Here is a 55149-nt window from a genome sequence, read left to right as displayed (position 1 = left end):
CGCGGCCGCCGGGCTGCCCTCGACGCATGACTCGGTGTCCGCCCTGACCGCGCTCACCGCGCTGTTCGCCGACCGGAAGAAGATGGCCGCGCTGCTCGCCGGCGCCCCGGAGGCGGCCCGCGAGGTGCTGGCGCGGCTGGTGTGGGGACCGCCCTACGGGCAGGTCACCGCGGACCCGGCCGCGCATCTGCGCTGGCTGCTCGACCGCGGTCTGCTGCTGCCGGCCGCTCCCGGCACGGTCGTGCTGCCCCGCGAGGTGGCCCTTCATCTGCGCCAGGGCCACGCCCACCGCACCCCCGAGCCGCTGCCGCCCGCCGTGGAACCGGCCGCCACCCACGCTCCCCAGGTGGTGGACGCGACGGCGGCCGGGCAGGCGTACACCGCCCTCGCCACCGTCGAGGAGCTGCTGAAGGACTGGGACGAGGGCGGCCCGGCCGTGCTGCGGGCCGGGGGCCTGAGCGTCCGTGACCTGAAGCGGACCGCCGTCGCCCTGGACGTGTCCGAGCCGGTCGCCGCGTTCTGGGTGGAGCTGGCGTACGCGGCGGGGCTGATCGCCTCCGACGGCGAGGCCGACGAGCGGTACGCGGCCACGCCCGCCTACGACGAGTGGCTGGAGCGGCCCCCCGCCGAGCGCTGGGCCCAGCTCGCCGAGGCCTGGCTGGCGGCCACCCGGACGCCTGGGGTGGTCGGCGGCCGGGACGCGAAGGACCGCGCGCTCGCCGCGCTCGGCCCCGGCCTGGACCGCTCGGCCGCGCCCGAGGTACGGCACCGGGTGCTGACCCTGCTGGCCGGGCTGCCGGCGGGCGCGGCTCCGGACACCGACTCGGTGCTGGCCCGGCTGCGCTGGGAACGGCCGCTGCGCGGACCCCGGCAGCGGGACGACGACGAGGACCTGCGTTCCCGGCTGGCCCGCTGGACCCTGTCCGAGGCCGAGCTGCTGGGCGTCACCGGGCGGGCCGCGCTGTCCGCGCACGGCCGGGCCCTGCTGGGCACCACCGCGGCGGGGACGGGCACGCGCGGCACCTCCGCCTCAGCCGCCACCGGCGCGCTGCCGGGCACCTCCGCCGCGGGCGCCCGCGCGGCCGCCGGCTCGTCCAGGTCCGCCGACGCCGGCGGCTCCGCCGCGTCGGCCGGGGCCACCGGGCCGCTCGGCCCGGGTGACAAGCTGCCCGTCCACCATCACCACCGGCCGGCCGCGGCGCCCACCCCTCTCTCGCCGGCGGAGCAGTCGGCGGCGACGGCCGCCGCCGCCCGCCTCCTCGCCCCGCTCCTGCCCGAACCGCTGGACCACGTCCTGCTCCAGGCCGATCTGACGGCGGTGGCGCCCGGCCCGCTGCAGCGTCCGCTCGCCGAGGTGCTGGGGGTGCTCGCGGACGTCGAGTCCAAGGGCGGCGCGACCGTGTACCGCTTCACCCCGGCCTCGGTACGACGCGCTCTGGACGCCGGTCGCAGCGCCGCCGACCTGCACGCGTTCCTCGCCGGGCACTCCCGCACCCCGGTCCCGCAGCCGCTCGCCTATCTGATCGACGACGTGGCCCGCAAGCACGGTCACCTCCGGGTCGGGGCGGCGTCGGCGTACGTCCGCTGCGACGACGACACCCTGCTGAACGAGATCCTGGCCGACCGGCGCGCCGCGGCCCTGCGCCTGCGCCGCCTGGCCCCGACCGTGCTGGCCGCCCCCTGCGATCCGGCGACCCTGCTGGAGGGCCTGCGGGCGATGGGGTACGCACCGGCCGCGGAGTCCGCCGAGGGGGACGTGCTGATCGCCCGTGCGCACGCCCACCGGACCCCGCCGCGCACCGCCCCCGAGCCCGTCCCGGACGGCCCGCCGGCGCCCGACGCCACGCTGCTCACGGCGGCGATCCGCGCGATCCGCGCGGGTGACCTGGCCGCCACCACCCCGCGCAAGCCGGTCGGCGGGTCCGGTGGCGGCCCCCTGGCGGGTGGCGAGCTGCCCCGCACCTCCTCCGCCGAGACCCTGGCCACGATGCAGGCCGCCGTCCTGACCGGCGACTCGCTGTGGATCGGTTACGTCAACGCCGAGGGCACCGCCAGCCAGCGCGTGATCGCCCCCGTCCGCGTCGAGGGCGGCTTCGTCACGGCGTACGACCACACGGCGGACGAGGTCCGCACCTATCCGCTGCACCGGATCACGGGGGTGGCGGAGCTGGCGGAGGACTGACCCGGTCCAGCGGCCGATGCGGCACACTGGACGTTTGGCCGTAGGGAAAGGGTGTACCGCGCGTGAATGGTCCACTGATCGTCCAGTCCGACAAGACCCTGCTCCTGGAGGTCGACCACGAGCGGGCCGACGACTGTCGCCGGGCCATCGCGCCCTTCGCCGAGCTGGAGCGGGCGCCCGAGCACATCCACACCTACCGGGTCACCCCGCTCGGGCTGTGGAACGCGCGTGCCGCCGGGCACGACGCCGAGCAGGTCGTGGACGCGCTGGTGCAGTACAGCCGGTATCCGGTGCCGCACGCGCTGCTCGTGGACATCGCCGAGACCATGGACCGGTACGGACGGCTCACGCTCAGCAAGCACCCCGCGCACGGGCTCGTGCTGAGCACCACCGACCGGCCGGTGCTGGAGGAGGTGCTGAAGTCCAAGCGGATCGCCCCGCTGGTCGGGGCGCGGATCGACCCGGACACCGTCGTGGTGCACCCGTCCGAGCGCGGGCAGATCAAGCAGATGCTGCTGAAGCTGGGCTGGCCGGCCGAGGACCTCGCCGGGTACGTCGACGGCGAGGCGCATCCGATCGAGCTGCTGGAGGAGGGCTGGGCCCTGCGGCCGTACCAGAAGCAGGCCGTGGAGAACTTCTGGCACGGCGGGAGCGGGGTCGTGGTGCTGCCCTGCGGCGCGGGCAAGACGCTGGTCGGTGCCGGGTCCATGGCGCAGGCGAAGTCGACCACCCTCATCCTCGTCACGAACACCGTCTCCGCCCGGCAGTGGAAGCACGAGCTGGTGAAGCGGACCTCGCTGACCGAGGACGAGATCGGTGAGTACAGCGGGACACGCAAGGAGATCCGGCCGGTCACCATCGCCACCTACCAGGTGCTCACGACCCGGCGGAAGGGTGTCTATCCGCACCTGGAGCTGTTCGACTCCCGGGACTGGGGGCTGATCGTCTACGACGAGGTGCATCTGCTGCCGGCTCCTGTCTTCAAGTTCACCGCCGATCTGCAGGCGCGGCGGCGGCTCGGCCTGACGGCGACCCTCGTGCGCGAGGACGGCCGGGAGTCGGACGTGTTCTCGCTCATCGGTCCGAAGCGGTTCGACGCGCCCTGGAAGGAGATCGAGGCGCAGGGGTACATCGCGCCGGCCGACTGCGTCGAGGTGCGGGTGAACCTGACGGACTCCGAGCGGCTGGCGTACGCGACGGCCGAGACGGAGGAGAAGTACCGCTTCTGTGCCACCACCGACACCAAGCGGCGGGTGACGGAGGCGATCGTCCGCCGGTTCGCCGGCCAGCAGATCCTCGTCATCGGGCAGTACATCGACCAACTCGACGAGCTCGGCGAGCACTTGAACGCGCCCGTCATCAAGGGCGAGACCTCCAACGCCCAGCGCGAGAAGCTCTTCGACGCCTTCCGTGAGGGCGAGATCAGCGTGCTGGTCGTCTCCAAGGTCGCCAACTTCTCCATCGACCTGCCCGAGGCCACCGTCGCCATCCAGGTGTCCGGCACCTTCGGCTCGCGCCAGGAGGAGGCGCAGCGGCTCGGCCGGGTGCTGCGCCCGAAGGCCGACGGCCACCAGGCGCACTTCTACTCGGTCGTCGCCCGCGACACCATCGACCAGGACTTCGCCGCCCACCGCCAGCGTTTCCTGGCCGAGCAGGGCTACGCCTACCGGATCGTCGACGCCGACGAGATCCTGGCGGAGGGCACCGGCTGACCCGCCGGGAGCGCCGCCGCCGCGATCAGCGCCAGCCCCAGCAGGGGGTACGGCGAGGCCAGTGGCTGTTGCCACCAGGGCAGGTGCAGGTCGCGGTCGCCCTCGTGGGGGACCAGCCACAGGGTGCGGGCGGTGAAGACCGTGACGGTCAGGGCCGCCAGGCGCACGCGGCCCTCGGCGACGAGGACCGCGAGCAGCGGGACGCACCACACCCAGTGGTGGGACCAGCTGATCGGTGAGACCAGCAGGGCCGTGAACGCCGCGAGCAGGACGCCGTGGCGTTCCTCGCGGGCGCGCGCCGCCAGGCACAGTCCGGCCGCGCCGACGGCGATTGCGGGCAGCAGCCAGGCGGGGCCCGGTGCCGGGGTGCCGAGCGCCCTCGCGATCAGGCCCCGCAGGGACTGGTTGTCCACGATCCACGCCTTGCCGATCCGGTCGGTCTCGAACAGCCGCCGGGTCCAGAAGTCGGCGCTCGCGGCCGGGAGCAGCAGTGCGCCGAGCAGGACGGTGCCGGCGAAGGCAGCCGTCGCCGTCGCCGCCTCCCGGTCCCGGCCCCTGAGGAACAGGTACGGCACGAACACCGCCGGGGTGAGCTTGATGCCGGCCGCGATGCCCAGGGCGACGCCCTTGCCCCGGGCGCCCGGGGGTCTGGTGAGGTCGCCGAGCACCAGGCAGGCGACGGCGAGGTTGATCTGGCCGAACAGGACGGTCTGGAAGACCGGTTCGAGCCAGAGGGACAGTGCGAGGGCCGTCTGAAGCAGGGGTGCGGGGGCCGCGGCGCCGGCGAGGCGGGCCGACAGGGCGGCCAGGGTCGCGAGCAGGAGCGCGTTGCCCGTGAGGGCGGCCGCCTTCAGGGCCGGGAGGGGGAGCCAGGTGGCGGGGACGAACAGGATCGCCGCGAAGGGCGGGTAGGTCGCGGGGAGCCGCCACCGGGTGACGGTGAAGCCGTACAGGTCGGTGCCGTGGACGACGGCTTCGCCCTGGGCCCGGTAGACCAGCAGGTCGGCCATGGGTGCGTGCCGCAGGACGCTCAGGGTGACGAAGACGGTCAGGGAGGTCGCGAGCAGGAGTGTCGGCATCCGTTTCCCCACGGATGCGACCCTAGGGGGTTACTTGCGGTGTATGCCCGCTTCCTCGCCGTACTCGCCGAGGATGACCACGCTGAACGCGGCCTCCGCGAAGACCTTGATGGCGCGCAGGGCGTTGCCGAGGAGGTGGTGGTGCGGGCCGTCCACGGCTGTGGCGCCGGCCGGCGGGCGGGCGGGGGCTGGATGGATGGTTGCTGCGCTCATGTCCCCATGGTCGCTCTCGCACCGCGTGGTCGGCATCGGTCTGCGGAGCCAATCTCGCCGTGCTTCGCGTACCTCCCTGGGCGGAGTGCTCCCCCTACGCCGGGCGGCCTCGCCCCCTAGGGGTCCGCATGCGGAATCACGGCCCGGACCCGGAGTGCGCCCTTGCGGGCCCCTTCCGCGCCGGTCCCGGTCCGGGCCTGCCGGCGCGGCGCGGCGCACGTGAAAACGTTCCTCCGGCACACGCCGGCGGCACCTGCGGGGCGCGGCCGGCCGCCGGACGGGCTTCCGTTCAGAGCTCGAACAAACCCTGAACGAACAGAATATTCCGACAATCCGACTGTTCTCTTGCATCTTGTCGGACCGCTCGACTCCCCGGCTAGGTGGTGTCAGGCCGCCCTCGGGGGCGGAGCGACACACCATGAGGAGAACAAGTCATGAAGAAGGCCTACGAAGCACCGACGCTCGTCCGGCTCGGCTCCTTCCGCAAGGAGACCGGACTCCTGCAGCGGCACGGCAACGACCGGCTCATCTTCAGCAAGAACTGAACAGGACGGCGAGCGAACGTCTCTGACCCGACGTCATGACTGATCTGCACACACGTGCGGGGACGGGCCACGGCGACGCGCACTTCGCGGTCTTCGCCGACCGCGCGGACGCGGCCGCCGTGGCCCGCTCCTTCGCCCGCCCCGGCACCCGCAGCCTCGATCACGCCTCGGGCCGGCCCTGGCTCGTGGGCCACTGGCACGACGAGGAGATCGTCAGCGCCCGTGTCGGCCCCGCCGCCCTCGCCCTCGTCGGCTGCGTCCCCGTCGACCGCACCGAACTGGAACGGGTCGCCCGCTCGCTGCGCGACCTCGCCGCACTGGACGCGTGGGCCCGCGAGCTGCCCGGCAGCTGCCACCTCGTGGCCGCCCTCGACGGACGGATCCGGATGCAGGGCACGGCCTCCGGTCTCCGGCTGGTCTTCCACGCCCCGGTGCACGGCACCCGGGTGGCCGCGACGCGGGCGGACGTCCTGGCCGCCGCGCTCGGCGTCGAACCGGCCCCGGAACGCCTGGCCGTACGGCTGATGTGGCCCGTCCCGCACCCCTTGCTCGACGAACCGCTGTGGCCCCAGGTGACCGCCGTGCCCCCGCACGAGGCGCTGGTCCTCGCGCCGGACGGCCAGGGCGCACGTCACAGCCGCTGGTGGACGCCCCCGGAACCGGTCGTCCCACTGCGCACGGGCGCCCTCCGGGTCCGCGAGGCCCTGGCCGAGGCCGTCCGCGCCCGCACCCGGCACGGCGGCACGGTCAGCTGCGACCTGTCCGGCGGCCTCGACTCCACCTCCGTCTGCTTCCTCGCCGACCGCTCACCGGCCCGCGTCGTCGCCTCCACCTGGCCCGGCCGCGACCCCGCCGACACCGACCTGCACTGGGCGAAGCGGGCCGCCGCCGACCTGCCGGACGTCGAGCACGTCATCTGGGACGCCGAGGCCTCCCCTCTCGTCTACGACGGGCTGCTCGCCATCGACGACGTACTGGACGAGCCCAGCATCGGCGTCATGGACCGCGCACGGGTCCTGCACCACCTGCCCGCCATGGCCGAACGCGGCAGCCGGGTCCATCTGACCGGCATCGGCGGCGACCACGTGGCCTGGTGCTCCGAGGCGTACTACCACCGGCTGGCGCGGCGCCGCCCGCTGTTCGCGCTGCGGCAGCTGCGCGGCTTCCGGGCGCTATGGCAGTGGCCGCTCGGCCCGCTGCTGGGCACCCTGGCCGACTCCCGGCCCTACGGCACCTGGCTGGCGGACACGGAGCACCGGCTGCGCGACCCGCTGGAGCCGACGGTCGCCACCAGCCTCGGCTGGGGCATGAGCCCGCGCCTGTTCGAGTGGGTGACCCCGCAGGCGGAGCACCTGGCCCGTACGGAGCTGCGCACGGCGGCCCGGCGGGCCCGGCCCCTGCACCCGGACCGGGGACTGCACGCCGACCTGGAACAGATCCGCAACTGCACCCGGATCATCCGGCAGTGGGACCACATGGCGGCCCGCTGCGGGCTGCCCATGGCCTCGCCGTTCCTCGACGACCGGGTCATCGAGGCCGCTCTCGCCGTCCGTCCCGACGAACGCGTCTCGCCCTGGCAGTACAAGCCGCTCCTGACCGCGGCCATGCGCGGGATCGTGCCCGAGGAGTGCCTGCGCCGGACCGACAAGGCCACCGCCGCGCGGGACGCGGCGGACGGGCTGCGCGAGCACCGCGGCGACCTCAGGGCGCTGTGGGAGGACTCATGGCTGGAACGGCTGGGGCTGGTCCACGGTGACGTGCTGCGCCGCCTGGCGGAACGCCCCGCCACCCGGCACCTGCGTCAGGGCGTCCTGTACTCGACCATCGCGGTCGAGGTGTGGCTGCGCGCGCTCGGCCGGACCCCGCACGACCTACCGAAGTGAACCGGGCACACCGAAGGGAAGACCCCATGGCATTGCGGTTCGGTGCCGATGTCTGCACCGCGAAGACCGACTACGGCACCGTGCTCCTCGACCAGCGCTCCGGCGAGTACTGGGAACTGAACCCCACCGCGACCGTAGTGGTCGACACGCTCATGGCGGGCGGTGACGAAGCGGCCGCGACGGCGGCGGTCGCGGAGGCGTTCGACGTCGACCCCGACCGCGCGCGTGCCGACGTCGGCGCCCTGGTGGAGCAGCTGCGCGCCGGCGGGCTGGTCCGATGAGCACGCCCAGCGCCCTGGAGCGGCCGTACGGGGTTCCCCTCGGCCGCCGGCTCGCCGCCCGCGTGGTCCTCCTGCCGGCCGTCGTCCTCTCGCTGCTGCCGCCACGCCACATCCGCACGGCCCTCGGCCTGCTGTGCCGCGGCGCCGCCCCCGCCACCGCGGCACAGGCCCTGCGCGCCCGCGACGCCGTGTGCGCGGTCAGCCTGCGCTGCGCCGGACCCCGGGGCTGCCTGCCCCGCTCCCTGGGGGCCGCGCTGCTGTGCCGTCTCGGCGGCACCTGGCCGACCTGGTGCACGGGCGTCCGCGTCGTGCCCCCGTTCACCGCGCACGCCTGGATCGAGGCCGAGGGCCGGCCGGTCGGCGAGGACGCACCCGACGGCTACTTCGCCCGCCTGATGGCCGTCGGCCCGGATCCGGCCCGCTGATTCACCGGCCCTCCCCCTGAGGGCCTGCTCGTAATTCGTTAGCCGTCCCCCTGAGGCCTCCTCTAAAATCTCCGCTCTTGCCCGCCTCCCTCTCGCGGAGCGCCGCCGCCCGGACGGAAACCGGGCGGCCCGAAGTCGGAAGACGACCGTCCCGCAGGACGACAGTCACCCCAGACGGAGATCCGGAGGCACCCCCTTGTCCACGCCCGCCGCCGACCCACTCGACGATCCGCTCGGCCGAGAGCGTTCCCACCTCGCCGCGTCCCGCGCCGCGCTGCGCGCCATGCGCGAGGACGTGGAGTCGCTGGACATCCGCGACGTCACCGCGAACTGGGTCAACGCCGAAGTGCTGTCCCGCCAGATCGACGAGCGGATCAAGGCCCTGGCCGACCTCAGCGACACCCCGCTGTTCTTCGGACGGCTGGACTTTCTGCACGCTCCGGGCGCGGACCAGGCCGAGGGCGCGGAGGGCGAGCGGTTCTACATCGGGCGGCGGCACGTGCACGACGCCGACGGCGACCCCATGGTCATCGACTGGCGTGCCCCGGTGTCGCAGCCGTTCTACCGCGCGTCCAAGAAGGACGCGATGGACATCGGGCTGCGCCGCCGCTTCGGCTACACCGGCGGCGACCTGACCGCGTACGAGGACGAGCACCTCTCCGACCCGGCCGAGACGGCGACCACCAGCAAGCTGCTCCAGCAGGAGATCGAACGGCCGCGCGTCGGCCCGATGCGGGACATCGTCGCCACCATCCAGCCCGAGCAGGACGAGATCGTCCGCTCCGGCCTGTCCGGCACGGTCTGCGTCCAGGGCGGCCCGGGCACCGGGAAGACCGCCGTCGGCCTGCACCGGGTCGCCTACCTCCTCTACGCCCACCGTGAGCGCCTCGCCCGCACCGGCACCCTCGTCATCGGCCCGAACCGCTCCTTCCTCCACTACATCGAGCAGGTGCTCCCCGCCCTGGGTGAGTTGGCGGTGCAGCAGGCCACCGTGGACGACCTGGTGGCCCAGGTGGAGGTGCGCGGCACGGACGAAGCGGCCGCGGCCGTGCTCAAGGGCGACGCCCGGATGGCCGAGGTGCTGCGCCGCGCCCTGTACTCCCACGTGACCATGCCGACGGAGGCGGTCGTGGTGGTGCGCGGCTCCCGGCGCTGGCGGCTGCCCGCGTACGAACTGGAGGACATCGTCCAGGAGTTGCGCGGGCGGGACATCCGGTACGGCGCGGCCCGCGAGGCCCTGCCGCAGCGGATCGCGCACGCGGTGCTGGTGCAGATGGAGCGGTCCGGGGAGGCGCCGGACGACCGGGTGCAGGACGCCGTGGCCCGCAACAGCGCGGTGAAGGCGGCCGTGAAGGAGATCTGGCCGGCCGTCGACCCGGCCAAGCTCGTGCTGCGGCTGCTGACCGACGCGGACTTCCTCGCCGAGCACGCCGCCGGGGTGCTGGACGAGGACGAGCAGAAGACGATCCTGTGGGCCAGGGCGGTGCGCAGTGTGAAGTCGGCGAAGTGGTCGGCGGCGGACGCGGTGCTGATCGACGAGGCGGCGGACCTGATCCAGCGCACGCACTCGCTCGGCCATGTGGTGCTCGACGAGGCGCAGGACCTCTCCCCCATGCAGTACCGGGCCGTCGGCCGCCGCTGCACCACCGGCAGCGCGACCGTGCTGGGCGACCTGGCGCAGGGCACGACGCCGTGGGCGACCCGCAGCTGGGACGAGGCGCTGGCGCACCTCGGCAAGCGCGAGGGGGTCATCGAGGAGCTGACGGCCGGCTTCCGCGTGCCCACGGACGTCATCACCTACGCCTCCCGCCTGCTGCCGCACATCGCTCCCGGCCTCACTCCGGTGGCCTCGGTCCGCGAGAACCCCGGTTTCTTCGAGGTCCGTACGGTCGCGGAGACGGCGGAAGTGGTCGCGGCCTGCGGGCAGTTGCTGCGCAACGAGGGCTCGACGGGCCTGATCGCCGCCGACGCCCGCATCCCGGTGCTGGCCGAGGCGCTGACGGCGGCGGGGATCCCGTACCTGGCCCCCGGCGAGGAGACCACCGAGGAGGCCCGCCTCACCCTGGTCCCGGCGTCCCTGGCCAAGGGTCTGGAGTACGACTACGTGGTCCTGGACGAGCCGCAGGCGGTGGTGGACGGCGAGCCGGACGAACGCACCGGTCTGCGGCGCCTGTACGTGGCGCTGACGCGTGCGGTGTCGGGTCTGATCGTGACGCACTCGGCCCCGGTACCGGCCCAGTTGGCCTGACGGCCTAGGGTGTCGGCCGTTCCGTCACGTCCCCATGGAAGGGCCTCCCTTGAGCACTCCACCGCCTCCGCACCCGGCCTACCAGCACAACCCCGGGGCCTACCAGCAGGCTCCCGGGGCGTACCCGCAAAGCCCCGGGCCCTACCAGCAGGCCCCGGTGGGCTACGAGCAGGCGCCGGGGGCGTACCAGCAGGCGCCGGTGGGCCACCCGCAGCCTTCCGGGCCGTACGGGCAGGCGCCGGGCGGCTACCCGCAGGCGCCGGACGGCCACGGGCAGGCGCCCTACCCGCAGGCGCCAGGTGGCTACGGGCAGGCCGGGTACCAGCAGGCCCCCGGCGCGTACCCGCCCGCCGCCGGCGCCGGGTGCGAGGTGTGCGGCGCGGCGCCCGCGACGGAGGTGACGGTCCGCGGCCACCAGGGCATGCTGATCATCATGCGGCAGCTGCGGCGGCGCGGCACCTTCTGCCGCTCCTGCGCGCTCGCGGTCTTCCGGAAGATGCAGTCGGACACCATGGCGCAGGGCTGGTGGGGTCCGGCGTCGATGATGATCACGCCCATCACCCTGCTGATCAACCTCTTCGCCCTGGCCAAGATCCGCAAGCTCCCCGCGCCGGTCGCCCCCCAGGGCCCCGGACTGGACCCGGGCCGCTCGGTGTTCGCCCGTCCGATGGGGATAGTGGGCCTCGTCCCGCTCCTCGGGTTCACCTCGTTCCTGCTGCTCGTGTTCATCGGGATGGCGGCGCGATAACCGCAACCGGCGGGGACGGCCACCTCCCGTCCAGGGCCCTCCGCCACTCGGCCACGGCCGCCGCGGAGACCGGCCCCTGCCACCCGGAGGGCCGCGCCGCCCCGCCGATGTGGAAGGCCTCGATGCCGGCGGCCCGCAGCCGCGGGACGTGGTCCAGGCGCAGGCCGCCCCCGACCAGGAGCTGCTGACCGTAGCCCGGCTCGCCCCGCCGGGCCGCCTCCGCGGCCAGCGTGGGCAAGCCCTCGTCCACACCGCCGGCGGCGCCCGCGGTGAGGTAGGTGTCGAGGCCCGGCAGGTCGGCGAGCTGCTTGCGCAGGGCGTCGCGGTCGGCGGCCCGGTCGATCGCCCGGTGGAAGGTCCACGCGCAGCCGTCCAGCGCGCGGACCACCCGCTCGACGGCGGCCAGGTCGACCCCGCCGCCGGCGTCGAGGAAGCCCAGGACGAACTGGTCGGCGCCGGCCTCGCGCAGGTCGCGGGCGACCCGGACCAGACGGTCCACGTCACCGGCCGCGAACCCGTCCGCGAGGCGGAGCATCACGCGCAGGTCGATGTCGACGGCGGCCCGGATCCCGGCGACGGTGGCGGGCGCGGGGCTGAGCCCGTCGGCCGCCATGTCGGTGACCAGCTCCAGGCGGTCCGCGCCTCCGGCCTGGGCGGCGACCGCGTCCTCGACGTCGAGCGCGATCACCTCCAGGACTGCACGCTTGCTCATGGCACCCCATTCATCGGCGACTACAGGTCTAGTCCAATTCAAGACTACGCCGGTTCCGTACCCGCCCGGGCCGCGCCTCACCCGGAGATGTCCGGCCCCGGGGCCGCGGCGGGGGCGCCGGGCGGGAGAATGGCGCCATGGCCGACCTTGACGACCTGCGTTCCCGCTGGGTGCGGGCCCTGCTCGCGACCCGGGAGGACCCCTGCCACCCGGACCCGTACCGGTACGCCGACGCCCTGCTGCGCCGCTGGCAGGAGCCGCAGCGCCGGTACCACACCGTCGAACACCTGGCGGCGGTCCTCGACCACGTCGACGTCCTGGAGGCGTACGCGGACGACCCGGACGTCGTACGCCTGGCCGCCTGGTTCCACGACGCCGTCTATCTGCCGGAACGGTCGACGAACGAGGAGCGCTCCGCCCGCCTCGCCGAACGCGCGCTCCCCGAGGCCGGGGTCGCACAGGACACGGCCGCCGAGGTGGCCCGGCTGGTCCGGCTCACCGTCACGCACGACCCGGCCGAGGACGACCGCGACGGCCAGGTGCTGTGCGACGCCGACCTCGCGATCCTGGCCGCGCCCCCGTCGGCGTACGCCGCCTACACCGCCGAGGTGCGCGAGGAGTACCACTTCGTGCCCAACGACGCCTTCCGCCAGGGGCGTTCGGCGGTCCTGCGCCAACTCCTCGCCCTGCCCGCGTTGTTCCGCACGCCGTACGGGCAGGAGCACTGGGAGGCCACCGCCCGCTACAACCTCTCCAGTGAGCTGGAAATGCTGTCGACCTGAGGGAGCCGGGCCCCTAGGGTTCGCCCATGCGACCGATAAACGGGGACGATGTGACCGAGGCCGTGGCGGGCTGCACGGCGATGCTGCGCGCGGCGCTGGAGCGGGACTGGAGTGCCGTGCGGGCCGGACGGCTGGAGTGGGACTGCCATGCCACCGCGGTCCATGTGGCCGACGACCTCATCGCCTACGCCGCCAATCTGGCCGGGCGCGCGCAGGACGACTACGTCCCCTTCGAGCTGAAGCTGGACGAGGGCACCGGCAACGCGGGCCTGCTGCACGTCATCGAGACGACCGGCGCGCTGCTCACCGCCGCCGTCCGCACCGCCCCGGCCCAGGCCCGCGGCTTCCACCCCTACCCCTTCCGCAGCGCCGACGCGGAGGGCTTCGCGGCGATGGGCGTCGCCGAGGTGCTGCTGCACACGCACGACATGGCCGAGGGCCTCGGCATCCCCTACGAGCCGCCGGCCGAGCTCGTCGTCTCCCTGCTGGCCTGCCTCTTCCCGCACGTCCAGCCGGGCCCCGCCCCCTGGCCGACCCTGCTGTGGGCCACCGGCCGCGGCGAGCTGCCCGGCCGCGCCCCGGTCACCGGGTGGCGCTGGTCCAACAACCTCGTCATCCCGGCCGGGCGCCTCACCCTCACCGGTCTCCGCCCGGCCGCCGCCCAGGATCTGCACCTCGGCGGCGACGGCGGCTTCGCGTGGATCGAGGGCGGCCCGTACCAGGGCACCCGCGACGCCGCCGGAATGCAGCTCAAGGCGTACGAGGCCGGTGTGCACCGGCCCGAGTTCAACGTCTTCGTCCTGGTCCGCGCACAGGACGGCCGCGCGGTCGGCGGCATGGGCTTCCACGGCGCCCCCGACGAGGAGGGCTGCGTGGAGATCGGCTACGACCTCGCCGAGGCCGCGCGGGGCCAGGGGTACGCCACCGAGGCCCTGCGGGCCCTGTCGCAGTGGGCGCTGGCGCGCGACGACGTGCGGACGCTCATCGCGAAGATCGACCTGGACAACGCACCCTCCCGGGCGGTGGTGACCCGCGCCGGGTTCCGGCTGGTCGCCGAGGACGACAAGCTCGTCACCTACGAACTGCGCGGCTGAGCGGACCGCTTGCGCCGGCGCAGCCCCGACTCGCGCAGCAGCCGCACCACGTCGCGGCTGCTGGTCTCCACCGCCCCGGCGGCCACCGCGTCCGCGTACCGGTGCGACGGAAGGTCGTAGTGGTCGCGCTCGAAGGCCCGCCGGGGCACGCCCAACCGCTCGGCGAACAGATGCAGTTCGTCGTACGACACATCGCTGACCAGGTGCGACCACATGCGGCCGTGGCCGGGCCAGGCGGGTGGGTCGATGTACAGCGTCACGACGAGGCCATCCCGCCCGTGGCCGCCCCCAGCGAGCCCACCGGCGCGACCCTGACGCCCACCTTGGCGCACACCCAGTGCGGGTCGGGGCCCAGTTCGGGCTCCACGTCCAGGGCGTGCGGATCGCCGGAGCCGCACACCGGGCACAGCGGCCAGCGGCCGTAGCGCTCCAGCAGCGCGTCCTGGACGTCCTGTGCGACCAGCCCGGCGACGTAGGCCGCGCCGTCCGGCCACTGCTCGACCCACCAGCGCCGCTCCGCGACGGAGTCCTCGACCAGCGAGACCACGTCCGCCTCCGCGACGTCACCCGCGACGAGGTCGGCGAGCACGAGGGCGCGCGCGGCATGCAGGGCCTGCTCAAGGGGGCTGAGGGGTTCCATGAAACCCATTGTGCGCACTCTTGACCACGACATCGAACCGAAAATATCTTTCATCCGTGACCCAGGACGTGAAGGAAATTTTCGGCAGTCCGGTCGGCTCCCTCGCCGCCAAGGTGCGCACCCTCGCCCCTTCCATGACCCGCTCCATGCAGCGTGTGGCGGAGGCCGTCGCGAACGACCCGGCCGGCTGCGCCGCCCTGACGGTCACCGGTCTCGCCGAACTCACCGGTACCAGCGAGGCCACCGTCGTGCGCACCGCCCGGCTGCTCGGCTACCCCGGCTACCGCGACCTGCGCCTCGCCCTCGCCGGGCTCGCCGCACAGCAGCAGTCGGGCCGCGCGCCCGCGATCACGACCGACATCGCGGTGGACGACCCCATCGCCGACGTCGTCGCCAAGCTCGCCTACGAGGAGCAGCAGACCCTCGCCGACACGGCCGCCGGTCTCGACACCGCGCAGCTCGACGCCGCCGTCGGCGCGCTGACCGGCGCACGGCGCACCGACGTGTACGGCATCGGGGCGTCCGGCCTCGTCGCCCAGGACCTCACGCAGAAGCTGCTGCGCATAGGGCTCATAGCCCACGCCCACAGCGATCCGCACCTCGCGGTGACCAACGCGGTGCAGCTCCGCTCGGGCGACGTGGCGATAGCGATCACCCACTCCGGCTCGACGGGGGACGTCATCGAGCCGCTGCGGGTGGCGTTCGAGCACGGGGCCACCACCGTGGCCATCACCGGCCGGCCCGACTCGCCGGTCACCCAGTACGCCGACCACGTACTGACCACGTCCACCTCACGGGAGAGCGAGCTGCGACCGGCCGCGATGTCCTCGCGCACGAGTCAACTGCTCGTGGTGGACTGCCTGTTCGTGGGAGTGGCCCAGCGGACCTACGAGACGGCGGCGCCCGCGCTGGCCGCGTCGTACGAGGCGCTGGCTCATCGGCATCGCACCAACCCCAGGTGATCACCAGCACGCAACGGCACCCGACCCGAGAGAGCCACCCCCCATGACCTCTGCTGACCTGCGTCGTCAGTTGTCCTCCCTGACCACCGAAGCCTTCCGGCCCGAGCTCGCCGACATCGACCGTCTGCCCACCCTCGACATCGCCCGCCTCATGAACGGCGAGGACGCGGGCGTGCCGGCCGCCGTCGCCGCCCGCCTTCCGCAGATCGCCGCGGCGATCGACGCCGTCGCCGAACGCATGAGCCGGGGCGGGCGCCTGGTCTACGCCGGCGCCGGCACCGCCGGCCGGCTCGGCGTACTGGACGCCTCCGAGTGCCCGCCCACCTTCAACACCGATCCCGCCCAGGTCGTCGGCCTGATCGCGGGCGGCCCCGACGCGATGGTCACGTCCGTCGAGGGCGCGGAGGACTCCAAGGAGCTGGCCCGCCGGGACCTGGACGCACTGAAGCTCACCGAGGACGACTCGGTCGTCGGTGTCTCCGCCTCCGGCCGCACCCCGTACGCGATCGGTGCGGTCGAGCACGCCCGTGCCCTGGGCGCGCTGACGATCGGGCTGGCCTGCAACGAGCGGAGCGGGCTGGCGGCGGCGGCCGAGCACGGCATCGAGGTCGTGGTCGGCCCCGAGCTGGTCACCGGCTCGACCCGGCTGAAGGCCGGCACGGCCCAGAAGCTGGTCCTGAACATGCTGTCGACGATCACGATGATCCGGCTCGGCAAGACCTACGGGAACCTGATGGTCGACGTCCGGGCGTCGAACGACAAGCTCCGGGCCCGCTCCCGCCGGATCGTGTCCCTGGCCACCGGAGCTTCGGACGCGGAGATCGAGAAGGCCCTCACCGAGTCCGGCGGGGAGGTGAAGAACGCGATCCTGGCGCTCCTCGCCGGTGTCGACGGCCCGACGGCCACCCGCCTTCTGGAGGAGTCCGGCGGCCATCTGCGTGCCGCGCTGGCGCACGCGGCCCACTGACCCGCACGCTCGGGGCGTGCGCAACGACCCCGCCTCCACCGCGAACGCCGTCCTCACCCGGGTCGGCGGCCCGGCCAACGTCACCTCCGTGGCCCACTGCATGACCCGCCTCCGGCTGGCCCTCGCCGACCCGGCGGCGGCGGACGAGGCGGGGCTGCGGGCCCTGCCCGGCGTGCTCGCGGTCGTGTCCGACGGCCCCGCCTGGCAGATCGTGCTCGGCCCCGGAGTGGTCGACGAGGTCACGGCGGAGGTGGAGGCACGGGTCACGGCCGGCCGGCCGGGGGACGCCGGGGCTCGGTCGACGCAGGAGGGGGACGCCGAGGACGGGGCGGAGGGGGCGGAGGGGACGCGGGCCGCCGACGGGCGTCCGGAAGAACCCGGCGCCCGGTTGAAGCAGGAGCTGCGGCAGCGCGACGCCACCCCGTTCAAGAGCGCCCTGCGGCGCGTCGCGAACGTCTTCGTGCCGCTCATCCCCGCCCTGATCGGCTGCGGCGTGCTGGCCGGGCTGGGCGGTCTGCTGGCCAGCACCGGCCTGCTGCCAGGACTGACCCCCGCCCTGTCCGCCATCGCCTCCGCGTTCCTGGCGCTGATCGCGGTGTTCGTCGGCCACAACACGGCCAGGGAGTTCGGCGGCACACCCGTGCTCGGCGCCGCGGTCGCCGCCGTCGTCGTGTATCCGGGCGTGGCGAAGGTGCCGGTGTTCGGGACGCACCTGGCCCCCGGGCAGGGCGGCGTGCTCGGCGCGCTCGCGGCGGCCTGGCTCGCGACGCGGGTGGAGAAATGGTGCCGGGGCAGGGTGCCCGGAGCCCTGGACGTCCTGCTCACCCCCACGGTCACCGTGCTCGTCCCCGGACTGGTGACGCTGTACGGCCTGATGTACGCGGCCGGTGCGGTGGCCTCGGCGATCGGCACGGCGGCGAACTGGCTCCTCGCGACCGCCGGAGCCGTCGCCGGACTGGTCCTGGGCGGCCTGTTCCTCCCGCTGGTCATGCTGGGCCTGCACCAGGCCCTCATCCCCATCCACACCACCCTCATCGAACAGCGGGGCTACACCGTCCTGCTCCCCCTGCTGGCCATGGCGGGCGCGGGGCAGGTGGGCGCGGCGCTCGCGGTGTACGTCCGCCTGCGCCACGACGTCCCCCTGCGTACGACGATCCGCTCGGCGCTCCCGGCCGGACTGCTGGGCGTCGGCGAGCCCCTGATCTACGGTGTCTCGCTCCCCCTCGGCCGCCCGTTCCTGACGGCCTGCGCGGGCGGGGCGGCGGGCGGCGCGTTCGTCGGGTTCTTCGCGATGCTCGGCACCCAGGTGGGGGCGACGGCGATCGGCCCGTCGGGCTGGGCCCTGTTCCCGCTGCTCGCGGGGAACCGGGGCCCGGCCGTCGCGGCGGCGATCTACGCGGGCGGGCTGCTGACCGGGTACCTGGTCGGCTTCGCGGCGACCTATCTGTTCGGCTTCCCGCGCCGGCGCCGCACCTCCGCACCGGTGTGACGACCGCCCGCTACCTCGGCCCCGGCGCCCGCCAGACAAGGGTGTAGCGCCAGAAGAGCCGCCGCCGGAACCGGGCTCCGGGAAGCAGCCGGCGGGCCTCTCGCCCGACCTCGTCGTAGGTCATCCCGGCCGCACGGGTGGGCGCGGTCATGGACACGGGTCTGCGGACGGCCGGCCGCCGGTGGTTCTTCAGCCACCCGGTCAGCACGTTCAGCGGCAGGGAGACCAGCCCGCGCGCGTGATCGACGGGCCGCGCGTCCCGCGCACACCCGACGACGACCAGCGTGCCGCCCGGCGCCAGTTCCTTCCGGAGGCGGCCGAGGGTCTCGGCGAAGGGGAGGTGATGGAGTACGGCGACACAGGTGATGACGTCGTAGGGGCCGGGGGGAAGGTCGTACGGGGCGGAGGCGAGGGTGTAGGTGACGGGGAGGGCCGGGTCGGTCAGCTCCCGCGCCCGGTCCAGAATCGCCGCGTCGGCGTCCACCCCGACGACCGCCTCCGCACGCCGGGCCAGCACCCGGACCAGATCGCCGCTGCCGCAGCCCACGTCCAGGGCGGTACGGACCCGCCGCGGCACCTGCCGCAGCAGCCAGGGGTGGAAGTGGGCGTTGTGATCCCAGGGATGGGCGGCGTTGAAGCGGTGGAGGGCGTCGACCAGTCGACTCGGCAGCACGTGCACTCGCTCATTCCACCACGGGCCGTCCGGCGCCGTACCCGGGACCGGTGGGCCCGGGGCCCGGCGGGCGTTACCGTCGGACCATGAACCACGCCCAGCTCGCCGCCCTCGGACGGGCCCTCCGGCTGCTCGGGGAGCACGGAGAGGCGCTGACCGCCGACACCCCGGACACCCGGCTGCACGAGATCAGGAGCGATCTGCGCCGAGCGCTCGATCTGCTGGACGAGAGTGTCGCCTCCGGCGCCCCGGCCACCCGGTGCGCCGAGCATCCGCAGGGGCCCGTCGACGAGAGCGCGCCCGATCTGTGTCTGCTCTGCGAGACCCGGCGGCGCGCGGCGCGGAGGTCGGAGTTCCAGGGCCGGCCGGGCCCGGCGCAGCCGGTGGCCACCGCTCCGTCCCGGTACGGCGTGCGCGCCGACCGGCCCCAGCCGCAGCAGCGGTGGCTGCCGGAGGCGTGGAACGGGCAGGAGTGGCAGCTGTGCGGGACGCCCCGCCGGGACCGGCACGAGGCCGAGGCGTATCTCGCCGCCCAGCGGCGCGGATCACGGGCCGCGATGGCGTACCGGCTCGTGCACGAGTTCACCGACTACGAGGTGCTGCGGGTGTGGGGCACACCCGTGCACATCGACATCGAGCCCATGGGCAATCTGTAGCCGCCGTCAGCTCAGCAGGGGCGAGGGCAGGAAGTCGTACCCCTCCCAGATCAGCCTGCTGCGCTCCTCCGGGTACGGGCCCGTCGTCGGCTGCGTGTCCAGGATCTGCACCAGGCGGGAGTCCGGGTCGTAGGACGGCCAGCCCGGGTCTCCCGTCCGTGCGAACGTCGTCCAGGCGCGGCGCATGAAGGACGACAGGCGCTCCGCCTCCGGTGTGGGTCTGCCGCCGGGGAAGAGCAGGGCGCCCAGGTCCGCGCCGTACGTGCCGAAGAGCAGCGGGATGTCCAGGGCGTGGCAGGCGCCCAGCAGGCCGTCGCCGCCCGGGGCGGGCCAGGTCAGTTCGTAGACATGGACGCGGCCGCCGCCCGTGTGCTGGGCCTCCGCGAGGCGCAGGCTGGGCAGCGCGAACAGCCAGTCGGTCTGCACGCGTGCGAAGAGCTGCTCCGCGTTGTCGTCGGGGAAGGCCGACCGGTAGGCCTTCTCGCCCGTCTCGCCGCCCGGTGCGTACAGCCGCAGGGTCGCTCGCGCCAGCTCGTCGGTGACCTTGCCGCGCAGGCCGGCCAGGACCAGGAACAGGCGGTACTCGTCGCGGTTGTGGCCGACGACGAGGTCGATGTCACGGGCCGCGCCGGAGGCGAGGGCCTGCCAGGGGGTGCGGGGCAGGACGTCGCCGTCGACGACCGGGGCGAACGGGACGGTGGTGGGGGCCACCTGGCCCCATCGGGCGGTGAACCGCGCCATCTTGGTGCCCAGCGCCGCGCCCGCTTCGGTCAGCCGCCGCGGGTCGACCTCCGCCAGGTCGGCCGCCGTGGGCTCGCGGCCCGCTTCGGCCGCCAGGGCCGCCGCCAGGTCACGGGCCAGATCGGCGGAGAAGAACGTGCCGGGCACGCTCTGGGCCACCGCCCGGCGGAACAGTCCGCGGGCCCTGGGCATCGCCAGCAGCGAGGCGATCGAACCCGCGCCCGCCGACTCGCCGAAGACCGTGACCTCGGCGGGGTCGCCGCCGAACGCGGCGATGTTCTCGCGGACCCATTCCAGGGCCGCCACCTGGTCCAGCAGGCCGCGGTTGGCGGGTGCGCCGTCCCAGAGGGCGAAACCCTCCATGCCGACGCGGTAGTTGAAGGTGACGACCACGGCGTCGCCTTCGCGGGCGATGTGCCGCGCGTCGTAGCCGGGCTGGCCGCCGTGGCCCAGTTTGAACGCGCCGCCGTAGATCCACACCATCACCGGGCGGGCGGCGGACGGGTCCGGGTCGGGGGTCCAGACGTTGACCGTGAGCCAGTTGTCGTCCCGCGGGGCGGGCGGCTGGGCCGCGCGGCCCAGGATGCCGGCCTCCTGCGGGGGCGGGGGGCCGAACGCGTACGCCTCCCGGGTGCCGTCCCAGGGACGGGGCGGGCGGGGGGCCTGGAAGCGGGCCGCGCCGACGGGCGGAGCGGCGAAGGGGATGCCCCGGAACACCGACAGGCCCTGCTCCCGCAGGCCGCGCACCGCGCCATGGGCGGTGCGCACCACGGGGCCGTCGGTGTCCGGGGCGCCACTCTCCTGGGCCTGGGACTCGCTCGTCGTCATGCTCGCTCCTCACTGGTCATCAGGGCAAACGTACGACAGCGGTCACAAGTGCCCGGCCAGGGGCGGGACTTAGCTGAGCGTCTTCAGCGAGGCGGCGTCGTACGACTTCAGCTCGTCGAAGCGGTCGGAGAGCACCTTGGCCGCCCACTCCGGGTCCTGGAGCAGCGCGCGGCCCACGGCGACCATGTCGAACTCGTCGGCCTCCATGCGGTCCAGGAGGTTGTCGATGCCCTTGACCTCGGAGCCCTGGCCCTGGAAGGCGTTGATGAAGTCACCGTCGAGGCCGACCGACCCCACGCTGATGACCTGCTTGCCGGTGAGCTTCTTCGTCCAGCCCGCCAGGTTCAGGTCCGAGCCGTCGAACTCCGGCAGCCAGTAGCGGCGGGTGGAGGCGTGGAAGACGTCGACGCCGGCCGCGGCGAGCGGGGTCAGGATGGCCTCCAGCTCCTCGGCGGTCTCGGCGAGCCGGGCGGTGTAGTCCTGCTGCTTCCACTGCGAGTAGCGGAAGATGACCGGGAACTCGGGGGACACGGCCTCGCGGACCGCCGCCACGACCTCCGCGGAGAACCTCGCGCGGGCCACCGGGTCGCCGCCGTAGGCGTCCATGCGCCGGTTGGTGCCCTCCCACAGGAACTGGTCGAGGAGGTAGCCGTGGGCGCCGTGGATCTCCACGCCGTCGAAGCCGATGCGCTCGGCGTCGGCGGCGGCCCGGGCGAACGCGCCGATCACGTCGTCCAGGTCCTTCTGGGTCATCGCCTTGCCCGTGGGCTCGGCACCCGCGGTGACCAGGCCGGAGGGGCCGACGGCCGGGGCGTCCGGGAAGGGGGCGTCGCCCTGGTTGCGGACCATGCCGATGTGCCACAGCTGCGGCACGATCGTGCCGCCCGCCGCGTGTACGTCCTCGGCGACCTTCGCCCAGCCCGCGAGCTGCTCCTCGCCGTGGAACCGCGGCACGCGGTCGCTCTGCCCGGCCGACTCGTGGCCGACGTACGTCCCCTCGGTGACGATGAGCCCGACCCCGGCGGCGGCACGGCGGGAGTAGTAGGAGCGCACGTCCTCGCCGGGAACGCCGCCCGGCGAGAACATACGGGTCATCGGCGCCATCACGATCCGGTTCGGAACCGTGAGACCGTTGAGCGCGATCGGGCGGGACAGTATCTGGGCCGCGCGGGAGGCGGGCGTCGTGACGGTCACGTGAGGGGCTCCTCGTGAAGGGCGGGGTTAACCGGTCGGTATGTGAGTACGCATTGTTGCAGCCTCTTAAGTAATCGCCTATGCGCCGCCCCACATTCCGGCCCGGCCGCAGCCCTTACGTGACACCGCTCACACTGTCCCGGTTCAACCGCCGCACCCGCTCCCGCAGCACCTCCCCCGGCGGCGCCGGCTCGACCGACTCCGGCGGACAGTCCCACTCCCGCCCACCCCCGACGGGCCGCAGCTGTACGCGACCGCCCACGCGCCCCATCACCTGACCGAGCCGCCCGCTGCGGGTGTCGACGGCGTACTCGGCGGCCCGGGCGGGCCCCTCATTGGAGGTCGATTTCTTCAACTCCATTGCGCCAATTCCTCCACGCTGAGTGTTCACGTTCACCACACAGCGTGGCCGTCGGCGCCCTAGCCTGGCCAGATACGGCGCCCCAACAGCACTGTTTGTAGGACGAGGAGTTGCCATGCCGGGACCGAAGGACCTCGACCCGTCGTCATCGCCACGCGCCTTGCTGGGGGCGGAGTTACGGCACGCCCGCGAGCGGAAGGGGCTGAGCCAGGAGCAGCTGGGCCAGCGGCTGTTCGTGAGCGGGTCGTTCATCGGGCAGTTGGAGGCGGGGACGCGGCGGATGCAGCCGGAGTTCGCGCGAATGCTGGATGAGGTTCTGGAGACGAACGGCTTCTTCCAGCGGAACTGCGGGGCGGCGGCCAAGTCGAAGTTCGAGGAGTCTTTCGAGGTGGCGGCGGAGGCGGAAGCTCACGCAACGGCGATCAGGCAGTACACGCCACTCCTCATCCCAGGGTTGCTGCAGACACCCGCGTACGCCCGGGCCGTGAACCGCGCATACGACCCGACGGCGCCGGAGGAGACCATCGAAGAGTGGGTGGAGGGGAGGATGGAGCGGATCCGCCTGCTGGATCATCCAACAAACCCGTTGTTGTGGATGGTGCTTGACGAGGCGGCGCTGCACCGGGAGACCGGTGGCCGGGCGGTGATGGCGGAAGCTCTGCACCGCGTTGCCGACCTGTCCCGCCGCAGCCGGGTCATCGTGCAGGTGCTGCCCTTCAGTGCGGGTGCGCACACGGCGATGCAGGGTGCGCTGAAGCTGATGGAGTTCGCGGACGCCCCTCCGCTGGTCTACTTCGAGGGAGTGCGCAACGGGCGTCTGGAGGACGACCCGCCCACCGTCACCCAACTGAGGTTCGTCTTCGACCTCCTCGTGGCCTCCGCACTCTCGCAAGAGAAGTCCCTGGCCCTGATCGAGGCGTTGGCGCAGGCTTACGCACATGAGGAACATCCCTGACCTGAGCATGGCCACCTGGCACAAGTCGAGCTACAGCCAAGGCGGCAACGACTGCCTGGAAGTCACCCACGACTTCCCCGCCCTCGTCCCCGTCCGCGACTCCAAGACCCCCCAAGGCCCGAAGCTCGTGTTCCGGCCGGAGGCCTGGTCGGCGTTCGTCGCGAACCTCAAGCCTTGAGCCCCGAGCCCTCTTTGCAGGGAATGGGTAGGGTCTCAACCCACCCTCCCACCCGGCGAGTTGACTTGACGCATCCGACTTGCGACGCACGGTGACGATCCTCTAGCGTCACCGCATAACGAACAGCCCCCGTCAGGTGCTACCAACACCTGCGGGGGCTTGACCGCCGAGATCGGAGCAACGATCCCGTGGCTGATGCCAAGTTTAGTCCTGCCCTCCTGCCCGCGCACGCGTCCCCTCACCCGATGGCCAACCCGGGCTACGGCAAACGCACCGCACCGGGCCAACGCCCCCGCACCAACCACGCCTTCGCGCACCTCGCGCCCCGCGAAGCAGCCATCGCCGACTACCTCGACCGCCTCCCCGAAGGCGCCGACATCTCGGTGAAGACGCTGGCCAAGCAGCTCCCCTACGGCCAGTGCGCCCTCCGGACAGCCCTCAACCGCATCCAGGCGGCGGGGCACTTGCGGCGAGGAAGGGAGCGGCTGGAGACGGAAGACGGGGGCTCGCGCTGGATCACCCGATCGTGGTGGTCCCGTACCGCACGCGACGACGCCTGGTGGGCGGCGTTCACGCGCGGCGACGTACCGGAGGAGCCGCACCCGCCCGAACGACCCGGCCCCACCCGCTCCCGCGCGCACATCCTCCTCGCCGCCCTCGGCCGTACCGCCCCCGTCCTGTCCCTCTCCGCCGCCGACTGCGCCGCGCTCGCCCCGCTGCTGACCGAGTGGTTCGCGCGGGGGGCCACCGACGAGGCCGTGCTCCGCGCCCTGACCGAGGGCCTGCCGACGCCGGTCCACCACCCGGCAGCGCTGGTCCGCCGCCGCCTCATCGACAAGCTCCCACCGGAACCGCTCCCCCGCCCGCCTCGGCGAGTACTGGAGTGCGCGGAGTGCGGGGTGCCGGGGCGGCCGGAAGCACTGCCCGGGGGCGTGTGCGGCGGCTGCCGGGGCGAACGCGCCCCCGCACACCCGCCTACGCCCCTGCCCGCCCCCACGGTCCATGCCCGCGCGGGCGAGATCCGGGCCGCGATGTCCCTGCGACGACGAGAGAGGACACCGAGATGATGCCCATCGAGGACTTCGAGGAGCTGGCCAAAGCGGCTCCTGATGCCGTTTGCCTCGAATTCGTCAACGGCCGCATCCGCACCAAGGAACCGCTCAGCGTTGAGGACTTCGAGGAGCTGGAGCGCCGGGCGCCGGAGACCGTCCGGCTTGAGTACCTGAACGGAAAGCTAGAGGTGAAAGCCCCTCAGGACGGCAACCACTCCTGCATTCACACGTGGCTGACGCGCCTGCTCCTACTCCAACGCCCCGGCCACGGCCTCTACCCCTTCTCCGGCGTCAAGACACAGACCGACCGCAATGGACGAGCCCGTACGGCGGGGCCTACGCGCGGCGCGGTCACTTCAAGGGGCACGGCGAATGGTCCGACCCCGACGGCATCCTCATGGTCCTGGAGATCACCGTCCGCGACCAGGACACCAACCAGCACGACCGCATCGACAAACCGATCGGTTACGCCGGCGCCGACATTCCCGTCCACCTCCTCATCGACCGCGACCACAACACGCTCACCGTGTTCAGCGAGCCCAAGGACGGCCGCTACCAGCAGATCGTCTCTCGTCCTTGGGGTTCCGCAGTGGACATCCCCGCTCCCGTCGGTATCACCCTCGACACCACCGAGCTGAAGGACTACGCCGACTGACCCTTCCCGCTCCCCCTCGTTCGGTCTGTCGACATCGAGTATCTTGACATCGAGATTACTTGGACGGCGGGAAACGGGGGCTGGCCATGCGACGGGCCGGGGACGGCAAGGGCGGCAGGGACGGGCTGATAGCGCAGCTGCGGCGGCCACCGGGCGGGCGGGACGCGCGGATCATGCTGCTCGCGCAGTGCGTGGACCGGACCGGGACCGGTGTGTGGGCCGCGGCTTCCGTCCTCTATTTCACCTTCGTGAGCGGGCTGGACGCGCGCCGGCTCGGGCTGCTGCTCGGGGTCGGCGCGATCGCCGGGATCGCCGGGTCACCCCTTGCCGGGCGCGCCGCCGAACGGCTCCCCGTGCGAGGGCTGCTGATCGGCTGTCATCTGCTGCGGCTGGGGACGATGGGCCTGCTGCTGGTCGCCCACGACCTCGCCGCCCTGCTGCCCGTGGTCGCCCTCACCAGCCTCGCGGAGCGCGCGGCCAAGACCCTGGAGATGCTCTTCGCCACCCGGGTCGCCGGTGAACGGCGAGGCACCTACCAGGCGCTGTTCCGTAGCGTGGCCAACGCCGGTTACGCCGTCGGCGCGGGCATCGCCGCGCTCGGCCTCGCCGTGGGCACCCCGAACGCCTATCGCGCGCTGATCCTGGCCAACGCGCTCTCCTACCTCGTGGCCGCCGGGCTGGTCCGGCGGACCCGGGAGCCGGCGGGCCACGGCCTGGTCGTGGCGCACGGCGACGGCAAGGACGGCAGCACCCCCGCCCCCGACCCGACCCCCGCCCGCAGCCCCTGGCGGGACCCCGGCTACCTGCTCTTCGTCCTGCTCGACATCCCGATGAACCTGGACGACTCCGTCATCGGCGTCGGACTGCCGCTGTGGCTGGTGCACCGCACCAGCGCGCCGCACGCCGTCGTCCCCGCCTTCCTGGTGGTCAACACCGTGCTGGTGGTGCTCCTGCAGCTCCGCGTCTCGGCATGGGCCGAAGGCCCGCGCCGGGCGGCCGCGGCCGTGGGCTGGTACGGCGTGACGCTGTTCGCCTGCTGCCTCGTGCTGGCGACCGCCACCGGCGGTGGGGCCTGGTCGGCCTCCCTCGCCATGCTCGCGGCCGCGCTGCTGGCCACCCTGGCCGAACTGCTGCGCTCGGTGAGCTCCTGGGAGCTGGCGGTCGTCCTGGCGCCGCCGCGCGCCCGGGCTTCCTATCTGGGCGTGGCCGGGATGGCGCAGTCGGTGCAGAAGGCGGTGGGGCCCCTGCTGCTGACCGGCGCGGTGATGACGGCCGGCCCGGCGGGCTGGCTGGCGCTCGGGGCGGCCGTCACCGGGCTCGGCGTGGTGCAACGGCAGGCCGCGCTGCGGCGGCTGACGGCCCTCGCCGCGCCCGGCGCCGGCTCCCGGACACGCCCGAGGGCGGCACTCCCCGCCACTGACAGGGAGTGCCGCCCTCGGTAAGGACGTTGATCAACCAGGGGCCGGGGCCCCGAGGTGGATCAGAAGTCCATGTCACCGCCCGGCATGCCGCCGCCGGCCGGCGCGGCGGCCTTCTCCGGCTTGTCGGCGATGACGGCCTCGGTGGTGAGGAACAGCGCGGCGATGGAGGCGGCGTTCTGCAGCGCGGAACGGGTCACCTTCGCCGGGTCGATGATGCCCTCGGCGACCAGGTCGACGTACTCGCCGGTCGCGGCGTTCAGGCCGTGGCCCGGGGTCAGGTTGCGCACCTTCTCCACCACGACACCGCCTTCGAGGCCGGCGTTGACGGCGATCTGCTTCAGCGGGGCCTCCAGGGCGATGCGCACGGCGTTGGCGCCGGTCGCCTCGTCACCCTCGAGCTCCAGCTTCTCGAAGACCTGGGAGGCCTGCAGCAGGGCCACGCCACCACCGGCGACGATGCCCTCCTCGACGGCCGCCTTCGCGTTGCGGACGGCGTCCTCGATGCGGTGCTTGCGCTCCTTGAGCTCCACCTCGGTGGCGGCACCGGCCTTGATGACCGCGACACCGCCGGCGAGCTTCGCCAGGCGCTCCTGCAGCTTCTCGCGGTCGTAGTCCGAGTCGCTGTTCTCGATCTCGGCGCGGATCTGGTTCACCCGGCCGTTGACCTGCTCGGAGGAGCCGGCACCGTCGACGATGGTGGTCTCGTCCTTGGTGATGACGACCTTGCGGGCGCGGCCCAGGAGGTCCAGGGTCGCGTTCTCCAGCTTGAGGCCGACCTCCTCGGAGATGACCTCGCCGCCCGTGAGGATGGCGATGTCACCGAGCATGGCCTTGCGGCGGTCACCGAAGCCCGGGGCCTTGACGGCGACGGACTTGAAGGTGCCGCGGATCTTGTTGACGACCAGGGTCGACAGGGCCTCGCCCTCGACGTCCTCGGCGATGATCAGCAGCGGCTTGCCCGACTGCATGACCTTCTCCAGGAGCGGGAGCAGGTCCTTGACGGAGCCGATCTTGGAGTTCGCGATGAGGATGTAGGGGTCCTCGAGCGACGCCTCCATGCGCTCCATGTCGGTCGCGAAGTAGGCGGAGATGTAGCCCTTGTCGAAGCGCATGCCCTCGGTGAGCTCAAGCTCCAGACCGAAGGTGTTGCTCTCCTCGACGGTGATGACGCCTTCCTTGCCGACCTTGTCCATGGCCTCGGCGATGAGCTCGCCGATCTGGGTGTCGGCGGCGGAGATGGACGCGGTGGAGGCGATCTGCTCCTTGGTCTCGACGTCCTTCGCCTGCTCCAGCAGGGCGGCGGAGACGGCCTCGACGGCCTTCTCGATACCGCGCTTCAGGGCCATCGGGTTGGCGCCGGCGGCGACGTTGCGCAGGCCTTCCTTGACCAGGGCCTGGGCGAGCACGGTCGCGGTGGTCGTACCGTCACCGGCGACGTCGTCCGTCTTCTTGGCGACTTCCTTGACCAGCTCGGCGCCGATCTTCTCGTACGGGTCCTCGAGCTCGATCTCCTTGGCGATGGAGACACCATCGTTGGTGATCGTGGGGGCGCCCCACTTCTTCTCGAGGACGACGTTGCGGCCCTTGGGGCCGAGCGTCACCTTCACGGCGTCCGCGAGCTGGTTCATGCCGCGCTCGAGGCCGCGCCGCGCCTCCTCGTCGAACGCGATGATCTTGGCCATGTGAAGTGGTCCCTCCAGGACTGGGGGTGATTCCTTCGGACCGCGCCCGCGCCCGCGACGGACGGCTCGCCGACCCGTGGTTCCTTGCCCCACATGGCCTGCGGGCCTCACCGACCCGGTCCTTCTTTGTCACTCTCACCTTCAGAGTGCTAACGCAATGATTAGCACTCGGCATGGTCGAGTGCAAGCGGCTCAGCCGGATCAGCCCGGGGCGAACGGGGGCAGCCCGGACACGGCGAAGGGCCCGCACCCTGTGCGAGGTGCGGGCCCTTCGTGCGAGAAACGTTCAGGCGCTGAGGCGGACCATGTCGGCCTGCGGGCCCTTCTGGCCCTGCGAGATCTCGAACTCCACCCGCTGGCCCTCTTCCAGGGTGCGGTAGCCGTCCATCTGAATGGCGCTGTAGTGGACGAAGACGTCCGCACCACCGTCGACCGCGATGAAGCCGTACCCCTTCTCCGCGTTGAACCACTTGACGGTGCCCTGAGCCATGCCTAACTCCCCTATTACTGGCCCTTGCACAGATCCGCACTTCGCGGACCCGGGTCAGACCTCACCCCCCATTGGTCGGGGGCGTGCGCCGGAACGCGTCGACCGCGGCTGAATGTATCTGTCCAACTGCCGTCTGCAACAGGTCAATCGGACGAGAATTCTGGACGGGAACGGTCCGGAATGTGGTGAGAATTCACCCGACTTCGGGGCAACTCGGGCCCCACAAACGTTACAAAAGCCGCATAAAACCCCCGCATTTTGGCTGTTTCTTGCGGGGTGCGCGGCGTGCGATCCGGGGCTTACGACCCGGAGATCGTGGTCAGGTTCCCCAACTGTACCGCGCTCAATCACGCAGAATTGCCCCCTCCGCTTCTCTTACGGAGGAGGCAATTCCATGAACAATGGGTAACCGATGTTACCCAAGGTAACGATCAACCGCCGGCGACGGCCGGAATGATGGAGACACCGGCGCCGTCCGGGGTGGCGGTGTCCAGGCCCTGCTCGAAGCGGACGTCGTCGTCGTTGACGTAGACGTTGACGAACCGGCGCAGCTTGCCCTGGTCGTCCAGGACGCGGGCGGCGATCCCCGTGTGGTTCTTCTCCAGGTCCTCGATGACCTCGGCGAGGGTCCCGCCCTCGGCGGGCACCTCGGCCTGACCGCCGGTGTAGGTGCGCAGGATGGTGGGGATGCGAACGGTCACGCTCATGCGAGGCCAGCCTCTCGGAAGGAGTCCAGGGTCGGGCGGATGGTGGCGGTCAGGCCGGTGCCGGCGACCGCGTCCAGGGTCTTCAGGCCGTCGCCGGTGTTGAGGACGACCGTGGTCTTCGTCGGGTCCAGGACGCCGTCCTTGAGCAGCTTGCGGGTGACGCCTACGGTCACCCCGCCCGCCGTCTCGGCGAAGATGCCCTCGGTGCGGGCCAGCAGCTTGATGGCGTCGACGACCTCCGCGTCCGTCACGTCCTCCACCGCACCGCCGGTGCGGCGCGCGATGTCCAGGACGTAGGGGCCGTCGGCCGGGTTGCCGATGGCGAGGGACTTGGCGATGGTGTTCGGCTTCTGCGGCCGGACGACGTCGTGGCCGGCCTTGAAGGCGGTGGACACCGGGGAGCAGCCCTCGGCCTGCGCGCCGAAGATCTTGTACGGCCGGTCCTCCACCAGGCCCAGCTTGACCAGCTCCTGCAGACCCTTGTCGATCTTCGTGAGCTGGGAGCCGGAGGCGATCGGGACGACGATCTGGTCGGGCAGCCGCCAGCCGAGCTGCTCGCAGATCTCGTAGGCGAGGGTCTTGGAGCCCTCCGCGTAGTACGGCCGCAGGTTGACGTTGACGAAGCCCCAGCCCTCGCCGGCCGGGTCGCCGATCAGCTCGGAGCAGAAACGGTTCACGTCGTCGTAGTTGCCCTCGATGCCGACGAGCTCGCCGCCGTAGACCGCGGCCATGACGACCTTGCCCTGCTCCAGGTCGTGCGGGATGAACACGCAGGAGCGGAAGCCGGCCCGGGCTGCGGCGGCGCCGACGGCACCGGCCAGGTTGCCCGTGGAGGAGCAGGAGAGGGTGGTGAAGCCGAAGGCGCGGGCGGCCTCCAGGGCCTGCGCGACGACGCGGTCCTTGAAGGAGTGCGTCGGGTTGCCGGAGTCGTCCTTCACGAACAGGCCGCCGGTGACGCCGAGTTCGCGGGCGAGGTTGTCGGCTTGGACGAGCTTGGTCCAGCCCGGGTTCAGGTTCGGCTTGCCGGCCACGTCGGCGGGGACGGGCAGCAGCGGCGCGTACCGCCAGATGTTCGCGGGGCCGGCCTCGATGCGGCGGCGCAGCTCTTCGGTGTCGTAGCCGGAGAAGTCGTAGGCGATCTCCAGCGGGCCGAAACACTCCTCGCAGGCGAACACGGGGCCGAGCGGGACGCGGTGACCGCACTCGCGACAGCTCAGGGCCGCGGCGGGGCCAAGGTCGACGGGGGAGGTGGAGGTGCTTGCAACTGTCTGCACAGCCATGGAGGCGAGGCCCTTTCTCCTCATCTTCCTCACGACGCATCTCGCCGTGAGACGGATTTGGCACCTTCCCTAGCCGGGAGCCTCGCTGGAGAACGAGTGACCGACTGGAGGGTTGCCGGGGCTTCATCGGGCCGTGTCCCTCTGCCCCTCTGGATGAGCGGTATGCAGTTGTTGAACTCGGTTGAACGCGGAACGACCCCCGACATGCGATGGTCATCGGCGTTGTTCAAGACTGTAACCGAAGGCCGGGACAGTTGAGATAGTCGTCCGAACCGCGAGATGGATCACACGGCTCACCCGTGTGGTCACGAACAGTGAGGAGTCGCAGACCGTGCTGGAAGAAGTCGAGCGCTGGCTGGCCACCCGCTCCTGGTCCGTGACCGATCGCCCTCTCCACCGGATCCTGTCCGCCAAACAGCGCACGGGCCAGACGATCAGCGTCGTGCTGCCCGCGCTCGACGAGGAGGAGACGGTCGGCGACATCGTCGCGGTCATCCGTCACGACCTCATGGAGCGGGTGCCGCTCGTCGACGAGATCGTCGTCGTCGACTCCGGCTCCACCGACCGCACCTCCGAGGTCGCCGCCGCCGCGGGTGCGCGGGTCGTTCACCGCGACGAGATCCTGCCCCGCATCCCCACCGTCCCCGGAAAGGGTGAAGTGCTGTGGCGCTCCCTGCTGGTGACCGGCGGGGACATCCTCTGTTTCATCGACGCCGACCTGCGGGAGTTCTCCGCCGACTTCGTCTCCGGGATCGTCGGCCCGCTGCTCACCGAGCCGGACGTGGACCTGGTCAAGGCGATGTACGACCGCCCGCTCGCCGGGACGGCCGGGCAGGGCGGCCGGGTCACCGAGCTGATGGCCCGGCCGCTGCTGAACATGCACTGGCCGCAGCTGGCCGGGTTCGTGCAGCCGCTCGGCGGCGAGTACGCGGCCCGGCGCTCGCTGCTGGAGCAGCTGCCGTTCCCGGTGGGGTACGGCGTGGAGCTGGGCATGCTGGTGGACGCGCTGCACCTGGCGGGGCTGGACGCGCTGGCCCAGGTCGACGTCGGGGTCCGCAAGCACCGGCACCAGGACGGGCAGGCGCTGGGCCGGATGGCGGCGGCGATCTACCGCACCGCCCAGCTCCGGCTGGCCCGGGGCCATCTGATCCGGCCGTCGCTGACCCAGTTCGAACGGGGCGAGGACGGCTTCGAACCGCGCACCTACTCGGTGGACACCGAGGAACGGCCGCCGATGCTGGAGATCGCGGAGTACGCCGAGCGCAAGGTGGCCTGAGGCCGGGTGCCGTCCGCGTCCGCGGTGGCCGGAGTTCGTATACGTCCGCGTCACGGGGCGTAGCCGTACGTTTGAGCGTTTCCGGGCCGGGCTAGGTTGAGGACCATGGCTGCCACGCAGGGTGCTGAGGTGCTGGTCGCGTCCAATCGCGGCCCGGTGTCGTACACGGTGGACGAGCACGGTTCGCTGCACGCCAGGCGGGGCGGCGGCGGGCTGGTCTCGGGGCTGTCGGCCATCGGGTCGGACGCGGACTCGGTGTGGGTGTGCGCGGCCCTCGGCGACGGCGACCGCGCGGCCGTCCGGCGTGCGCAGGGCGGGCTGCTGCCGGCCGGGGACACCGGCGGACAGCGGGTGCGGATGCTCGACATCGACGCGGCCGTGCACGCGGACGCCTACAACGGCATCGCCAACTCGGTGCTCTGGTTCGTCCACCACATGCTGTACCAGACCCCGCTGGAGCCGGTCTTCGACGCGGAGTTCCGGCGGCAGTGGGCGTCGTACGAGGCCTACAACCGGGCGTTCGCCGAGGGGCTGGCCCAGGAGGCGGCCGCGGGGGCGGCGGTGCTGGTGCAGGACTACCACCTGTGCCTGGTGCCCGCGATGCTCCGTGAACTCCGTCCCGACCTGCGGATCGGCCACTTCTCGCACACGCCCTGGGCGCCGCCGGAGTACTTCGCGCTGCTTCCGGACGACATCCGCGAGCAGCTGCTGGCGGGCATGCTCGGGGCGGACCGGGTGGCGTTCCTGACCTGGCGCTGGGCGACGGCCTTCATGCGGTGCGCCGAGGACCTGGGCGCCGAGCGCTACCTGGTGGGACGGCCCAGCGGCGCCTCCCCGCACATCGAGCACCTGGGCGAGGGGCGGCGGCGCACCCACGTCGGCGTGCACTCTCTCGGTGCGGACGGCGACTTCCTGCGGGCCCGCTCGCGCGAGCCCGACGTCGCGGAGCGGATGGCGGCCCTGCGGGCGGAGATCGGTGCGGGCCGCAGGACGATCGTGCGGGTCGACCGGACCGAGCTGTCCAAGAACATCGTGCGCGGCCTGCTGGCCTACCGGCAGCTGCTGGAGGACCGTCCCGAGTGGCGCGAGCGGGTGGTGCACATCGCCTTCGCCTACCCCTCACGGCAGGACCTCGCCGTGTACCGCGACTACACCGCCGCGGTCCAGCGGGTGGCCGAGGAGATCAACTCGGCCTACGGCACACCGGGGTGGACCCCGGTCGTGCTGCACGTCAAGGACGACTTCGCACGCTCCCTGGCCGCCTACCGGCTCGCCGACGTGGCCCTGGTCAACCCCATCAGGGACGGTATGAACCTGGTCGCCAAGGAGATCCCGCTCGTCTCCGACCAGGGCTGCGCGCTGGTGCTGTCCCGGGAGGCCGGGGCGTACGAGGAGCTGCGCGCCGACGCGCTGGCGGTGAACCCCTACGACGTGCTGCAGACCGCCCGGGCCCTGCACGAGGCGCTGTCCCTGCCGGACAGCGAGCGGGCGCAGCGGTCGAAACGGCTGGCCGCCGCGGCCACCGCGCTGCCGCCCGCCCAGTGGTTCCTGGATCAGCTGCGGGCCCTGGAGGAGCTTCAGTCCAGCTGAGCCGCCAGCGCCCGCAACAGCCGCACGACACCGGCGGGGCCGTCCACGACCAGGTCCGCCCGTTCCGCCAGTTCCGTGACCTCCGTGCTGCCGCTGCAGACGAGGAGGCCGGGGACGCCGTCGGAGCGGAGTTCGTCCACGGCGGCGAAGGCGGGCAGGTCGCCGAGGTCGTCGCCGGCGTAGAGGACCGACTCGGCGCCGGTCTTGCGGACGTACTCGCCGAGGGCCACGCCCTTGTCCATGCCCGGCGGGCGCAGTTCCAGGACCATCCGGCCGGGCTCGACGATCAGGCCGTGGCGGGTGGCGAGGTCGGTGAGGGGGCCGCGCAGGGCGTCGAACGCGGCCTGTGGATCGTCGGCGCGGCGGGTGTGGACGGCGACCGCCCGGCCCTTCTCCTCGATCCATGTGCCGTGCCAGGCTCCGGCGCGGTCCAGCACGCCCGGCAGCTCGGCGCGGACCGCCGCGACGCCGGGGTGCGGGGCCGGGGCGGTGACGGTGCCGGTGACCGCGTCCCAGCGTTCGGCGCCGTAGTGGCCGAGGACGGTCAGGTGCTCCAGGCCGGGGACGCCGGCGAAGCCGCCGTGGCGGACCGCGACGCCGGCCGGGCGGCCGGTGATCACGGCGACGGAGGCGACCTTCGGGGCGAGCTCGGCGAGGGCCGGTACGGCCTCGGGGTGGGCGCGGGCCTGTTCGGGGTCGGCGACGATGGGGGCCAGGGTGCCGTCGAAGTCGAGGCCGACGATCGCTGCGGCCGGCTTCGCCAGGAACGCGGCGAGGCCGTCCCGGCCGGGCTGGGTCTGCGGGGTCGGCAGAGGGTCCATACAGCGACAGTATCCAGCGCGGGCCGGCCTCACTCCTGGGGCTCCGCCCCAGACCCCGCCTCGCCCACCCACCACCCGACTCGGCCGGTTCAAAGGGCACCCACGCAGCTGCGGGCAGTCGTGCCGCTGGGGCGGCACGGGTGGGCGCAGCGGCACTCTGCCGGCGCCGGCAAGCGACCCCACCCCGGCCGCCGTGACGCCGCTCAGCGCTCCGCGCGGTGCGCCTCCCTCACCCGGCGCAGGCGGTTCACCGTCACCGGGTCCAGCGCCAGGGCCCGCTCGTCGTCCAGCAGGGCGTTCAGCAGCTGGTAGTAGCGGACCGGGGACAGGCCCAGTTCCTCGCGTATCGCCCGCTCCTTCGCGCCGGGGCCGGGGAAGCCGCGGCGCTCCAGCGCGAGGACGGCTTGTTCGCGGTGGCCGAGTTCCATGCCCGCCACCGTAGCGCCGGGCACCGACAACCGGCTCAGCCCGCGTCGCCGCTGTCGGCCGCGGTCGCCGTCGCCTGGAGCCGGGACAGCACGCCGGAGGGGCTGCCGCCGGGGGCGACGGCCTGGCCGATGTCCTGCTTCACGGCCGCGCTGACCGTCGCCCAGGAGGTCTTGCCGACGGGGTACAGCTCGGAGGTGGGCAGCTGGTCGAGGAAGGGGCGCAGGGCCTTGTCGGCCGCGGAGCCCGACTCGCCCATGGTGTTGGACGCCGAGCCGGTGACCGGGAGCAGGCCGTAGGTGCGGGAGAAGTCCAGGACGTTCTTCTCGCTGTAGACGAAGTTCAGGAAGTCGCCGGTCTGCTCGGCGTGCCCGTTCTGCTTGAAGGCCATCATCCAGTCGGCGACGCCCATGGAGGCCCTGGCCTTGCCGGTGCGGCCCGGCATCGGCACCATGCCGAACTTCACGCCCTTCTTCTCGGCCTGCTGGATCAGCGTGGGGTGCCCGTTGAGCATGCCGACCTGGCCGTCGGCGAAGGCCGCGAAGGCGTCCGCTCGGTTGAGCTTGGCGGGCGCGACCGGGCCGGTCAGGCCCTTGCCGACCAGGTCGTCCCTGAGCCAGGTGAGGGTTTCGACGTTCGGCGCGGAGTCGATGGTGTAGGTGCCGATGTCGTCGGTGTAACCGGTGCCGCCGCTCGCCCCGCTGAGCAGCCACTGCATGGTCTCGGCTTGGGCCTCCTCGGGGCCGAGCGGCAGCGCGAAGGGGTACTTCACGCCCTTGTCCTTGAGTGTCGTGGCGTCCGCGGCCAGTTCGTCCCAGGTGGTGGGCGGGGTGATGCCGGCCTTGGTGAAGAGGGTCTTGTTGTAGAAGAGCACGCGCGTGGAGGCGGCGAAGGGGATGCCGTACTGCGTGTGGTTCCACTGGCCGGCCTCGGAGAGCTGGGAGAGGAAGTCCGCCTGGGTGCGGATGGAGAGCAGCTCGGAGGCCGGGTAGAGCTTGCCGGCGGCCGCGTAGTCGGCGTAGGAGCCGATCTGCGCCATGTCGGGGGCGTTCCCGGCCGCGACCATGTCCTTGACCTTGCGGTCGACGTCGTTCCAGGAGTAGACGCTGACGTCGATCTTCACGCCGGGGTGCTTGGACTCATACGCCTTGACCAGGGCGTCCCAGTACTTCTTGGAGCTGTTCGCGGCGGAGTCGCCGTAGTCGGCGGCGACCAGTTTCAGGGTGACGTCGGAGGAGCCCGTGCTCCCGCAGCCGCTGAGAAGTGAAGTCATGACCAGGGCGGACACCGCCGCGATCGTTCCTACCGTACGCCGACGCACCGTCAAAGCCCCAACCCTGCTGTCTGACCGTTCAAGAAATGGACACATAAGGTCTACACCACGCGAGTGGACTAGACCTCTTGCGGGTGCGAGGTTCACACTAGGGTCCGTGGTGAGACATGTCATCGCCCTGGACGTGGGCGGTACCGGGATGAAGGCCGCCCTCGTCGGCGACGACGGCGAGCTGCTGCACCTCGCCCGCCGCGCCACCGGACGCGAGCGCGGACCGGACGCGGTGGTCAGGACGATCCTCGACTTCGCCGCCGAGCTGCACGCCCACGGCGCCGCGCACCACGGCGCACCGGCCGTCGCCGCCGGCATCGCGGTCCCCGGCATCGTCGACGAGGAGCGGGGCGTCGCCGCATACGCGGCCAACCTGGGCTGGCGGGACGTACCGCTGCGCGCGCTGCTCACCCAGCGGCTCGGCATCCCCGTCGCCCTCGGCCACGACGTGCGCACCGGCGGCCTCGCCGAGGGCCGGATCGGCGCGGGCAAGGGTGCCGACCGGTTCCTGTTCGTGCCGCTCGGCACCGGGATCGCGGGCGCCATCGGCATCGACGGGCGGGTGGAGGCGGGCGCGCACGGTTTCGCCGGCGAGATCGGCCACATCGTCGTACGGCCGTCCGGCATCCCCTGCCCCTGCGGGCAGCACGGCTGCCTGGAGCGGTACGCCTCCGCGTCCGCCGTCAGCGAGGCCTGGGCGGCGGCCTGCGGGGACCCGGACGCGGACGCCGCCGACTGTGCCAAGGCCGTCGCGTCCGGCGACCCGGACGCCGTCCGGGTCTGGCAGCAGGCCGTGGACGCGCTCGCCGACGGGCTGGTCACCGCGCTCACCCTGCTGGACCCGCGCACCCTGATCATCGGTGGCGGTCTCGCCGAGGCGGGGGAAGTGTTGTTCCAGCCGCTGCGGGACGCCGTCCGGCGGCGGGTCACCTTCCAGAAGCTCCCGGCGATCGTGCCCGCGGCCCTGGGCGACACAGCGGGTTGCCTGGGTGCGGGACTGCTGGCCCGCGACCTGCTCGACCGCACCGCACCCGGCTCCACCGACCTCGACCCCACCGACCCCCCGGAGGTAACCGCCTGATGGCTCCCAGCTTGGTTCTCACAGGTGCTCGGGTGGTGCTGCCCGGCGGAGTGGTGGACGACGGCCGCGTGTCCGTCGAGGGTACGAGGATCGTGGCCGCGGCCGCCGAGAGCGCCAAGGTCGTCGACGTGAGCGGCCACTGGCTGGTCCCAGGCTTCGTCGACATCCACAACCACGGCGGCGGCGGAGCCTCCTTCTCCGGCACCCCCGAGCAGATCCTCACCGCGATCCGCACGCACCGCCTGCACGGCACCACCACCCTCGTCGCCTCGACCGTCACCGACGAGATGGACCTGCTGGTGCGGCAGGCCGGGCTGCTGAGCGAGCTGGCCGAGCAGGGGGAGATCGCCGGTATCCACTTCGAGGGGCCGTTCATCTCGCCGTGCCGCAAGGGCGCGCACTCCGAGGAGCTGCTGCGCGACCCGGACCCGGCCGAGGTGCGCAAGCTGATCGACGCGGCGCGCGGCAGGGCGAAGATGGTGACCCTCGCCGCCGAACTGCCGGGCGGCATCGACTCCGTGCGGCTGCTCGCCGAGCACGGGGTGATCGCGGCGATCGGCCACACGGACGCGACGTACGAGCAGACGGTCGAGGCCGTCGACGCGGGCGCCACGGTCGCCACCCACCTCTTCAACGCGATGCCCCCGCTGGGCCATCGCGCGCCCGGCCCGGTCGCCGCCCTGCTGGAGGACGAGCGGGTCACGGTCGAGCTGATCAACGACGGCGTGCACCTCCACCCCGCCGCCCTGGAGCTGGCCTTCCACCGCGCGGGCGCCTCCCGCGTCGCGTTCATCACGGACGCGATGGACGCGGCCGGCTCCGGCGACGGCCGCTACCTGCTCGGCCCGTTGGAGGTCGAGGTCAGCGAGGGGGTGGCGCGGCTGGTGGAGGGCGGCTCCATCGCGGGCTCGACGCTCACCCAGGACCGGGCGTTCCAGCGGGCGGTGACCGTCGACAAGCTGTCGGTCGAGGACGCGGTGACGGCCCTGTCCGCGAACCCGGCCCGCCTCCTGGGCCTCTTCGACCGCGTCGGCTCCCTGGAGCCCGGCAAGGACGCCGACCTGCTGCTGCTGGACGCGGACTTCGCCCTCAAGGGCGTGATGCGGCAGGGCGCGTGGGTGATCCCGCCCCAACTGGCCTGATCTGCCCGTCTTTTCCCTCGACGGCGGCCGACTCGTGACTGGGCCGGCCGCCTTCTCTTTGGCATGATCGAGGCCCGGAAACCGATGACGGGCGCGACGACCGTCGCCAGGCACTTCGAGGGAGGTCGGCCCGGGTGATCCTCACGGTCACGCTGAACACCGCTCTCGACCTCACCTATCGCGTGCGGTCGCTGCGGCCGCACGCCTCGCACCGGGTCTCGGAGGTCGTCGAGCGGCCGGGCGGCAAGGGTGTGAACGTGGCCCGGGTGCTGGCCGCGCTCGGCCACGAGGTGACGGTCACGGGCTTCGCGGGCGCCGCGACCGGCCGGGCGATACGCGACCGGCTGGCCGGCATCGGCGGCCTGACGGACGCACTGGTCCAGGTCGCCGGAGCGACCCGGCGCACGATCGCCGTGGTGGACGAACTCTCGGGCGACACCACCCAGTTGAACGAGCCGGGCCCGCAGATCGAGCCGGCCGAGTGGGGTGTGTTCCTGGACCGCTACGAGGAGCTGCTGGCCGGCACCTCGGCGGTGGCCCTGTGCGGCAGCCTGCCGCCGGGTGTCCCGGTCGGCGCGTACGCGAACCTGGTCCGGACCGCCCGCTCCCACGGTGTCCCCGTGCTGCTGGACACCAGCGGCGAACCGCTCCGCCGCGGGGTGGCGGCCCGCCCCGACCTGATCAAACCCAACACCGACGAACTGGCCGAACTCACCGGCTCCCACGAACCGTTGCGCGCCACCCAGGACGCCCGCCGCCGCGGCGCCCACGCGGTCGTCGCCTCTCTGGGCGCGGAAGGCCTGCTGGCCGCCACCCCCGAGGGCCGCTGGCGCGCCACACCCCCCGCCCGCCTCCACGGCAACCCGACGGGCGCGGGCGACTCAGCGGTCGCGGGCCTGCTCTCGGGCCTGGTCGAGAAACTCCCCTGGCCGGACCGCCTCGCCCGCGCGGCCGCGTTGTCGGCGGCGACGGTACGGGCCCCGGCCGCCGGCGAGTTCGACCCCGCGGTGTACGAGGAGCTGCGGGGGCGGGTGGCCGTGACCGGGGTCGTCAGCGCGGCCTAGACGTCCTTCGTGACCTGACCCTGCTTCAGCTTGACCTTGCTGATCAGGGCGTTGCACTTGTCGCCGGAGCCACAGGAGACGGAGATCGTGTTGGGGACCTGCTTCAGGGTCGGCCACACGTAGGAGTACGTCCAGCCGTTGGCGAAGTCGCCGTTCTTGGCGTGACGGTAGTTCACCATGCCCAGCTTGCTGCCGAACGGGGTGCCGTTGACGGTGACCGACATCGACTGGTCGTCGTCGGCCGTGCTGTAGTACACGAACAGGGTGTACGCGCCGGCCGACGGGGCGTTGACGTTCCAGGTGACCGAGGCGCCCGGCTGGTTCAGCCCCGTCACATAGCTGCCGTCGGAGGAGCTCGCGCCCTTGACCTCCGAAGCCTTCGACGCACCGCCGGCCGGCGTGAGGGCCGAGGCGTCGGCGTGCAGCGCGTCGCCCGCCGAGGCACTGCTCGCCGACGGGCGGGGAGCGTGGCTCTGGGACTGGGTCGGGGTGGTGTCGGCCTCGTTGCCGGTCTTCTTGTCGTCGTTGCCGTTGATCATGGCGACGCCGATGCCGATGACGACCGCGGCGACCACCGCGATCGCGCCGATCAGGAGGCCCTTGGTGTTGGGGCCGCGGCGGCCGGGGGCCGGCGGTACCGGCTGGCGGCCGGGCGGGGTGCCGCCGGGCAGGGTCTCGGGGGCCTGGTAGTGGGCGTTCGGCTGGCCGTAGGCGCCCTGCTGCTGCGGCACGGTCGGCTGGCCGTACTGCGGCTGCTGGGCGTACTGGCGCTCGCCGACCGTACGCACTCTGCTGACCGAGCCCGGGTAGCCGTAACCGCCGGACGGCGGCTGGGCTCCTCGGGCCTGACCGTCGGCGTACAGATAGCCGAACGGGTCGTCGTCCTCGGGCGTGCTCGGGCCGTTTTCGCCGGGCGTCATCCCTTGGTCTCCTCAGCAGGTGCGGGTGGATGCGATACAGGTCTGGAAGGGCGAGCCTACCCGCTCCGAGTGAGCCAAACGGGTGACTCAGACCGCATCAACTCTCTGACCTGCGGGTCATCCGGCGCGTCGGTGTTGTTTGGGACGAGATCGTTTCTCTACGTACATACGCTCGTCGGCTGACTTCAACACTTCGTCCGCAGTCATGCCGCAGTGTGCCCATCCGATGCCGAAACTCGCGCCCACCCGGACGGCCCGGCCCTCGGCCCGGATCGGCTGGATGATCTCGTTGCGCAGCCGGACGGCGAGGTCCTGGGCGTCGGCCCGGCCGAGGCCGTCGGCGAGGATCACGAACTCGTCGCCGCCCAGGCGGGCCACCGTGTCCCCGTCGCGCACCCCGTGCGAAAGGCGCCGGGCCACCTCGATCAGGACCGCGTCGCCCGCGTTGTGCCCGAAGCGGTCGTTGATCGACTTGAAGCCGTCGAGGTCGCAGAAGAGGACCGCGAGGCCCTTGGTGCCGTCGTCCCGGTCGTCCTCGGGGGCCACGGTGTGGACATGGTGGTCGTAGGCGTCGTAGCCCTCCGTGCTCGGCCGGAAGTCGAAGCCGTGCCCGGCGGGGGCGTCGAAGGCGGGGTGGCCGTAGGCCGCGTCCAGGGACTCCAGGTCACCGGCGTGGGCGGGGCGCCGGCACAGCCGGGCCGACAGGCGCGAGCGCAGCTCGGCGGAGTTCGGCAGGCCGGTGAGCGAGTCGTGGGAGGCGCGGTGGGCGAGCTGCAGCTCGCGGCGCTTGCGCTCCTCTATGTCCTCGACGTGGGTGAGCAGGAAGCGGGGGCCGTCGGCGGCGTCCGCGACGACGGAGTTCCGGAGGGACACCCAGACATACGTGCCGTCGCGGCGGCCCAGGCGCAGCTCGGCCCGGCCGCCCTCGGCGGAGGTCCTGAGCAGGGTGCCGATGTCCTCGGGGTGGACCAGGTCGGAGAAGGAGTAGCGGCGCATCGCGGAGGCCGGGCGGCCCAGCAGGCGGCACAGGGCGTCGTTGCTGCGCAGGATGCGGCCGTGCTGGTCGCCGCCCATCTCGGCGATGGCCATGCCGGAGGGGGCGTACTCGAAGGCCTGCCTGAAGCTTTCCTCACTGGCCCGCAGGGCCTGCTGCTCGCGCTCCAGGCGGACCAGGGCGCGCTGCATGTTCGCACGCAGACGCGCGTTGCTGATCGCGATGGCGGCCTGGAAGGCGTACATCTGCAGGGCCTCGCGGCCCCAGGCGCCGGGGTGGCGGCCGTTGCGCGGCCGGTCGACGGAGATCACCCCGAGCAGCTCACCGGAGGAGCCGCCCTGCACGCCCGGGGTGTACATGGGGGCGAAGAGGCGGTCCGAGGGGTGCCACTCGTCCTCGAAGCGGGGGGCCGGGCCGTCGGTGTACCACTGGGGGACGTCGTCGTCGTCGAGGACCCAGCCCTCGGTGTGCGGTATGAAGATCAGGTCGCCCCAGCGCTCACCCATGGTCAGCCGCCGCTCCCAGGACTCGCGGGAGCCGACCCGGCCGGTGATCAGGGCCTCGGCGGCGGAGTTCCCGGAGAACGCGGCGACGACGAGGTCGCCGTCGGGGCGTACGAGGTTCACACACGCCATCTCGTAGCCGAGGGCGTGTACGGCGCCGTCGGCGACGGTCTGCAGTGTGTCCGCCAGGCTGCGTGCCGTGTTCATGTCGGCCATGACCTGGTGCAGCTGTCGCAGGGACGCAAGGCGGACATACGGCTCCGACTCGGTCTCCATGCTCGCCCTCCCCCCGAGACCTCGCAGCGAATCAAGGGTTGTCGTCGGCGCTTCTTCAGGGTGCCGCTTACGGTGCTGTTCCAGTTTCCCCGCCACTGAATCACAGCGCGCTGCCCACTCGGTACACAGGGTCAACAATTCCTGCCCCTTGTGACTCAAGTCACAGGAGAACGTGAACAATTGAGTGGAGTTTCTGCGGTTTCCCCATGCGGTTACTGAACGCAATTTTTGCGTGTTTGTTCACTTTGCGTACACAGACGTACACAGCGGTCCGCCCCTGGTCCTAGGACCCGGCTCGGGCCGACGCCCGATGCGGTGCGCGCGGAGCGGAGACTAGCGTTTCCGGCGTGCTGAAGACTCCCTCACCCACCGCCACCGCCGCTTCCGGGCATGCTGAGGGGGTGAGCAACGACGAGTTCCGGGCCGCGATGTCCCGGCTGGCCGCCGGGGTGGTCCTGGTGACCGCGCAGGAACCGCCGCTGGACCCGGACGACCCGGACGCGCCCGGCATGGAGGACGTCGGCATGACCGCCACCGCCTTCCTGTCCGTCTCCCTCGACCCGCCACTGGTCCTGGTCAGCCTGCGCGAGGGCTCCCGCATGGACGACCTGCTCGACGAGCAGCCCCTGTGGGCGGTGTCGGTGCTCGCCGAGAGCCAGCGGCACATCGCGGGCCGCTTCGCCATGAAGGGCCGCATCAGCGACCGGCTGCTCTTCGAGGACATCGCCTACGCCCGCGGCGAGACCACCGGCGCGCCGCTGGTGGGCGGCGCGCTGGCCACGCTGGAGTGCCGCACCGAGCAGCGGGTGGCGGCCGGCGACCACACGCTCGTCATCGGCCGCGTCCTGACCGCACGCGTCCCGAGCGCGGAGGGCGGCCCGCTGCTGTACTTCCGGGGCCGGTACCGGCAGCTGGGCTGAGCCCCGATATCGCGTGGCAGGTACTGAACCGCGCGCCTATGGTGCGCACATGACACCCCGCCTGGAAGAGGTCACACCCGCGAACTTCGACGCGGCGATCGGCATCCGGATCCACCCCGACCAGGAACACGCGGTCCAGCCCGTCGTACGGTCCCTCGCCGAGGCCTACGTCCACCCCGCCGGCGTCGCCTGGCCCCGGCTGATCGTCGACGAGGACCGCCCGGTCGGCTTCCTGATGGCCTTCCTGGACATCGACTGGTACGGCGACGGCAGCGTGCGCCGCTCGGGCCTGTGGCGCCGAACATCGCCGCGGACGCGCAGGGCCGGGGCTACGGCCGCTTCGCCGTCGACGCGGTGGCCGACCTGATCCGGGGCCGCGGCGGCACCGAGATGTACGTCTGCTGGCACCCCGGCGCGGGCGGCCCCGAGGGCTTCTACCTGGGCCTGGGCTTCCGCCCCAGCGGGGAGGTCGACGGGGGTGAGACGGTCGGCGTACGGCGGGTGTGAGGGCCGGGGGGCTGCGCCGGGGTGGTTCCGGTCGCCCGCCGCCCCGGCTCGCCTCAGGCGGGCTCGACGGTCAGCTCCGCCAACCGGTCCGGGCTCGTCACGATGTCGATGGACGCGATCCGGTCGGCCACGAAGGTGAACGTCAGCGCGCGCTCCAGCCGGTCGTCGGCGTACACGACCAGCCCCGTGGCGCCGTCCACCAGCGCGGCACGCGCGACGCGGGCCAGATGGGCGAAGCTCTTCGCGCCGGAGGCGACCCCGGCCGCCCCGATGCTCGTACCGGCGTCGCTGCGGGCCAGCACGTCCGGGTCGAGCACCGCCAGCAGCCCGTCGAAGTCACCGTCCCGCGCGGCCGACAGAAAGGCGTCGACCACTTCCCGCTGCCGGACCAGGTCCGCCTCCGGCGCCTGAGCACCGCGCACCCGGCGCCGCGCCCGGCTGGCCAGCTGGCGCGCGGCGGCCGGACTGCGCCCGAGAATGCCGCCGACCTCCTCGAACGGCACCCCGAACAGATCGTGCAGCACGAACGCGAGCCGCTCGGCCGGTGACAGCGTGTCGAGGACGACGAGCAGCGCCACCCCGACCGAGTCCGCGAGCACCGCGTCCTGGGCCGGGTCCGGTGCGGCGGAGGCGCCCGGGTTCCAGGTGTCCAGGGGCTCCTCGCCCCGGGAACGGCGGGAGCGGAGCATGTCGAGGCAGACCCGGCCGACGACGGTCGTCAGCCAGCCCCCGAGGTTGCCCACCTCGCCTGTGTCGGACCGGCTCAGCCGGAACCACGCCTCCTGCACCGCGTCCTCGGCCTCCACGACCGAACCCAGCATCCGGTAGGCGACGGCCCGCAGATGCCCCCGGTACGCCTCGAACCGCTCGGCGAGAAGATCGTCGTCGCGGTGCTGTCCGTCGTCGCTCATCGTGTGGTCCGGCCTCTCCGTCACCGTCAGCGGTCCTCCGCCTCAGTCCGGGTCACTGACGAACCGCGGGCCGAGGATGTGACGGGTGCCGCCCGCCGGGCGGCACCGGCTCACGACCAGTCCCGGCCCGAGCGGCCCCGCTTGGTGTCCGAACGCTGCTTCTTCTCCCGCAGCCGGCGCTCGTTGATACCGCGCGGGATCCGGGTGGGCCGGCGCGGCCTGGGCGGGGGTGCGCTGGCCTCGGCGAGGAGGGCGGCGAGGCGTACGGCGGCGGCCTCGCGGTTGCGCCACTGGGAGCGGTGCTCGGAGGCCCGCACGGACACCACCCCGTCGACGAGACGGCCCGCGAGCCGCTGCAGCGCCCGCTCCTTCCACACCGGAGGCAGCGCCTCGGTGCGCGCCAGGTCGAAACGCAGCTCCACCTGCGAGTCACTGGTGTTGACGTGCTGCCCGCCGGGCCCTGACGACCTGGAGAAACGCCACATCAGCTCGGCCTCGGGAAGCGAGACGGAGCCACGAACGACGTAAGGACCGGACATGCGTCCCATGTTCCCGGTCCGGCCCGCCCCGCGTCACCCGGTTTTCGAGGTTGGTAAAAGAGGTAAAGGGATCCGGAACCATGGGGACCCCCCTCGACGTTCTCCCCGGTGACGGTAGCTTCGTCGGCACAGAAACCTAAAGGGAAGGACTCCCAATCATGGCTGTAAGCCTGTCCAAGGGTGGCAACGTCTCGCTCACCAAGGAGGCTCCGGGCCTGACCGCCGTCACCGTGGGCCTCGGCTGGGACGTCCGCACCACCACCGGCACGGACTTCGACCTGGACGCCTCCGCCATCGCGGTGAACGGCCAGGGCAAGGTCTACTCGGACGCGCACTTCGTCTTCTTCAACAACAAGCAGACCCCGGACAACTCCATCGTCCACACCGGCGACAACCGCACGGGCGAGGGCGCCGGCGACGACGAGGCGATCAACGTCAACCTGGCCGCGCTCCCGGCCGACATCGACAAGATCGTCTTCCCGGTGTCCATCTACGACGCCGAGAACCGCGGCCAGAACTTCGGCCAGGTCCGCAACGCCTACATCCGCATCGTCAACCAGGCCGGCGGCGCCGAGATCGCCCGCTACGACCTCTCCGAGGACGCCGCCACGGAGACCGCCATGGTCTTCGGCGAGCTGTACCGCAACGGCGCGGAGTGGAAGTTCCGCGCGGTGGGCCAGGGCTACGCCTCGGGCCTGGTCGGCATCGCCCAGGACTTCGGCGTCAACGTCTGACGCCCGTCCGTGCGAGCGGACAGCCCCGGACCCGGCCCGCCCGCGGTCCGGGGCTTCCGTCGCCGCCCGGAAATCCCGGTGGGGACAGCACGGCCTGCGGTTAGGTTGCCCCCGTGATCCTTGAGCCCCTCTCCCCCGGCCAGGACATGCCGGCCCCGCTGCTGACCGAACTCACCGCGCTGTACGCGTCCAACCGCGAGTTCCACCGGCTCAGCGGTGACTTCCCCGACCCGGAGGACGTACGCCCCGAGCAGGTCGCGGCTGCGCTGGCCGAGGACCTGGCGATGCCGGACGCCGAGGTGCTGCTCGCCCGCACGGAGCAGGGGCGCCTCGTCGGACTCGCGGGCACCCTCGCCCACCACCCCGACCCGGCCGACCCGGACCCGTGGATCGGGCTGCTGCTGGTGGACGCGGCCGTGCACGGCCAGGGGTACGGCCGTGCCGTCGTGCATCGCGTCGAGAACCGTTTCCGCGCGCAAGGCCGTGGCGCGGTGCGGCTCGCCGTCCTCGCCAACAACCCCAAGGCCCTGGCCTTCTGGACCGCCCTCGGCTACGAACTGATCGGCCACCGCCCCGACCGCGCCCGGGGCCGCTCCTGCGCCGTGCTCCGCAAGGTGCTGGGTGAGGTGCCGCGCACACCGAGAGCGGCGGCCCGGATCGCCGTCGTGGCCCCGGACGGCGCGGTGTTCCTCTTCCGGTACGACGACGCCGAGGCCGGGCCCCACTGGGCCCTGCCCGGCGGCGGCCTGGAGCCGGGCGAGAACCCGCGCGAGGGCGCCCTGCGCGAACTGGCCGAGGAGACCGGCTGGAGCGATCTGGAGCCCGGCCCCCTGCTGTGCACCTGGGAGCACGACTTCACCCGCATGGACATCCCCGTCCGCCAGCACGAGCACGTCTACGTCACCCGCGGTCCCCGCCGGGACCCGGCCGGCCCCCACCTCGCCGCCGAGCACACCGCCGACGGCATCCTCGGCTGGCGGTGGTGGACGAGGCGGGAACTGGCCGAGGAACCCGAGCCGGTGTGGCCGCCGGGGCTCGGGCGGCTGCTGGACGAGTGGGAGGGCTGAACGGGCCGTGCGGCGGACGACGCCGGACGGCGGGACACCGCGGTGCGGGACCCGGCCGGCCGGTCAGGGCCGGGACGGCTTGCGGTCCCCGTACAGCCAGTCCTTCCATATCCCGGTGAAGTCCTGGTGCGGGGCCTTCTTCTCGACGTACGCGGTGAAGTCGGCGGTGTCCGCGCTGCCATGGCGGTGGGCGGCGGCCCAGCCCTGGATGATGTCGTAGAACGTGTCGTCGCCGACCTTCTGCCGGATCTTCTGCAGGACCATCGCACCGCGCTCGTAGACGGGGCTGTCGGAGATGTGGGCGGCGCCGGACGGTTTGGCGGGCGGGTAGGCCCAGATGGCCTCGTTGTCACCGTCGTAGAGGTCCGTGAAGGTCTGCTGGGCGCTCTTGCCGCCGTGGTCCTCCCGGTACAGCCACTCCGCGTAGGTGGCGAAGCCCTCGTTGAGCCACATGTCCTGCCAGGACTTCGGGGTGACCGAGTCGCCGTACCACTGGTGGGCGAGTTCGTGCACGAGCGTGCCGGTGTCGAACTCGTCGCCGGGGAAGACGGGGCGGTTCTGGGTCTCCAGGGCGTAGCCGACGTCGCCCGGCCGGTCGACGATCGCCCCGGTGGAGGAGAACGGGTACGGCCCGAAGTTGATCTCCTCCCACTTGATGATGCCGGGGAGTTGCGCGAGCACCTTCCTGCTCGCCTTCTCCTGGGTGGGGTCGACGGCGGTGAGGATCGGCAGCCCGTGCGGGCCGGTGCTGCGGGTGAGGTCGAAGTGGCCGACGGCGACCGTCGCGAGGTAGCTCGCCATGGGCTGGGCGGTGTGCCAGTGGTAGGTCGTGCGGCCGCCCTTGGTGGTCTGGTCCGTCAACTCGCCGTTGGAGACGGCCTGGAGGCCCTTGGGGACGGTGACGGTGAGGTCGTAGGCCGCCTTGTCGGAGGGGTGGTGGTCGCCCGGGAACCAGGCCATGGAGCCGACGGGTTCGCCGAGGCCGAGGGCGCCGTCGGCGGTGCGCAGCCAGCCCTCCTGGGAGCCGTCGGGGTCGGTGAGCGTGCGCGGGGTGCCCGCGTAGCGGACGACCGTGCGGAACGTCTCGCCCTTGCTCAGGTCGTCGTGCGGGCGGACGGTCAGCTCCTGTCCGGCGCGGTTGAAGCGGGCCTTGCGGCCCTCGACGGTCACCGAGTCGACGTCCAGCCCGGCGAGGTCGAGATCGAAGGCGGACAGGGCCTGGGTGGCGCGGGCGGTGATGACCGCCGTACCGGTGAGCCGGTGGGTGGCGGGGGTGTAGTCCAGGGTGAGGTCGTAGTGCCCGACGTCGTAGCCGCCGTTGCCGGCCTTGGGGAAGTACGGGTCGCGCAGCCCGGAGCCGCCCGGGGTGCCGTGCACACCGCCGTCGCACGCGGTCCCGGTGAGGGCGAGGACGAGCAGGGCCGCGACGGCCGGGACAAGGCGCACGGATCTGGACATGTCAGTGATCTTATGTGCCGGGGGGCGCGGGCAGGCATGACACCATCTGTGACGTGCTCGACATCGGCTACGCCCTCTCCAACCGGTTCCCCGACCCCCCGCAGACCGACTACCGCCGCGCGGACGTCCACGCGCTGCGGCACGACCTGTTCTGCGGAGACGTCTATCTCGCGGACACCAGGACGGACCGGGAACTGTCCACGGCCTGGGGATGGGTGCCGGTGCTGGACTTCGCCTGGGCGCTGTGCGACATCGTGGAGCGGCTGGACCGGGATCCGATGGGTTCCCGCGCCGCCCGGCCGCAGCACGCGGAGCTGGACTTCACCGAGTCCACCGACCGGATGCTCTTCGAGCGCCGCTTCGGCTGGGTGGACATCACCGCCGACTGGGCACCGGCCGAGGAGTCCCCGCTGTCCTTCTCCCACGCCGCACTGCGCCGCGAGGCCCGCGACTTCCTGCACGACCTGATCGCGGACCTCACCGACCTCCACGAGGACCTGGCGGAGAACCCGGCCGTCTGGACCCTGCAGGCCCGCTTTCCGCGGGTGCCGTAGCCTCGCGTGCCCTGGCTCGCTTGCCCTGGCTCGCGTGCCCTGGCTCGCGTGCCGTTCGGGGGGCTCCCGCCGCCAGACGCTCCCGCCGCCCCGGGACCCCGCGCCCCGGCCCCCGCCGTCCTCACTCCACCCGGATGCCCAGCTCCGCCGCCAACGCGGGCGCCAGATCCAGCAGTTGCCCCGCGCTGATCACCGCCCCGGACAGCCGGTCCAGTCCCCGCACGATCTCCAGCGGAGCGGCACCGCGCAGGTCCACGTCCTTCAGCGTCGCGCCGCCGAAGTCGGCCTCTCTCAGCGCGCAGTCGACGAACTCCACCCGCTCCAGGCTCGCGCCCGCGAAGTCCGGCTCGACCAGCACACAGGACTCGAAGGCGACGTCCTTGAGGCGGGCCTCGCGCAGGTTCAGAAAGTCGATCTTGCCGCCGCGCACCACGACCCGCTCCAGGACGGCGCCGTGCAGCTGCGTGCCGCCCAGGCGGGCGTCGACCAGCTCGACGTCCCGGAACGTGGACTCGGCGAGGTGTGTGCCGACCCCGCGCAGCCCGGTCAGGACCGAGTCCAGCACTCTGGCCCGGCCCAGCGCCGTACCGTCCACCGCGCAGCCCGTCAGCGCGCAGTCCATGAACCGGGCGCCCACGCCGTCCTGCCCGGTCAGGTCCGCGTCCCGGAACTCCAGCCCGTCGTAGTCCCCGTCGGGCCGCAACTCCGCGTCGGGCCACGGCTCCAGCGGCGGCAGCCTCAACTCCGGCCGTCGCGCCCCCCGCACCCCTGCCCGGCCGCCCGCCGCACGGCCGCCGCCCATCGCTCTCCTCGCCATGCCCCCATGCTGCACCCCGCCACTGACAATCCGCCCCGGCCTGCGAGGACCCCGTCCATGTCACATCCCGGCACACCGCGGCCGTCCTGGTTACACACCAGGCGAACCGATCCGAGGGAGAGACCGTCCCATGCACTCCATCACCGTCGTCGGCGGCGGCTTCGCCGGACTCACCGCCGCGATCACCGCCGCCGAGGCAGGCGCCAGGGTCACCGTGTACGAGGCCCACCACACCCTGGGCGGCAGGGCCCGCACCGCCGCGGGCCCGTACCGCACCAACGAGGGCCCGCACGCCCTCTACAACGGCGGCCCGCACTGGACCTGGCTCAAGCAGCGCGACCTGATCGGCCCGCTCGCCCCGATCCCGCCGCTGGAGGCGGCCCGGCTGCGGCTGCGCCACCACGGCGCCCTGCGCCGCACCCCGCCCTTCGGCATGCTCAAGCTGCTGCGCCCCGGCCTGCGCCCGGCACCCGTCGACGCCGACTTCCTGAGCTGGGCGAGCGAGGTCGCCGGCGAGGAGGGCGCCCGCGCCGCGGCCCACTACGCGGCCGTCGCCCTCTTCCACCACGACCCGGGCGCCCTGTCCGCCGCGTTCGTGCAGGAACGCCTGCGCCGGGCCACCAAGCTGCCGCCGGAGGCCCACTACCCGGTCGGCGGCTGGGCCCGTGTCATCGACCGGATGGCCGCGCGGGCCCGGAAGCTGGGCGTGCGGATCGAGACGCGCTCCCGCGTCGACGCCCTGCCCACCGACACCCCCGTGATCGTCGCGACCTCCCTGCCCGCCGCCCGCCGGCTGCTCGGCGACGACTCACTGACCTGGCCCAGCGGCCGCACCGTCCTGCTCGACCTCGCCGTACGCGCCCGGCGCGGTGACCCCTTCGTCCTCTCGGACCTCGACGCGGCCGGCTGGCTCGAACGGTGCACGGCGCCGGACCGGACCCTGGCACCCGCCGGGGAGCAGCTGATCCAGGGGCAGGTCCCGATCGGGCCGGGCGAGTCCCGCGCCGACGGTCTGGCCCGCGCCGGTGAACTGCTCGATCTGGGCTTCCCCGGCTGGCGGGAGCGGGCGACCTGGCGACGGGACGCCGTGGCGGACGGCCGTACCGGGGCGGTGGACCTGCCCGGCCGCAGCTGGCGGGACCGGCCCGGCGTGGACCGGGGCGACGGGGTCTACCTCGCGGGCGACCAGGTGGCGGCGCCCGGGGTGCTGTCGGAGGTGTCCTTCAACAGCGCGGTCACGGCCGTGTCCCTGATCCTCGGCCGGCCCGCGCTTGACCTCAAGCATGCTTGAGGCCGGAGGGTTGGCCCCGCCGCAACAGTCCGAGACAGCCGTCTTCCCGGGGGTCGCCATGCACGCCGTCCGTCTGTACGCCTTCGGGCCCGCCGAGAACCTGCTCTACGAGCGGGCCGAGGATCCGGTCCCCGGCCCCGGCCAGGTACGGATCGCGGTCGCCGCGGCCGGGGTCCACCTGCTCGACGCGGCCCTGCGCGCCGGTCACCGGGGCCCGCTGCCCGAGCGGCCCGCCCTGCCGACCGTGCCCGGCCGGGAGGTCGCGGGCGTCGTGGACGCCCTCGGCGACGGCGTCGACGGCCTCCGGCTCGGCCGGCGGGTCGTGGCCCACCTCGGCTTCGCGCCCGGAGGCTATGCCGAACTCGCCGTCACCGACGCCGACCGCGTCCACGAGATCCCCGAGAACCTGGACTTCGCGGCGGCCGTCGCCATGATCGGCACGGGCCGCACGGCGCTGGGCATCGCGGGGTTCGCCGAACCGGGACCGGACGACGTGGTCGTCGTACCGGCCGCCGCCGGTGGCATCGGCACCCTCCTCGTGCAGCACGCCAAGAACGCCGGCGCCACCGTCATCGGGCTCGCCGGCGGCGCCGAAAAGACCTCCCGGGTCCGGGCGAACGGCGCGGATCTCGCGGCCGACTACACCGACACCGCATGGCCCGCGAGGGTCCGCGCCCACCTCGCGGGACGGCCGGCCACGATCGTCTACGACGGCGTCGGCGGCGAGGCGGCCCGGCAGGCCGTGGCCCTCCTGGGACCCGGCGGCCGGCACCTGGTCTTCGGCTGGTCCGCGGAGGGCATCGGCGACGGCGCGGGCCACGTCGTCGAAGGCCTCTCCGAGTCCGTGCTCGGCCCGGAGATGCTCCGCAGGGCCGGCGGGCTGCGCGCACTCGAACTGCGCGCCCTCACCGAGGCCGCCCACGGCCGGCTGCGCCCCGCCGTCACCCGCTTCCCCCTCGCAAAGGCGGCCGAGGCACACCGCGCACTGGAGAACCGCGGCACGACAGGGAAGGTGGTACTGGAGCCGTGAGGCACCCGCCGGACGCCGGGAGCCCCGGCCCGCACCCGGCGAAGGCGCCCCTGCCGGCCTCAGTCGCCCGAGCCCAGCGCCGCCAGCGCCCCGTCCGTCAGCCGGTACACCGTCCACTCGTCCTGCGGACGCGCACCGAGCGCCTCGTAGAAGCCGATCGCGGGCCGGTTCCAGTCGAGCACCGACCACTCCAGCCGCTCGTAGCCGCGCTCCACGCAGATGCGCGCCAGCTCCGTCAGCAGCGCCCGCCCGTGCCCGCCACCGCGCGCACCCGGCCGGACGTACAGGTCCTCCAGATGGATTCCGTGCACCCCGCGCCAGGTGGAGAAGTTCAGGAACCACAGCGCGAACCCGGCCGGCTCGCCGCTGACGTCGTCCACCGCGACATGCGCGAACGCCGCCGGCCGCGCCCCGAACAGGGCCTCCCGCAGCTGCTCCTGCGTCGCCCGCGCCTCCTCCGGGGCCTTCTCGTACTCCGCCAGTTCACGGATCAGGGCATGGATGACGGGGATGTCGGCGGGGGTCGCGGTACGAATCATGCGAGGAGGCTAACCGGACACGTCCCCGCGGCATCCGGCCGTCTCACCCCGTGCGCAGCCGCCGGGCGAGCTCCAGCTGACGCTCCTCGACCGGCCGGCCGTCCGCCACGTCCCACAGGGCGTTCTGCAGCAGCCGGCCCAGCGTCCAGGCACGGGCCCGCTCCCGGTCCAGGCCGAGCACCTCCGTCATCGCGTCGAAACGCCGGCGCACCTCGGCCGCCTCGAAACGGTTGTCCAGCGCGGGCCACAGCTCGAAGCCGGGGTCGCCCGCGAGCGGCTTGGGATCGATCGCGAGCCAGTCGGCGCGGTCGGCGGCGAGGACGTTCTCGAAGTGCAGGTCCCAGTGCAGCAGCCGGTCACCGGGCTCGGCGGCCACCTCCCGCACGGCGGCCGCGCAGTCCGCGACCGTACGGCGGGTGCGGACGTCGGGGATCCGCTCCAGCGTCCACGGGGTCCGCTCCAGCATCGCCTCGGTGATGTCACCGAGGCGGCGCATGCCCGGCGGCGCCGGGAACGACGTCAGACGCGCCAGCAGCCGGGCGATGACCAGCACGGCCTCGTGCGTGTCGGCCACGGCGGACAGCATCCGGGACGCGTCCAGCCGCTCCAGGAGCATGGTGCCCGTCGCCGGATCGTGGTCGAGGAGCCGTACGGCCCCGTCACCGTCCCACACCCGCAGCGCGACCGGTTCGCCCTCGCTCTCCTCGTCCCGCAGCTGCAGTTTGAGGACCGCGGGGCCGCCGTCGGCACGGACGACCGGCAGCACCAGCGCGCTGACACCGTTCATCGAGCGCCCGTCCAGCCGCAGGTGCCAGCGGTCCAGGAAGGCCGCCACGAGATCCGGCAGCCCGGCGACGAAGGCCCGCCCCGCCGCGCCGTTGTACCTCTCCTGCGCCTCCGCCAGATCACCGGGGATGTCGATCACGGACCGGACGATACTGGCGTGCGTGAATCGGCTCATGCGAATTATCCGGGGCACCGACGGCGTGCGGGCGTACATCCGCAGCGCTCCGGGCACATACGTGTGGCTGGCGATCCTCTTCGTCACGACCGTCGCCCTGCACCACATGTCGCCGGAGTTCGAGGAGCACTTCCTGCGGCAGCGGTCGACCAACATCCACGAGCTGTCCCGCAACCCGGTGCGGGTGCTCGTGGCCAGCGCGATGTGGATCGACAGCGGCCACTGGATCCCGTACGTCGTGCTGTACACGGTGTTCCACGCGCAGGCCGAACGCTGGCTGGGCACCCTCCGCTGGTTCACGGTGTGCGCCCTGGCGCACGTGCTGGCCACGCTGATCAGCGAGGGCGCCCTGCTGCTGGCGATCCGGGACGGCATCGCCCCGCACTCCGCGGTCAACACCCTGGACGTCGGGGTGAGTTACGCGCTGGCGGGGGTCATCGGCGTGCTCACCTACCGCATCGCGGCGCCCTGGCGGTACGCCTGTCTGCCGGTGGTCCTGGTCTTCTTCGGGGTGTCCCTGGCCGTGGAACGGTCCTTCACCGAACTCGGCCACTTCGTCTCCGTACTGATCGGGCTGGCCTGCTACCCGCTGGCGAGGAGCCGCGGAAAAGCATGGAATCCGAAGGAGACACTGGCCGCGCTCAGGGGTTAACGTCCCGGCCATGAGCAGCTCGGCAACCAGTGTCGTCAACGGCGGGATCTCCTTCTGGTACACGGACGACGGCCTCCCGGCGGTGCGGGAGCCGCTGTCCGGGGACGCCACGGCCGACGTCGTCATCGTCGGCGGCGGCTACACCGGCCTGTGGACCGCGTACTACCTCAAGAAGGCGGCCCCCTTCCTCCGCATCACCGTCCTGGAGCAGAAGTTCTGTGGCTACGGCGCCTCCGGCCGCAACGGGGGCTGGCTCTACAACGGCATCGCCGGCCGCGACCGGTACGCCGCTCTGCACGGCCGCGAGGCCGCCGTACGGCTGCAGAAGGCGATGAACGACACCGTGAGCGAGGTCATCACGGTCACCGCGGCCGAGGGCATCGAGGCGGACGTGCACCGCGGCGGTGTCCTCGAAGTCGCCACCACCCCCGCCCAGTTGGCGCGCCTCAAGGCCTTCCACGAGCACGAGCTGTCCTACGGCGAGAAGGACCGCGAGCTGTACGGCGCCCGGGAGACGGCCGAGCGCATCCGGGTCACGGACGCGGTCGGCTCCACCTGGACCCCGCACGGAGCCCGGCTGCACCCCGTGAAACTGGTCAAGGGACTCGCGGCCACGGTGGAGGCCCTGGGCGTCACCGTCCACGAGTACACCCCGGTGACGGAGATCCGCCCCCGGCACGCCGTCACCCCCTACGGCACCGTCCGCGCCCCCTACGTCCTGCGCTGCACGGAGGGCTTCACGGCGTCCCTGAAGGGCCAGAAGCGCACCTGGCTCCCCATGAACTCCTCCATGATCGCCACCGAGCCGCTGACCGGCGACCAGTGGGCGGCGATCGGCTGGGACGGCCGGGAAACCCTCGGCGACATGGCCCACGCCTACATGTACGCCCAGCGCACCGCCGACGGCCGGATCGCGC

Annotated in this window: 56 protein-coding genes, 2 pseudogenes and 1 riboswitch (2 of these 59 running past the window's edge); of the genes and pseudogenes, 34 read left to right on the top strand and 24 right to left on the bottom strand. The window is 72.8% G+C overall.

Annotated elements, in window-relative coordinates:
• Both IO33_RS0130790 and IO33_RS0130785 read left to right on the top strand, forming a co-directional pair.
• A protein-coding gene (locus tag IO33_RS0130790) for a helicase-associated domain-containing protein (RefSeq protein ID WP_031170987.1) crosses the window boundary here: on the top strand, positions 1–2182 show its 3' portion. The gene continues 491 nt to the left of window position 1, outside the view; 2182 of the gene's 2673 nt are visible here — the last part of the coding sequence; the start codon falls outside the window, past its left edge; the stop codon is at positions 2180–2182.
• 62 nt (positions 2183–2244) lie between these two features.
• On the top strand, positions 2245–3894 hold the full coding sequence (locus IO33_RS0130785) for a DNA repair helicase XPB (protein ID WP_031170985.1): 1650 nt from the start codon (positions 2245–2247) through the stop codon (positions 3892–3894).
• On the opposite strand, the gene IO33_RS0130780 is transcribed toward IO33_RS0130785, so the two are convergent.
• Together IO33_RS0130780 and IO33_RS0130775 are read right to left on the bottom strand one after the other, a co-directional pair.
• Positions 3846–4973 carry a glycosyltransferase 87 family protein gene (locus IO33_RS0130780; protein ID WP_051927074.1) on the bottom strand — a complete coding sequence of 376 codons (1128 nt, stop codon included), beginning with the start codon at positions 4971–4973 and terminating at the stop codon, positions 3846–3848. The two genes, IO33_RS0130785 and IO33_RS0130780, sit on opposite strands and share 49 nt — an antisense overlap.
• Before the next feature lie 30 nt (positions 4974–5003).
• On the bottom strand, positions 5004–5186 hold the full coding sequence (locus tag IO33_RS0130775; RefSeq protein ID WP_031170981.1) for a hypothetical protein: 183 nt from the start codon (positions 5184–5186) through the stop codon (positions 5004–5006).
• Between the two features lie 434 nt (positions 5187–5620).
• Here IO33_RS0130775 and IO33_RS49640 point away from each other — a divergent pair, with 434 nt between their 5' ends.
• The 6 genes from IO33_RS49640 (at position 5621) to IO33_RS53610 (ending at position 11316) form a co-directional block, all read left to right on the top strand.
• Positions 5621–5731: a keywimysin-related RiPP gene (locus tag IO33_RS49640; protein ID WP_107069418.1), complete on the top strand. Its 111-nt coding sequence runs from the start codon at positions 5621–5623 to the stop codon at positions 5729–5731.
• A gap of 35 nt (positions 5732–5766) precedes the next feature.
• Positions 5767–7614 carry a lasso peptide isopeptide bond-forming cyclase gene (locus IO33_RS0130765; RefSeq protein WP_031170979.1) on the top strand — a complete coding sequence of 616 codons (1848 nt, stop codon included), beginning with the start codon at positions 5767–5769 and terminating at the stop codon, positions 7612–7614.
• 26 nt (positions 7615–7640) lie between these two features.
• Positions 7641–7895: a lasso peptide biosynthesis PqqD family chaperone gene (locus IO33_RS0130760; RefSeq protein ID WP_031170977.1), complete on the top strand. Its 255-nt coding sequence runs from the start codon at positions 7641–7643 to the stop codon at positions 7893–7895.
• Entirely contained in the window at positions 7892–8320 is a 429-nt protein-coding gene (locus IO33_RS0130755) for a lasso peptide biosynthesis B2 protein (RefSeq protein ID WP_031170975.1), read from the top strand. Before IO33_RS0130760 ends, IO33_RS0130755 begins: the two co-directional genes overlap by 4 nt.
• Before the next feature lie 196 nt (positions 8321–8516).
• A complete protein-coding gene (locus IO33_RS0130750; RefSeq protein ID WP_031170973.1) occupies positions 8517–10568 on the top strand; it encodes a HelD family protein in 2052 nt (683 codons plus the stop codon).
• 49 nt (positions 10569–10617) lie between these two features.
• Positions 10618–11316: a hypothetical protein gene (locus tag IO33_RS53610; RefSeq protein ID WP_209438941.1), complete on the top strand. Its 699-nt coding sequence runs from the start codon at positions 10618–10620 to the stop codon at positions 11314–11316.
• Here the strand turns inward: IO33_RS53610 and IO33_RS0130740 are convergent.
• The gene (locus tag IO33_RS0130740) at positions 11294–12028 is read right to left on the bottom strand and encodes a copper homeostasis protein CutC (RefSeq protein WP_051927072.1); all 735 of its coding nucleotides are present in this window, start codon (positions 12026–12028) and stop codon (positions 11294–11296) included. The two genes, IO33_RS53610 and IO33_RS0130740, sit on opposite strands and share 23 nt — an antisense overlap.
• 137 nt (positions 12029–12165) lie before the next feature.
• On the opposite strand from IO33_RS0130740, the gene IO33_RS0130735 reads away from it, so the two are divergent.
• Together IO33_RS0130735 and IO33_RS0130730 are read left to right on the top strand one after the other, a co-directional pair.
• Positions 12166–12810, top strand: a complete 645-nt coding sequence (locus IO33_RS0130735) for an HD domain-containing protein (protein WP_031170967.1) — start codon at positions 12166–12168, stop codon at positions 12808–12810.
• A gap of 50 nt (positions 12811–12860) precedes the next feature.
• Positions 12861–13904 carry a GNAT family N-acetyltransferase gene (locus tag IO33_RS0130730; protein ID WP_107069417.1) on the top strand — a complete coding sequence of 348 codons (1044 nt, stop codon included), beginning with the start codon at positions 12861–12863 and terminating at the stop codon, positions 13902–13904.
• On the opposite strand, the gene IO33_RS0130725 is transcribed toward IO33_RS0130730, so the two are convergent.
• A complete protein-coding gene (locus IO33_RS0130725) occupies positions 13886–14164 on the bottom strand; it encodes a DUF4031 domain-containing protein (RefSeq protein ID WP_031170962.1) in 279 nt (92 codons plus the stop codon). The two genes, IO33_RS0130730 and IO33_RS0130725, sit on opposite strands and share 19 nt — an antisense overlap.
• Positions 14161–14544, bottom strand: a complete 384-nt coding sequence (locus IO33_RS0130720; RefSeq protein ID WP_031170961.1) for a hypothetical protein — start codon at positions 14542–14544, stop codon at positions 14161–14163. Before IO33_RS0130720 ends, IO33_RS0130725 begins: the two co-directional genes overlap by 4 nt.
• Positions 14545–14600: 56 nt before the next feature.
• Here IO33_RS0130720 and IO33_RS0130715 point away from each other — a divergent pair, with 56 nt between their 5' ends.
• The 3 genes from IO33_RS0130715 to IO33_RS0130705 are packed head-to-tail and all read left to right on the top strand — an operon-like array spanning position 14601 to position 17962.
• Positions 14601–15506, top strand: a complete 906-nt coding sequence (locus IO33_RS0130715; RefSeq protein WP_031170959.1) for a MurR/RpiR family transcriptional regulator — start codon at positions 14601–14603, stop codon at positions 15504–15506.
• A 43-nt stretch (positions 15507–15549) separates the two neighbouring features.
• Entirely contained in the window at positions 15550–16473 is a 924-nt protein-coding gene (gene murQ, locus IO33_RS0130710; protein ID WP_031170957.1) for an N-acetylmuramic acid 6-phosphate etherase, read from the top strand.
• A 16-nt stretch (positions 16474–16489) separates the two neighbouring features.
• Positions 16490–17962, top strand: coding sequence for a PTS transporter subunit EIIC (locus IO33_RS0130705; RefSeq protein ID WP_051927076.1), 1473 nt, complete (start codon positions 16490–16492; stop codon positions 17960–17962).
• A 10-nt stretch (positions 17963–17972) separates the two neighbouring features.
• Here IO33_RS0130705 and IO33_RS0130700 read toward each other — a convergent pair whose 3' ends face one another.
• The gene (locus IO33_RS0130700; RefSeq protein WP_031170954.1) at positions 17973–18641 is read right to left on the bottom strand and encodes a class I SAM-dependent methyltransferase; all 669 of its coding nucleotides are present in this window, start codon (positions 18639–18641) and stop codon (positions 17973–17975) included.
• A gap of 80 nt (positions 18642–18721) precedes the next feature.
• Here IO33_RS0130700 and IO33_RS0130695 point away from each other — a divergent pair, with 80 nt between their 5' ends.
• The gene (locus tag IO33_RS0130695) at positions 18722–19291 is read left to right on the top strand and encodes a hypothetical protein (RefSeq protein WP_031170953.1); all 570 of its coding nucleotides are present in this window, start codon (positions 18722–18724) and stop codon (positions 19289–19291) included.
• Positions 19292–19297: 6 nt separating this feature from the next.
• Here IO33_RS0130695 and IO33_RS0130690 read toward each other — a convergent pair whose 3' ends face one another.
• The 3 genes from IO33_RS0130690 to IO33_RS0130680 form a co-directional block, all read right to left on the bottom strand.
• Complete coding sequence (locus IO33_RS0130690; protein WP_078963968.1) at positions 19298–20860, bottom strand: carboxylesterase/lipase family protein; 1563 nt, start codon at positions 20858–20860, stop codon at positions 19298–19300.
• 69 nt (positions 20861–20929) lie between these two features.
• Positions 20930–22054, bottom strand: coding sequence for an NADH:flavin oxidoreductase (locus IO33_RS0130685; RefSeq protein ID WP_031170949.1), 1125 nt, complete (start codon positions 22052–22054; stop codon positions 20930–20932).
• A 115-nt stretch (positions 22055–22169) separates the two neighbouring features.
• The gene (locus IO33_RS0130680; RefSeq protein ID WP_051927071.1) at positions 22170–22415 is read right to left on the bottom strand and encodes a hypothetical protein; all 246 of its coding nucleotides are present in this window, start codon (positions 22413–22415) and stop codon (positions 22170–22172) included.
• A 115-nt stretch (positions 22416–22530) separates the two neighbouring features.
• Here IO33_RS0130680 and IO33_RS0130675 point away from each other — a divergent pair, with 115 nt between their 5' ends.
• The 6 genes and pseudogenes from IO33_RS0130675 (at position 22531) to IO33_RS0130655 (ending at position 26697) form a co-directional block, all read left to right on the top strand.
• Positions 22531–23370, top strand: a complete 840-nt coding sequence (locus tag IO33_RS0130675) for a helix-turn-helix domain-containing protein (RefSeq protein WP_031170945.1) — start codon at positions 22531–22533, stop codon at positions 23368–23370.
• Positions 23354–23548, top strand: a complete 195-nt coding sequence (locus tag IO33_RS0130670) for a DUF397 domain-containing protein (RefSeq protein ID WP_031170943.1) — start codon at positions 23354–23356, stop codon at positions 23546–23548. The genes IO33_RS0130675 and IO33_RS0130670 overlap by 17 nt, the downstream gene beginning before the upstream one ends.
• Before the next feature lie 245 nt (positions 23549–23793).
• Positions 23794–24615, top strand: a complete 822-nt coding sequence (locus IO33_RS0130665; RefSeq protein ID WP_031170941.1) for a hypothetical protein — start codon at positions 23794–23796, stop codon at positions 24613–24615.
• Positions 24612–24830 (top strand): annotated as a pseudogene (locus IO33_RS53840) (Uma2 family endonuclease); the annotation flags it as partial. The gene IO33_RS0130665 and the pseudogene IO33_RS53840, both read left to right, overlap by 4 nt.
• 167 nt (positions 24831–24997) lie before the next feature.
• Positions 24998–25255, top strand: a complete 258-nt coding sequence (locus tag IO33_RS53835; RefSeq protein ID WP_342448346.1) for a Uma2 family endonuclease — start codon at positions 24998–25000, stop codon at positions 25253–25255.
• A gap of 86 nt (positions 25256–25341) precedes the next feature.
• On the top strand, positions 25342–26697 hold the full coding sequence (locus IO33_RS0130655; protein WP_063765829.1) for an MFS transporter: 1356 nt from the start codon (positions 25342–25344) through the stop codon (positions 26695–26697).
• Between the two features lie 38 nt (positions 26698–26735).
• On the opposite strand, the gene groL is transcribed toward IO33_RS0130655, so the two are convergent.
• From groL to thrC, 4 genes are all read right to left on the bottom strand, one after another.
• Positions 26736–28358: a chaperonin GroEL gene (gene groL / locus IO33_RS0130650; protein ID WP_031170937.1), complete on the bottom strand. Its 1623-nt coding sequence runs from the start codon at positions 28356–28358 to the stop codon at positions 26736–26738.
• Positions 28359–28644: 286 nt separating this feature from the next.
• Positions 28645–28848 carry a cold-shock protein gene (locus IO33_RS0130645; protein WP_004929928.1) on the bottom strand — a complete coding sequence of 68 codons (204 nt, stop codon included), beginning with the start codon at positions 28846–28848 and terminating at the stop codon, positions 28645–28647.
• 431 nt (positions 28849–29279) lie between these two features.
• Positions 29280–29555 (bottom strand): MoaD/ThiS family protein, encoded by a 276-nt coding sequence (locus IO33_RS0130640; RefSeq protein WP_031170934.1) that lies wholly within the window; start codon positions 29553–29555, stop codon positions 29280–29282.
• Positions 29552–30835 (bottom strand): threonine synthase, encoded by a 1284-nt coding sequence (gene thrC / locus IO33_RS0130635; protein ID WP_031170932.1) that lies wholly within the window; start codon positions 30833–30835, stop codon positions 29552–29554. Before thrC ends, IO33_RS0130640 begins: the two co-directional genes overlap by 4 nt.
• Positions 30836–30852: 17 nt before the next feature.
• A riboswitch (SAM riboswitch) is annotated at positions 30853–30995 on the bottom strand.
• A 171-nt stretch (positions 30996–31166) separates the two neighbouring features.
• Between thrC and IO33_RS0130630 the strand changes: the two genes are divergently transcribed.
• Positions 31167–32111: a glucosyl-3-phosphoglycerate synthase gene (locus IO33_RS0130630; protein ID WP_031170930.1), complete on the top strand. Its 945-nt coding sequence runs from the start codon at positions 31167–31169 to the stop codon at positions 32109–32111.
• Positions 32112–32216: 105 nt separating this feature from the next.
• The gene (locus tag IO33_RS0130625) at positions 32217–33701 is read left to right on the top strand and encodes an alpha,alpha-trehalose-phosphate synthase (UDP-forming) (protein WP_209438940.1); all 1485 of its coding nucleotides are present in this window, start codon (positions 32217–32219) and stop codon (positions 33699–33701) included.
• On the opposite strand, the gene otsB is transcribed toward IO33_RS0130625, so the two are convergent.
• From otsB to IO33_RS0130610, 3 genes are all read right to left on the bottom strand, one after another.
• Entirely contained in the window at positions 33689–34522 is an 834-nt protein-coding gene (otsB, locus tag IO33_RS0130620) for a trehalose-phosphatase (RefSeq protein WP_031170926.1), read from the bottom strand. The two genes, IO33_RS0130625 and otsB, sit on opposite strands and share 13 nt — an antisense overlap.
• A 203-nt stretch (positions 34523–34725) precedes the next feature.
• Positions 34726–34950: a DUF3263 domain-containing protein gene (locus IO33_RS0130615; RefSeq protein ID WP_031170925.1), complete on the bottom strand. Its 225-nt coding sequence runs from the start codon at positions 34948–34950 to the stop codon at positions 34726–34728.
• A gap of 35 nt (positions 34951–34985) precedes the next feature.
• Positions 34986–36221, bottom strand: coding sequence for an extracellular solute-binding protein (locus IO33_RS0130610; RefSeq protein WP_031170923.1), 1236 nt, complete (start codon positions 36219–36221; stop codon positions 34986–34988).
• Between the two features lie 160 nt (positions 36222–36381).
• On the opposite strand from IO33_RS0130610, the gene IO33_RS0130605 reads away from it, so the two are divergent.
• From IO33_RS0130605 to IO33_RS0130595, 3 genes are all read left to right on the top strand, one after another.
• On the top strand, positions 36382–37353 hold the full coding sequence (locus tag IO33_RS0130605) for an ROK family protein (RefSeq protein WP_031170921.1): 972 nt from the start codon (positions 36382–36384) through the stop codon (positions 37351–37353).
• A complete protein-coding gene (gene nagA, locus IO33_RS0130600) occupies positions 37353–38495 on the top strand; it encodes an N-acetylglucosamine-6-phosphate deacetylase (RefSeq protein WP_031170919.1) in 1143 nt (380 codons plus the stop codon). Before IO33_RS0130605 ends, nagA begins: the two co-directional genes overlap by 1 nt.
• A 134-nt stretch (positions 38496–38629) precedes the next feature.
• Positions 38630–39559 carry a 1-phosphofructokinase family hexose kinase gene (locus tag IO33_RS0130595; protein ID WP_031170917.1) on the top strand — a complete coding sequence of 310 codons (930 nt, stop codon included), beginning with the start codon at positions 38630–38632 and terminating at the stop codon, positions 39557–39559.
• Here the strand turns inward: IO33_RS0130595 and IO33_RS0130590 are convergent.
• Together IO33_RS0130590 and cdgB are read right to left on the bottom strand one after the other, a co-directional pair.
• Positions 39556–40479: a CBM35 domain-containing protein gene (locus IO33_RS0130590; protein ID WP_031170916.1), complete on the bottom strand. Its 924-nt coding sequence runs from the start codon at positions 40477–40479 to the stop codon at positions 39556–39558. The two genes, IO33_RS0130595 and IO33_RS0130590, sit on opposite strands and share 4 nt — an antisense overlap.
• Before the next feature lie 117 nt (positions 40480–40596).
• The gene (cdgB, locus tag IO33_RS0130585; RefSeq protein WP_031170914.1) at positions 40597–42252 is read right to left on the bottom strand and encodes a diguanylate cyclase CdgB; all 1656 of its coding nucleotides are present in this window, start codon (positions 42250–42252) and stop codon (positions 40597–40599) included.
• A 347-nt stretch (positions 42253–42599) separates the two neighbouring features.
• On the opposite strand from cdgB, the gene IO33_RS0130580 reads away from it, so the two are divergent.
• Together IO33_RS0130580 and IO33_RS44620 are read left to right on the top strand one after the other, a co-directional pair.
• The gene (locus tag IO33_RS0130580; RefSeq protein WP_078963966.1) at positions 42600–43172 is read left to right on the top strand and encodes a flavin reductase family protein; all 573 of its coding nucleotides are present in this window, start codon (positions 42600–42602) and stop codon (positions 43170–43172) included.
• Positions 43173–43221: 49 nt separating this feature from the next.
• A pseudogene (locus tag IO33_RS44620) lies at positions 43222–43679 on the top strand (GNAT family N-acetyltransferase).
• Positions 43680–43732: 53 nt separating this feature from the next.
• Here the strand turns inward: IO33_RS44620 and IO33_RS0130570 are convergent.
• The gene (locus IO33_RS0130570; RefSeq protein ID WP_031170910.1) at positions 43733–44590 is read right to left on the bottom strand and encodes a sigma-70 family RNA polymerase sigma factor; all 858 of its coding nucleotides are present in this window, start codon (positions 44588–44590) and stop codon (positions 43733–43735) included.
• A 110-nt stretch (positions 44591–44700) separates the two neighbouring features.
• Positions 44701–45138 carry an alternative ribosome rescue aminoacyl-tRNA hydrolase ArfB gene (gene arfB, locus IO33_RS0130565; protein ID WP_031170908.1) on the bottom strand — a complete coding sequence of 146 codons (438 nt, stop codon included), beginning with the start codon at positions 45136–45138 and terminating at the stop codon, positions 44701–44703.
• Between the two features lie 149 nt (positions 45139–45287).
• Here arfB and IO33_RS0130560 point away from each other — a divergent pair, with 149 nt between their 5' ends.
• Positions 45288–45863, top strand: a complete 576-nt coding sequence (locus tag IO33_RS0130560) for a TerD family protein (protein ID WP_031170907.1) — start codon at positions 45288–45290, stop codon at positions 45861–45863.
• 113 nt (positions 45864–45976) lie between these two features.
• Positions 45977–46930 (top strand): bifunctional GNAT family N-acetyltransferase/NUDIX hydrolase, encoded by a 954-nt coding sequence (locus IO33_RS0130555; protein ID WP_031170905.1) that lies wholly within the window; start codon positions 45977–45979, stop codon positions 46928–46930.
• 63 nt (positions 46931–46993) lie between these two features.
• Here the strand turns inward: IO33_RS0130555 and IO33_RS0130550 are convergent, their stop codons facing one another.
• Positions 46994–48388, bottom strand: coding sequence for a M1 family metallopeptidase (locus IO33_RS0130550; protein WP_031170903.1), 1395 nt, complete (start codon positions 48386–48388; stop codon positions 46994–46996).
• Between the two features lie 53 nt (positions 48389–48441).
• On the opposite strand from IO33_RS0130550, the gene IO33_RS0130545 reads away from it, so the two are divergent.
• Positions 48442–48942, top strand: a complete 501-nt coding sequence (locus IO33_RS0130545; protein ID WP_031170900.1) for a hypothetical protein — start codon at positions 48442–48444, stop codon at positions 48940–48942.
• A 121-nt stretch (positions 48943–49063) separates the two neighbouring features.
• Here the strand turns inward: IO33_RS0130545 and IO33_RS0130540 are convergent, their stop codons facing one another.
• Positions 49064–49759: a pentapeptide repeat-containing protein gene (locus IO33_RS0130540; protein ID WP_107069416.1), complete on the bottom strand. Its 696-nt coding sequence runs from the start codon at positions 49757–49759 to the stop codon at positions 49064–49066.
• 130 nt (positions 49760–49889) lie between these two features.
• Here IO33_RS0130540 and IO33_RS0130535 point away from each other — a divergent pair, with 130 nt between their 5' ends.
• Both IO33_RS0130535 and IO33_RS0130530 read left to right on the top strand, forming a co-directional pair.
• On the top strand, positions 49890–51050 hold the full coding sequence (locus IO33_RS0130535; protein WP_031170896.1) for an FAD-dependent oxidoreductase: 1161 nt from the start codon (positions 49890–49892) through the stop codon (positions 51048–51050).
• A gap of 58 nt (positions 51051–51108) precedes the next feature.
• Complete coding sequence (locus IO33_RS0130530; RefSeq protein WP_031170894.1) at positions 51109–52080, top strand: zinc-binding dehydrogenase; 972 nt, start codon at positions 51109–51111, stop codon at positions 52078–52080.
• Positions 52081–52139: 59 nt separating this feature from the next.
• Here IO33_RS0130530 and IO33_RS0130525 read toward each other — a convergent pair whose 3' ends face one another.
• Positions 52140–52619, bottom strand: coding sequence for a GNAT family N-acetyltransferase (locus IO33_RS0130525; protein WP_031170892.1), 480 nt, complete (start codon positions 52617–52619; stop codon positions 52140–52142).
• Between the two features lie 43 nt (positions 52620–52662).
• Entirely contained in the window at positions 52663–53580 is a 918-nt protein-coding gene (locus IO33_RS0130520; protein WP_031170890.1) for an aminoglycoside phosphotransferase family protein, read from the bottom strand.
• Between IO33_RS0130520 and IO33_RS0130515 the strand changes: the two genes are divergently transcribed.
• Entirely contained in the window at positions 53579–54232 is a 654-nt protein-coding gene (locus IO33_RS0130515) for a rhomboid-like protein (RefSeq protein WP_031170888.1), read from the top strand. The two genes, IO33_RS0130520 and IO33_RS0130515, sit on opposite strands and share 2 nt — an antisense overlap.
• Before the next feature lie 10 nt (positions 54233–54242).
• Positions 54243–55149, top strand: the 5' portion of a protein-coding gene (locus tag IO33_RS0130510) for an NAD(P)/FAD-dependent oxidoreductase (protein ID WP_031170886.1). It continues 500 nt past the right edge of the window; 907 of the gene's 1407 nt are visible here — the first part of the coding sequence; the start codon lies at positions 54243–54245; its stop codon lies beyond the right edge, outside the window.

Origin of the sequence: Streptomyces durhamensis, from assembly GCF_000725475.1 — a bacterium.
GTDB lineage: Bacteria > Actinomycetota > Actinomycetes > Streptomycetales > Streptomycetaceae > Streptomyces > Streptomyces filipinensis.
This window is presented reverse-complemented; position numbering and strand designations above follow the sequence as displayed.

Coding starts and splice junctions, on each gene's coding strand:
- IO33_RS0130780 (WP_051927074.1), bottom strand. CDS start 4,973: ATGCCGACACTCCTGCTCGCGACCTCCCTGACCGTCTTCGTCACCCTG.
- IO33_RS0130775 (WP_031170981.1), bottom strand. CDS start 5,186: ATGAGCGCAGCAACCATCCATCCAGCCCCCGCCCGCCCGCCGGCCGGC.
- IO33_RS49640 (WP_107069418.1), top strand. CDS start 5,621: ATGAAGAAGGCCTACGAAGCACCGACGCTCGTCCGGCTCGGCTCCTTC.
- IO33_RS0130765 (WP_031170979.1), top strand. CDS start 5,767: ATGACTGATCTGCACACACGTGCGGGGACGGGCCACGGCGACGCGCAC.
- IO33_RS0130760 (WP_031170977.1), top strand. CDS start 7,641: ATGGCATTGCGGTTCGGTGCCGATGTCTGCACCGCGAAGACCGACTAC.
- IO33_RS0130755 (WP_031170975.1), top strand. CDS start 7,892: ATGAGCACGCCCAGCGCCCTGGAGCGGCCGTACGGGGTTCCCCTCGGC.
- IO33_RS0130740 (WP_051927072.1), bottom strand. CDS start 12,028: ATGAGCAAGCGTGCAGTCCTGGAGGTGATCGCGCTCGACGTCGAGGAC.
- IO33_RS0130735 (WP_031170967.1), top strand. CDS start 12,166: ATGGCCGACCTTGACGACCTGCGTTCCCGCTGGGTGCGGGCCCTGCTC.
- IO33_RS0130720 (WP_031170961.1), bottom strand. CDS start 14,544: ATGGAACCCCTCAGCCCCCTTGAGCAGGCCCTGCATGCCGCGCGCGCC.
- murQ (WP_031170957.1), top strand. CDS start 15,550: ATGACCTCTGCTGACCTGCGTCGTCAGTTGTCCTCCCTGACCACCGAA.
- IO33_RS0130695 (WP_031170953.1), top strand. CDS start 18,722: ATGAACCACGCCCAGCTCGCCGCCCTCGGACGGGCCCTCCGGCTGCTC.
- IO33_RS0130690 (WP_078963968.1), bottom strand. CDS start 20,860: ATGACGACGAGCGAGTCCCAGGCCCAGGAGAGTGGCGCCCCGGACACC.
- IO33_RS0130680 (WP_051927071.1), bottom strand. CDS start 22,415: ATGGAGTTGAAGAAATCGACCTCCAATGAGGGGCCCGCCCGGGCCGCC.
- IO33_RS0130675 (WP_031170945.1), top strand. CDS start 22,531: ATGCCGGGACCGAAGGACCTCGACCCGTCGTCATCGCCACGCGCCTTG.
- IO33_RS0130670 (WP_031170943.1), top strand. CDS start 23,354: ATGAGGAACATCCCTGACCTGAGCATGGCCACCTGGCACAAGTCGAGC.
- IO33_RS0130665 (WP_031170941.1), top strand. CDS start 23,794: ATGGCCAACCCGGGCTACGGCAAACGCACCGCACCGGGCCAACGCCCC.
- IO33_RS53835 (WP_342448346.1), top strand. CDS start 24,998: ATGGTCCTGGAGATCACCGTCCGCGACCAGGACACCAACCAGCACGAC.
- IO33_RS0130655 (WP_063765829.1), top strand. CDS start 25,342: ATGCGACGGGCCGGGGACGGCAAGGGCGGCAGGGACGGGCTGATAGCG.
- groL (WP_031170937.1), bottom strand. CDS start 28,358: ATGGCCAAGATCATCGCGTTCGACGAGGAGGCGCGGCGCGGCCTCGAG.
- IO33_RS0130645 (WP_004929928.1), bottom strand. CDS start 28,848: ATGGCTCAGGGCACCGTCAAGTGGTTCAACGCGGAGAAGGGGTACGGC.
- IO33_RS0130640 (WP_031170934.1), bottom strand. CDS start 29,555: ATGAGCGTGACCGTTCGCATCCCCACCATCCTGCGCACCTACACCGGC.
- thrC (WP_031170932.1), bottom strand. CDS start 30,835: ATGGCTGTGCAGACAGTTGCAAGCACCTCCACCTCCCCCGTCGACCTT.
- IO33_RS0130625 (WP_209438940.1), top strand. CDS start 32,217: ATGGCTGCCACGCAGGGTGCTGAGGTGCTGGTCGCGTCCAATCGCGGC.
- otsB (WP_031170926.1), bottom strand. CDS start 34,522: ATGGACCCTCTGCCGACCCCGCAGACCCAGCCCGGCCGGGACGGCCTC.
- IO33_RS0130615 (WP_031170925.1), bottom strand. CDS start 34,950: ATGGAACTCGGCCACCGCGAACAAGCCGTCCTCGCGCTGGAGCGCCGC.
- IO33_RS0130610 (WP_031170923.1), bottom strand. CDS start 36,221: ATGACTTCACTTCTCAGCGGCTGCGGGAGCACGGGCTCCTCCGACGTC.
- nagA (WP_031170919.1), top strand. CDS start 37,353: ATGGCTCCCAGCTTGGTTCTCACAGGTGCTCGGGTGGTGCTGCCCGGC.
- IO33_RS0130590 (WP_031170916.1), bottom strand. CDS start 40,479: ATGACGCCCGGCGAAAACGGCCCGAGCACGCCCGAGGACGACGACCCG.
- cdgB (WP_031170914.1), bottom strand. CDS start 42,252: ATGGAGACCGAGTCGGAGCCGTATGTCCGCCTTGCGTCCCTGCGACAG.
- IO33_RS0130570 (WP_031170910.1), bottom strand. CDS start 44,590: ATGAGCGACGACGGACAGCACCGCGACGACGATCTTCTCGCCGAGCGG.
- arfB (WP_031170908.1), bottom strand. CDS start 45,138: ATGGGACGCATGTCCGGTCCTTACGTCGTTCGTGGCTCCGTCTCGCTT.
- IO33_RS0130560 (WP_031170907.1), top strand. CDS start 45,288: ATGGCTGTAAGCCTGTCCAAGGGTGGCAACGTCTCGCTCACCAAGGAG.
- IO33_RS0130550 (WP_031170903.1), bottom strand. CDS start 48,388: ATGTCCAGATCCGTGCGCCTTGTCCCGGCCGTCGCGGCCCTGCTCGTC.
- IO33_RS0130540 (WP_107069416.1), bottom strand. CDS start 49,759: ATGGCGAGGAGAGCGATGGGCGGCGGCCGTGCGGCGGGCGGCCGGGCA.
- IO33_RS0130535 (WP_031170896.1), top strand. CDS start 49,890: ATGCACTCCATCACCGTCGTCGGCGGCGGCTTCGCCGGACTCACCGCC.
- IO33_RS0130530 (WP_031170894.1), top strand. CDS start 51,109: ATGCACGCCGTCCGTCTGTACGCCTTCGGGCCCGCCGAGAACCTGCTC.
- IO33_RS0130525 (WP_031170892.1), bottom strand. CDS start 52,619: ATGATTCGTACCGCGACCCCCGCCGACATCCCCGTCATCCATGCCCTG.
- IO33_RS0130515 (WP_031170888.1), top strand. CDS start 53,579: ATGCGAATTATCCGGGGCACCGACGGCGTGCGGGCGTACATCCGCAGC.
- IO33_RS0130520 (WP_031170890.1), bottom strand. CDS start 53,580: ATGAGCCGATTCACGCACGCCAGTATCGTCCGGTCCGTGATCGACATC.